This is a genomic window from Nitrosomonas aestuarii (genome assembly GCF_003046585.1).
GTDB classification, from domain to species: domain Bacteria; phylum Pseudomonadota; class Gammaproteobacteria; order Burkholderiales; family Nitrosomonadaceae; genus Nitrosomonas; species Nitrosomonas aestuarii.
The window spans coordinates 115343-173013 of the sequence record NZ_QAAE01000003.1 but is presented as its reverse complement, the minus strand read 5'-3'; the positions used below and the strand labels follow the sequence as shown (position 1 = coordinate 173013).

Genomic DNA, 57671 nt, shown 5'->3' with positions numbered 1-57671 from the left:
AGGCGTCAATGGCCATTTTTAACAATCTTTTCACAGCAGGATTTCTCTCATCAAATAAATGAGAAACCAACGCGGAATCCCGATCAATACCCAACGTTAATTGGGTCATATCATTAGAGCCAATGGAAAAACCGTCAAAATACTGTAAAAATTCTTCCGCGAGTATTGCATTGGATGGGATTTCACACATCATGATCAACCGCAAACCGTTGTTGCCACGCACAAATCCCTGCGAAGCGAGCAATGCTGTTACCTGGTCAGCTTCATTCAGCGTCCGGCAAAATGGAATCATAATTTCGACATTAGTTAAACCCATTTCATCACGCACTTTACGCAACGCCCTGCACTCCAATTCAAAACAATCCTTAAAATCATCCGAAAGATAACGTGATGCGCCGCGAAAACCGATCATCGGATTTTCTTCATGAGGTTCGTAGCGATCACCTGCAATCAAATTTGCGTATTCATTTGATTTAAAATCGGAAGTACGTACGATGACAGCATTGGGGTAAAACGCCGCAGCCAGCATTGCAATACCTTCAGCGAGCTTTTCCACATAAAAATCAACCGGACTCGCATAACCTGCAGTACGGCTGCCAATTTCATTTTTCAGATCAACGGGCAATTGGTCAAACTCCAGTAATGCTTTGGGATGAATACCAATCATATTGCTGATAATGAATTCCAGCCTTGCTAGTCCGACACCCTGATTCGGGATGCGTGAAAATGAAAAAGCATAAGACGGGTTACCAACATTCATCATAATTTTGACAGGCAATTCCGGCAACTTACCCGCATCTACCGTGCTATGCTCAAATTTCAATAGTCCTTCATATACATAACCGGTATCACCCTCAGCGCACGATACGGTAACCTGCGCGCCGTCTTTGATGCAAGCCGTTGCATCGCCGCAACCCACTACCGCGGGAATCCCCATTTCCCTCGCGATAATTGCCGCATGACAAGTGCGGCCTCCACGATTGGTTACAATAGCGGCCGCCCGCTTCATAATAGGCTCCCAGTCCGGATCCGTCATATCAGTTACCAACACATCACCCGCCTGAATTTTGTTCATTTGGTCAATGCCCGTGATCAAACGCGCCGCTCCCTGACCTATTTTCTGTCCGATCGCCCGGCCTTCAGCCAGCGCCGCACCTTTCTCTTTCAATTTGAAACGTTCCAGCCCTGTACTGCTGCGACTTTCAACAGTCTCGGGACGGGCCTGCACAATATACAACTGTCCATCCGAACCGTCCAAAGCCCACTCAATATCCATTGGGCGTCCATAATGCTGTTCAATAATCACAGCCTGACGTGCCAGTGTCTCAACCTGACTGTCGGACAAGGCAAAACGCGTGCGCCGGTCAAATTCCACGTCACGAATGATTGTGGCGTCACTCTGATTGTTTTTCCGATCACTGTAAATCATTTCGACGGTTTTAGTGCCTAAGCGCCGCGAAAGAATTGCTGGATTACCTTCAGCCAGTACACGCTTGTAGACATAAAATTCATCAGGGTTAACGATGCCTTGCACGATGGTTTCTCCCAGTCCATACGCGGCGGTGATGAAAACGGCATCACGGAAACCCGATTCGGTATCCAACGTAAACATTACGCCACTTGCACCAAGATCACTGCGTACCATTTTCTGAATACCTGCTGACAAATACACTTTATCATGCGGGAATTGTTGATGAACACGATATGCAATGGCTCGATCGTTATACAGCGAAGCAAACACTATTTTGATGGCCTCAAAAAGATGATCCAGACCGCTTACATTCAATAAAGTCTCCTGCTGACCCGCAAACGAAGCATTGGCCAAATCCTCAGCGGTGGCCGAAGAACGCACAGCAAATGAAACTGCATCCTGGTCAGCATTGCTTGCCAGCAGTTTTTCGTATGCCTGCGAGACTGCCTGTATAATCGGATTCGGCAGTGTGGCGTCAAGCATCCAGCCGCGAATCGTTTTGCCTGCTGTAGTGAGTGCATCAATATCGTCAACATTCAGCCCGTTCAATAAATGATTAATACGATCAACAAGATCGTTAGCAATCAGAAATTCCCGATAAGCCTCAGTTGTAGTCGCAAAACCACCCGGTACATTAACGCCTGTTTGAGATAGATGACTGATCATTTCACCCAGGGACGCATTTTTACCGCCAACGATGCCGACATCGCTCATAGTCAACTGATCAAACCATACAATATATCCAGTCATTATAAAAACCACTCCCATCAACTAAAATTGGTCATAATTGCTGAAAAAAATATCCACGCACCGTTTTATAAACCTGTTAATACATCATCAATACAGTAATTACACATATATATTAGCCTATAGTTCGAGGGCTTGTCTGTTTATAAAACAATTCGAACATTAGTATTGGGACATGGAACGACTATCTGAGAAATGACAAATCACCCTGTTCAATAGCCGGTTTATAGTAGTAAACAGATACAATCTCCATCGCACTTTCGAGTGGACCATAAGCACGACCCAGGACTAAATGATGTTTATGAGGATTGCACATAACAGGTGTCGATATTTTGATCAGTACGGGATTAATTGTTATTCGGGTTAATGGCTTACAATTACATCAGGTAGGTTCCTTCGTTTTTCGATATTGAGGCGCAACATAGCGTTATTTTATGAAGTCGTAGATGTACCGGGATCTGACTCGATTATTCTGCTTATCTGTTACCTCCCAAAAAACTCTGCACATTGACAGACGGGAAACAGGCATGAGCAACAGACTTGTTCACATGGATGCAGGAATGTAACAATACGTTAAATCGGTCTCTTATGATAAAAATTAGAATCACAGAATCAGCCTAAAATTATATCCCTGGCGACAGCAACCGAGTGTGAGGACTTGTTTGCATTATTATCAAATCAAGACGTGTAATTTTGTTTGCTTCACAGGAATATGAATATGTGTTCACATTATTTAAGAAAGAAGCTCAAAAAATCTTCATTTTTTACTTGTGTATTTTCATAAATAACCTCAGATTATCAAGATAGTGTTTTTATTCTGTATTAAACTAAAGCGCTTAAGGAAACAGGAAAAAGTTTTGCCTTGATCTACAAACAATGAGGGCTACAACATGAAAAATTTTACAGCTAATTTAGTTATCTGTTTTTTCACACTTTTCCTCAACAGTCAAATCAATGCATCCGGCTTTTTTGGCAGCAGTGATTCTGAAGGGAAATCAGGCCTAATGGCTGAAGCAATCAAATATGCAGAACTGGCCAAAACTCATAAAGCACATCCGGAAGAAATTCACGAATACGCCAAGATGAGTCTTGAATATGTCAAAAAGGCTGAAATACAAGCAATTGAGCATGACAATACTCAAGCAAGAACTCATATAACAGAATCGCTCAGACGCCTGGTCGAAGCGATAAAACACGCCAGAATGGGGCATGCACGCATCGCTACCGAATACATTGATGATGCTTTGGTTGAAATGTATCAATTGACCGATAATTGATTGAAAGTTTTTTCGGAAGACTGTGGCATTAAAAACTCTAGAGTCCACGTCTTATAGACGCGGATTGTTAAATCGTGACATGCCGTATTGTTAATATCAAACAGCACCACAGATAACGGATTTTCGTTTATTTGTCGTTTCTAATTTGAGACAAAAAATATACCTAAAAATCAAAGTACTGTAATTTTTATCTTTATTTATTACGAATTTAACGACACCCGAATCACTTCTGCTAGTTTAACCCACTGTTTTTTTTATGTCAAACCATTATGGCATGAAAATTGCTTATGTTTTTCTGCACGAAGTGCTTTTTCAAATGCACTCATCAACAGTATTTATTCATTAGTTGATAGGGTAACAACAAAGCACCTTCGTAATGACGTTCATATGGTTTATTGATGAATTATACTGCTTTTTCTTTATAAACAGTTAATTCTCATATTATTCAAAACATTAAACAGGAGTATGTTCAATTTATGTCACAGGCAACTATTTATGAACAGTTTATGCTGGAACTTATTAATGCAGAGCGCAGCAAAACGGGGACTCAGCCACTTGCTTTTAACAGTGATCTCAACGAGTCATCCGAGGCACACAGTTCCTGGATGATTGCAACGGATACTTTTTCACATACAGGTCTCGGCGGGTCCAATCCGGGTGATCGAATGACCGCTGCAGGATACAGCTTTTCAGGTTCCTGGACCTGGGGTGAAAATATTGCCTGGATGAGTACACGCGGGCCTGCCGGCCTGGCTGACGAAGTGCAGCAGTTACATACCATGCTTATGAACTCTGCAGGTCATCGGGCAAATATACTCAATGGTTCCTTTAGGGAAATCGGCGTAGGATTCGAAGTGGGTGAATTTCAGCGATTCGAAGGTGCTTTTGTAACACAGAACTTTGCGCGCACAGCATCAAACTCATTCCTGACCGGAGTAGCTTTTGATGACCGGGATAGCGATCAACATTATGATATTCATGAAGGACTGGGTAATATCACTATTACTGCCAAAAACAATAGTACTGGTACAGTCAATACAACATCCACTAATCAAGCTGGCGGATATAGCCTGGAGTTAATCCCAGGAAATTATACAGTCAATTTTTCCGGTAACGAAATTGCGACAACCAGTCAGGTTATTAGCATCGACAGTCGCAATCTGAAACTTGATTTAATAGATCCAGCTTACGGTAACGACAACCCCGCACCTCAGCCGGCACCGGCACCTGTCCCCGACCCAATACCTCAGCCACTACCAGAACCAAAATTGAATACAATAACCGGCACATCAAGTTCTGACAGATTGACAGGTACTGTTAATAATGATGAACTTCTGGGACTTCGTGGTAATGATTTACTTCTGGGTCACGCCGGAAACGACCAAATTGATGGCGGCAGCGGTATGGACATGTTATTCGGCGGCGATGATGCCGACATTCTCACCGGCGGGCCCGGGCGCGATTATTTTGTATTCGACGCGCCTTTTATTGGTGCAGTAGATACGATTACTGATTTCAAACATGCTTACGACAAAATAATTCTTGATGATAGCGTGTTTGACAATCTGGATCTGGGCAGATTGCGCTCATCCGACTTTACTACAGGTACTGAAGCACGCGATGCAACAGACATGATTATTTACAACGCGCAAACAGGTGAGCTCTATTATGACTCTGACGCTACAGGCGCTGCAAATGCGGAGCAATTTGCACAACTAACACCAGGCCTGAACCTCACATACCTGGATTTTTATGTAATCTGACAAAGTACATCTAAACAGAATTGATAAAACATCCCGCACATATCATGTTATAGTGCACATGCAACACTTAAATAAGAGTAGTAAGGTAATACTTTTTTATAAATTTCTATTAACAAGGCTACAAACAATGAAACTTTCATCAATTTTTGTAATTATATTCGCGCTGACATTGGTTGCTTGTGGTGGACCTTCTGCACCAGAGAGTGCTCAATCTGAAGGTTATGGTACAACACATGAAGGCAAACCAGCTGAAGGTCGTAACGCACTTCCTGAAGACTGATAATAGCCTGGATGTTTTTTGTACAATTTATCGTTATTGCTTAACAGTCAGAACGATATGCTGCAAAAACATACATAAGAGCCAATGGGGTCAGATTTTTTGTGTGACCCCATTTTTACCTTAATCAAGTAAAAACTACAAATCCATAACAAAGTTTAATCTATATAAACTATAGATTCATCGACACTTCACTACTGCATCACCTCCCCTTAGGAAACGCAAAACCATAGATATAAAATCACGAGTCATATCATGTGTTTTATCTCCGGAGTCTGATGAATCCTGCTTTTATCTTTTGATCTTTTTTTATTCCGATAGTTATTCTCAATTCGTTATCTGTCACATTCACAAACACTTGCCTTACGCATTCTTAAATATAATGCGACAAGCTAGAATCAAATACCAAAAATGAGAAAAAATACTATATTTCAGAGGACTGGTTAGCTGCGTTGGAAGAGTATGAAGGGATATTGAACATGTAGTCAATTTTAAAAAATTCCTACAATTTAAACCAAGAACTGGAAGCAATCCGAGTGCAATGGGATGAAGCTTTGCAATATAGTCCTAATCTACCATCACTTATTCATGGCCTTGCTCAGACCCAAACCAGGAAATCAGTTTAGCCAAAGTCAAACAGCTGCCCCCCGCGAGGCGCCCTGCCCTGCTGGAACGCGCCACTGCCACCGTTACTCCAGTGCATTGAATAATTGAGTATCAACCAGCAAGCTATCGCCAGTAAGCGCACGCAAATCAGTTTCCCAGTTTTTGAGTTTATCGTGTGCATGCCGACGCTGAGTTGGCGTGGTGGTGTTGTGGATCCGCGCGATAAAATCACAAGTGTGTTCAGCCATTTCCTTCTGGTAAATACGGTAGTTCGGATCATCGGAATGATAGGTGTGTTTTACCAGCTGGCGAAGCTCAACAGCTGCCTGTTCTTGCGATACAGGTTCTTTGGTGAGTTGCTGCAGGATTGACAGCGTGATTTGTTGCCGGCGTTGGCGCTCAAACAGCCAAAATTCGGGATTGAAAGGCGAGGTTTCGATGCCGGCAATGATCAGATTGCGTTGTTTTTCATCAATAACACCATAAATATTTTCGATGCGTTTAACAGTACGTTTGATAGCGGCACTCAATCGATCTTTTGGATCCGGTTGCAGATATTTGCGGCGTAATTTATTATTACTTTTTGTATAACGTTTTTCCAGATAGCGCCGCTGTGTCTCACCCAAGCTCAATATTAGCGGTGTACTCAACTGCACTGCGTAATCGAAGGCCGGTGCGATGATGTCTTGCAGTTTCTCGGACCAGCCGCAAACCTGCTCAGATGTCAGCGGATCGCTGATCCGGCTGCGCACTACTGACAGCCAGTTCGCGTATTCAGGGAGTTGCTCGATGCGGTGCCAGTCAAACCATTGCCGAATAGCCTGTTTAGCATGCGGCTTTTGTGTACGGTCAAAATCGACATAACTATCAAGCCACCACCAAGTCAATTGTGGTCCGTGATCATATCCCAATCGTACTATGCTACAACCGCTAAATAATACTAGTACAGCGAGCGTTGCGATTTTTACAAACGTTTTTGGAATGACGCTCTTCATTCGGATCAGTATATATTAATTGACACTATGCCACTAAGTACTTGCAATAAAACTATCTGGATCATATCCAATTTACGCTACACGGAGATCATTATGTAAGGAGCGGACAGCCACTCGTTTTTTCGTTTACAACATCGTTAGTTCATAATCAAAAAACACCTGGCAGGTTGCTGGAAAACTACCTGCGTTGCCGCTGCTACGTTAAAAAACGGACCCAAATCACTCACTTATTTTACACAAACACCGATTTTTACTCGACATGTTATGCACCTCATTTTTTGGACCGACTTCCTGCCGTTCAAAATCTGCATGCAGTAATTTCACCTGTTTTCGCCTTCCCTACCTGCCTCGTAATTATTTTTGACGGCCAGTTAGACTGATGCACTGCTTTTATTATTCTTAGCAATCAAATTTAATTTCTCAAGAAGAATGGGGGCAGTGAAAGGCTTTGCCAGAAAACCGTTAGCACCTGCTTGAACTGCATCAACAATATGCTTTTTATTTATTTCAGCCACCACCATAAGAATAGGAATATTCCTCAATTCAGCTATAGCCCGTATATTCTGTAACATCGTGAGTCCATCCATGCTGGGCATTCGCCAACTCGAAATAACAAAGTCAAATTTACCCGTGCGTAATTTTTGTAGTGCAACCAGCCCATCTTCAGCTTCATCAACATTTAAACAGCCAATTTCTTTTAAGAGATTTTTAACATACTCACGCATGTTCGAAAAATCGTCTATAACCAAGAATTTCATGTTATCGCTGAGCATACTGAATTCCTTGAAAAAGTTTGATATTACCGAAGTGGAAAGTTACACCGATGTGAGAAAAACCACAGTTAAATAAACTTCTTGCATTCTGATCCATATTTATTTTCCTTCTGATCTGAATGCTGTTCAGATCTTCTTCGAAATCGGTCGGTGAATAAACGCATATTCTTGACGTCAGGTCATAACAATCGATAGTTAATGCATTGTTAACAAACATATTAAAGCAACATACATTTGGCAAAAACACGTTAAAATGTGAAGTTAATATCTGAGAAATACATATTTAGGTTATCCTTATCATTACAAAGGCAACTCAGACAATTATTCAACAGTCTGCTCGCTATAATAATGCTGATGCTTTTTCCCAACAGAAGCTATGCGCTTTATACAGAATCGGTTGCCTAATCGCAAGTATTTTATTTAACAAAACAAAATGACTGTCTTGGCAGCATTCGGATATCGGTGTATGGTGAATCATTCCTTTTCATTTTCAACAAATTCACCACGCAATCAAAATTCAAAACCCGATCAATCGTACCCTTTGTATCAGAAACGATTTGGCAGAACGCATTATGGAAAATTCTAAAAAACATCCGCTTATCGAGGATTATGGGTTAATTGGAAATTTAAACACGACAGCGTTGGTGTCGAAGCAAGGATCGATCGATTTTCTATCCTATACGCGTTTTGATTCTCCAACCATTTTTGGTGCGTTACTGGATCGGGAAAAAGGCGGTTTCTTTTCAATTGAAGTAGAATGCGAGCAGGTAAACCACAAACAGCTCTACTTACCCGATACTGCCATATTATTGACGCGCTACCTCACTAACGTAGGGATTGCGGAACTGACCGACTTTATGCCATTGGAAGAAGAAGAAAATCAATTTATCTTAGTAAGAAAACTTAAAGTCATTAAAGGCAACTTGAACATCCGCGTTGAACTAAGGCCACGTTTTGAATATGGAAAATACGAATTTAATTTAGAACAAGAAGACGATCATCTCGTCATGCGGAGTAAAGGACCGGAAGCAAACACATGCCATCTGTTATGTAATCTCGATTTTAAGATGGAAGGCGCCAGTTTAACGACTGAAATCTGTTTGAATGCAGGAGATGAAATCAATTTTGCACTTGTATCCGCCAACACGGAGCATTCAGAATCAAACAAATCTAAAAGCCTCGAGTATTATGCAAATCAAAGCTTTGAAAATACGATTCACTTCTGGCGTAATTGGACAAATAAATCAACCTATACCGGAAGATGGCGGGATATCGTCAACCGCTCGGCGATTACCCTTAAGTTGCTCACTTCATGCCGGTATGGATCACCAATAGCAGCCGCCACTTTAGGTCTGCCGGAACGTATCGGTGCCGAAAGAAACTGGGACTACCGATATACATGGATCAGAGATGCAGCTTTTACCATGTACAGTTTTTTACGGCTTGGTTATGCTGATGAAGCTCGAAAATTCATCGCATGGATACAGCAACGCAGCCTGGAAATTGATACAGCAGAAGCACTTAAACTGATGTACCGTATAGACGGCACAATCAATCTTGAAGAAGTTACCATTCCTCATCTCGAGGGATACCAGGGTTCTGATCCCGTGCGTGCGGGTAATGATGCATTCAACCAATTTCAGCTCGATATTTTTGGCGAGTTGATCGACACCATTTATCTATATAACAAAAACGCCGAACCTATCAGCTATGATTTCTGGTTGAGTCTGATCAAGTTTATCGATTATGTTTGTCAACACTGGAAAAGAAAAGGTCACGGCATGTGGGAAGTGCGCGACGAAAAGAGAGAATTTTTAATTTCAAAAGTGATGTCGTGGGTGGCACTTGACCGAGGTATACGGATTGCGGAAAATCGCGCATTTCCCGCGCCACTTGAACGATGGCGACAAACAAGAGACGATATTTTCAACGACGTGTTCAACAATTTCTGGAATCCTGAACTGGGGGCGTTTGTACAGTATCGCGGCGCTACCACGCTTGATGCATCCGCGCTGCTTATTCCATTGGTGCGTATGCTGAGTCCGAAAGAGCCGCGCTGGATATCGACACTGCGCGCCATAGAAAAAGAACTGGTAACTGATTCGCTGGTATACCGTTACAAACTGAGCAATGGCGCGAGCGATGGCCTCTCTGACGACGAAGGCACATTTTCCATGTGCTCGTTCTGGTACATTGAATGTCTAGCCAAATCGGGACAATTGGAAAAAGCCATTCTTTGTTTTGAAAAAATGCTGGGATATGCCAATCATCTTGGATTATATTCCGAGCAGATCAGTTTAAATGGCGAACAACTGGGTAATTTCCCGCAGGCATTTACACACCTCGGATTGATAAGCGCCGCATATCAGCTTCGGTTACTCCTCACGCAAGACAATATGTCATAAACAACGGCAGCTTCCATTCACAAGCGCAAATGAAATCACTTAAAAACAAAATTGTATTGATAACAGGTGCTGCATCTGGCATTGGAAAAGCAATCGCTTTGCGTTTCGGTTGCGAGGGTAGCCATGTCGTCGTTAACTACCTTAACAAAAAAGAAGCAGCAGAGAAAGTTATCCATGAAATTAAAGCAAAAGGCGGTCGCGCTACAAAAATTCAGGCGGATATCAGTCGGGAAGATGAAGTGGTAAACATGTTCTCTGAAATCACTGAGCAATTTGGCGGTCTTGACGTACTTGTCAATAATGCGGGCAGGCAAGAAGACCGTAATTTCGTGGATATGACGCTGGCTGACTGGAACGCGGTACTTGATGTTGATTTAACCGGTCATTTCTTGTGCGCGCGCGAAGCTGCCCGTATTTTCATGAACCGGTATTCGGACGACAGCAACCATTCACCAGGCGTGATGATATTTATTACCTCAGTGCACCAGAACATTCCATGGAGCAGACGGGCCAATTATTGTGCCGCTAAAGCCGGTTCTGCCATGTTAATGAAAACTGTCGCTCAGGAACTGGCTCCGTATAAAATTCGTGCCAACGCTGTCGCTCCCGGTGCGGTTAAAACCGCTATAAATATCGAAAACTTCCGGGATCCTGAGAAGAAAGAAAAAATCATGCGCAAAATTCCTTACGGCCGTCCCGGAAAAGTAGAAGACATTGCCGCAGCTGTTACCTGGCTCGCCTCTGATGAAGCTGATTACATCACCGGCGAAACAATTTTTGTAGACGGCGGAATGGAACTTTTCGCCGATTTTGCACATGGCGGTTAGTATGAAAACCAACTTGAAGACAGCTTTTCTGGATTCTACACCCACCCGTTAAATTATACCGATACTGATGAGATTGATACGCCCGCCGTTTTTTATCTGTGCAGAAGCAGACTTCTGACTGGACAAAAAACCAAGGTTACTCCCATTCCCAACAACCAAATCAAACGCATTATTCTGATTCAGGTTTACAATGACAAAGAATCCAGAATAATTACTTGTTAAAATGCATAATAATTTTGTATTCGCAGTGATCAATCAATGAAGGATGACTTCTGAATGAAAAAAACAGTTTCAGACACTAAGCTTTTTGCAGTTTTATTATGCCGTCTGCTGCTGGTACCACTGCGAAATTTTGTAGTCATACCCATTGTTTCCGCAGTGATAGGCATTATTCTTGTGAGCCGAATTACCGATTGGTGGACTGGCGCAGACAGTTATTATATTTATCTTGTAGGTGATCATAAAAATGATCAAGTGATTGCCGATGTGTTTGAGGGCTTTCGCGAGCAACCTTGTAATAACGGAGACATTCAGATTGCAGATAAAACCATTAACAATGTACCTGTTAAAGCAAAGTGCGTAGATGACGAGGGCGAACCTGCCAAAGCACGGCAAATTTCAGATGATCTTGCAAAGCGTGATGATACGCTGATGGTAATAGGACATGTTAAGAGCACGCAGACAAAGGCAGCGTTACCTAACTATCTGATACAGGCCCGTCCGCCCATCCCTGCCATTCTCACCCTGGAAACCAATCCGCATTTAATTCCAGGCAACCAAATGGATAATGAATCATCCGAAGATTATCAACCGGTATTTCGTTTGTGGCCTACGGATGACAAGCAGGCAGCTGAAGCCGGGCAATTTGCCCTCAAGCATAACCATTCAGTTTTGTGGGTCGTAGAGGATAAACATAATCCAGTTTATTCCCAGTATCTGGCATCCAGGTTTGTTCAGTGGGCGCAGGCGAATCACGGCAAAGTTGTTATGTGGTCGACTAATATGGCAGTGCCGCCTGCCGAAACACTCAGAGAACTCAAGATTGACTTTGTTTTCTTTGCTGGTGACTGGTCAAATGCATTAATTCTGATTAACCAGATTAAGCGCATTTTTCCTCCCAAACACAGACCGACACTGTTTCTGAGCGATGCTTCCGTAAATCCGCAACTCATTACTTACGGCGGAAGCGACTTGGATGGAATTAATATATACCTGACTTTTCCACTCACCTCGGCTCAGTATTTTAACGATGGTTTCAAAACGATCGGTAAAGATGCCCGGTCGATTGTTGATTGGTTAATAGACGACACAAGTCAACATTTCGAAACAGATCGCCGTGAAAACGCTTCATTTAAATACTGGTTGTTGTTTCTGCTGAACAGGCATGAAGTTGAAGATGCGCGTACTGTTTTAAATTCAAGGATGGAAAAGGCTGTTCGGGATGATAAAGTTTTTGAAAGCACATTAGACCAATATCAGTTTGTTCGTGACAATGGCAAAAACAGTCTGGCACAGTGGCATATCTGGAAAGTCGAAAAAGTAGAGCAAGACGACGCAACAGGCTATCAATTTGTCGATGGCCAATGAATATCTTTTTCATCAAGAAACAAACAATCATTCTAAATTGAATAAAGTGTTTATCCATCTGTAATTGCTGTAGGTCGGCTGTTCGAACCTTGACCTGCGTTGTTGCGACATTCTTGCCAAAATCTGTTTGCATTGTGTCAAGTCAACGTCACTCAATACCGCCTTGCCCGCGAACGGCGTTTTATTGGTGCACAGATTCGCCTTCAGTTCGGCACGCCTAGATGTAAGCGAAAGAGAAGCGAAATCGAAATCGCTGAACCAATCGTTCGCGAATATATTCACTTTTCGTCACATAGCGATGATCACGCACCAAATGACTAAAATCAGGCTTATTACCAGAAAATGGGTGCGTGACGCTGACAAGCTTTTAAAAAAGCATGATCTGATTCAAAATAAATCGATTGTCTGATATTTGTAATAAATGTTTTCTTCCGCCACAAAAAGGATAATAATTTTTCATCCTCCTCCCGGGTATCCAGGCTATTGCTTCACCAAAAAGAACAGGATTGCCGGCAGTAAAATAAGGTTCATGTATACTGTAGCAACTTGGAATATTATTTTTAACAAAAATGTGTAAGGTAACTGCTACCTGAACGCCCACTCGGCAACACAAAAATTGATTTCATGCGGTTACATTTAACTTAACAGGTCGTTGAAAAACGTTTTCAAGGCAAGCGATGCAAGGAAATAAACGCTGCGCAGTATCGCAGATAGTTTTTCAACACACGGTAACCGCTCAACCGAGGCCATCAGCAAGTTGTAATCCGGCGCCTTTAAGAAATAGTCAGCATACGATCCAAAGCAAGTTTTGCCAATTCAGCTTCAGATTGAGGTACTCGAATTTGGTTTACAACTACACCATTGGCTAGATTCTCTAAAGCCCAGGTTAAATGCTGCGGGTCGATACGTGCCATGGTTGAACACATACAAACCAATGGCGACATAAATTGAACAATTTTGTTCTGCGGTTTGAATTCTTCGGCAATTCTGCTCACCAAATTTAATTCAGTGCCTACCAGCCAACGCGTACCCTCCTTGGCTTCGGCAATCGTTCGGATAATATATTCTGTTGAGCCGACATAGTCGGATGCATTACAAACTTCGAAACTGCATTCAGGATGTGATATGACAATACCGTCAGGATGTTGGTTACGAAACTTGAGAATATGTTGGGGCTGGAACATTTGATGAACTGAGCAATGACCTTTCCATAACAAAATTTTGGCTTGCTTTATTTGTTCCGGTGTCAATCCCCCCATTGGCTGATCAAAATCCCACACCTGCATTTCATCAAGTGAGATACCGAGTTGATGTCCGCTCCAACGACCAAGATGTTGATCTGGAAAAAACAATACCTTTTCGCGTTGCTGAAAAGACCATTCGAGAATCTTGACAGCATTACTGGAAGTACAAACAATGCCGCCATGCTCGCCACAAAAAGCTTTTAAGTCGGCAGCCGAATTGATATAAGTCACTGGCGTCACCATTTCTTCGGGTGACAAAATTTCTGCCAATTCGCGCCACGCACGTTCGACTTTTGTCAGGTTCGCCATATCTGCCATCGAACATCCTGCAGCCAAATCAGGCAGAATCACGGTTTGCTCATTACTGGACAGAATATCAGCGACTTCTGCCATGAAGTGAACACCGCAAAAAACCAGATAATCCGCATCCGTTTTTGCAGCCTGATAAGCAAGCTTTAAGGAATCGCCCGTCAGATCGGCATGGCGGTATACATCCGCACGCTGATAATGATGCGCTAAAATAACCGTGCTTTTCCCTAAACTGCGCTTTGCTTCTTCAATACGCTGCACACATGCTTCATCCTGTATGTCGTCAAAACTTTCAAAATTAATCGCTTCTGCTTGCATTATCAATTTTAATTTTATCCAATATATTAACAATCAAAATTCGCACATTACCATAGTAGAAAACGGATTCAAACGTGAGACCCAAATTTATTATACAAAATAAGTCGGTTCAGCGTACTGCCTGCAGGAGTTTCGCGCCAATCGACGAATTCAAACTACAAACTTCTTAGTATTAGCAATCCAAAACAAGGATACCTATCTATCCTTAAGGACATGCAATTGTAGAAGTAAGTTCTGATATAATTCTCATTTCATTTATCTTGTATCTTTAATAAGTCGTGAGTGCTTTTCTGCCTGCTCAAGCCTGTAAACTCCAAATCCGGACCCGGCTGCATTGCTAAGTCACATAATTTTCATAAAATTTATGACAATACAATAGCCTTCTGAACTTATATTCCCATGTTTCGGCGTTCATACTTCAACTTCTATCTCATTCTATTTATCGGTTTAGGTGCATTGACTTTTTGGCTGGACAAGGTAACCAAGCCGCTGTCGACAGAAACGGGTACCGATTTTTTCCAACTGCCCGATTATATAATTGAAGACCTTTCCGGTCTGCGTATTGATCATGACAATGCGGTCCACCGTGTTTTCCATGCAAAAAAAATGTTTCATTACTTGGGTCAGGACCTCACACGATTGGACCAAGTTCATTTTATTAATACCAAACCGGGAAAGCCCCTTTTTCGTGTATTTGCCGATCAAGCCGAAATACACGGTAATGGTGAAAATATCTTTCTAAATGGTAATGTTACCGTTATAAGAGGAGATGAAGATAATAAAGGAAAAATAACAATGAAAACAGATATGCTCCATCTCATTCCAGATGAAGATATGGTTAAAACAGATAAAAATGTAACACTCTCGAGAATGAACACGACTGTCCATGCAATAGGCCTGCAATTGGATAATGAGACGGGTATGATCGAACTTTTGTCCCGTGTTCGCGCTATTGATCAATAATTCTATAATTTATGAAAATCTTTTTCATTATTTGTTTTTTTTCAATTTTTTCATTTAATGTGCTGGCTGAACGCGCCGATCGAGACAAGCCAATTCATCTTGAAGCCGATCGTGCTACCGTTGAAGATATTAATCGTAAGGATTCCACGCGTGTCAGCGTTTTTACCGGCAATGTCATACTGACACAAGGTACATTGCGCATCAACGCCGATAAAGTCATCATGAAAGAAGACATCAACGGATTCCGCTTTGCTACCGCCACGGGTAACCTGGTCAGTTTTCGTCAAAAACGTGATGGTATTGATGAATATATTGAAGGTTGGAGCAGACGTGTCGAATATGACAGCAAAACAGATAAAATTGAATTGTTTAGACAGGCCCGTCTAAAACGAGGTCTGGACGAAGTAAATGGAGATTATATTTCTTACAACATGAATAGCGAGTTTTTTCAAGTTATTGGCAGTAACGAACGTGGCGTAGAAACAGGCGCTGACAATCGGGTACGTATTATTATTCAACCAAAAACCCTATCTGAGGAAGTCGAATCAGATACGCCGCCTCCCGAATAAACGTCTGAACATATACGATTATTCATGAGTATACTAAAAGCTGAATATTTAAAAAAACGTTACAAATCACGCACAGTGGTTCATGATGTCTCCTTTTCACTGAGCAGTGGTGAAGTGATCGGTTTGCTGGGACCCAATGGTGCCGGTAAAACAACCTGTTTTTACATGGTGGTCGGCTTGGTGCCGTTGGATAACGGGAATATTTTTCTGGATGATCGCAGTTTAAGTCAACTTCCGATACATAAAAGAGCGCATCTGGGTCTCAGTTATCTGCCACAGGAAGCCTCTATATTCAAACGGCTTTCTGTCGAAGAAAATATTCTCGCTATTCTGGAATTACATCGTTTGAGTGATGATCAGTTACAACGGGAACTGGATGATTTGTTACATGATTTGCATATCAGCCATATCCGTAGCAGCCCTGCTGTCAGTCTATCGGGTGGAGAGCGTCGACGTGTAGAAATTGCGCGCGCACTTGCTTCTCGCCCTCGGTTTATTTTGCTCGACGAACCCTTTGCAGGTGTTGATCCTATTGCAGTCATGGATATCCAGAAAGTTATCAGTTTCCTGAAAGAACGGGATATCGGTGTTTTAATTACCGACCATAATGTTCGCGAAACGTTAGGCATCTGTGATCGTGCTTATATCATCAGTGAAGGGAAAGTATTAGCACAAGGCAAGCCAGATGAAATCATTTATAATGAGCACGTAAGAAAGGTTTATTTGGGAGAGCATTTTCAGTTGTGATAAGTAATACTTTATCTTTTACTTTAGTCAACAAACCGGCTGTTTCTTGAGACTATGAAACCAACGCTCCAATTAAAATTATCACAACAGCTAAATCTTACGCCACAATTGCAACAATCGATACGATTGTTGCAATTGTCAACGCTTGAACTAAACCAGGAGATAGAGCGCATCATTCAGGAAAATCCACTATTGGAATTGAATGAGGGTTGGAACGCGAAATTATTTGATTCAGATGAAACTAAAAATGAATCACAACCGGACACCGCATTAGATGGAAAAGAAGCAGCCCAAACAGATCAGGATTACAGCCTTGATTGGTCTGAGGGAAGCACTTATTCCAACAATACACACAATGACGAATATGAAATACCACAAATAGCCGCTGAGCCGGTCAGCCTCAGAGAATATCTGAATCAGCAGATATCGCTCAGTCATGCATCGGAAAGAGAGAAAAAGATTACCACCCTGCTGATTGACAGCCTGGATGACGACGGTTATTTAATACAGGATCTGAATGAGCTATTAGAAATGCTGCCGGTCGAATTAGGCATCAACATTGATGACCTTAATCAGTCGCTTACATATCTTCAGCATCTGGATCCTCCCGGCGTTGGCGCACGCAATCTGCAAGAATGTCTTTTATTACAGTTACAAAATTTACCTGAGGATACGCCACATTTAAATCAGGCAATTGAAATTGTGGCGCAATATTTAGATGTGCTGGCATCGCATGACTTTGCCCTGATTAAAAGACTATTAAAATGTGACGATCAGAGTTTACGTGTGATACAAAAATTAATTACCAATTTGAATCCCAAACCCGGTTCAGATTTCAGTAACACCGATACACGATACATAATTCCTGACATTATTGTCAGCAAGGTTAATGGCGCCTGGGTTGCCAATCTGAACATGGACGCGGTACCGCGGCTAAACATTAACCATTTTTATGCAAACATTCTTAAACAAAAACACGAAGAATCATCACAAGGTCTGTCTACTCAATTAACAGAAGCCAAGTGGCTCATAAAGAATCTTCAGCAACGCTCAAGTACCATTTTAAAAGTATCGAATGCAATCGTCGAACGGCAACAACAGTTTTTTGAACATGGTGAAATTGCCATGAGGCCGCTCATATTGCGTGAAATTGCAGAATCCCTGGAGTTACATGAGTCGACGGTATCACGCGTAACCACCCAGAAATTCATGCGTACCCCGCGCGGCATTCTCGAACTCAAATATTTTTTCGGCAGCCATGTTGCTACGGATACAGGTGGCGCCTGCTCGGCAACTGCGATTCGTGCGTTAATCAAACAACTCATTCAGAAAGAAAATACTAAGAAACCTCTTAGCGACAACAAGATTGCGAACATCCTGGAAGAACAAGGCATCGTGGTAGCACGCAGAACCATTGCCAAATACCGGGAATCTATGCATATACCGCCAGCGAATCTTCGTAAAACATTTTAACAATCTAAAGGAAACAACATGAATCTAAAACTAACTGGAAACCATGTAGAAGTAACGCCAGCGATGCGCGACTATGTCAATTCTAAACTCAGCAAAATTACGCGCCATTTTGATCATGTTATTGAAGTTAGTGTTATTTTATCCGTTGAAAAACATAAGCAAAAAGCAGAAGCTAATTTACATATTCCAGGTAAAGATATATTTGTCGAAGCTGATGGTACAGATATGTACGCATCAATCGACAGTTTGATTGACAAACTCGACCGTCAGGTTCTAAAACATAAAGAAAAAAACCTTGAAAAAAGAAATCATGGCACCTTGAAAGATCAAGAGTTTGAATAATCAAATTCAAAACACATGGAAACCAAAAATTTCATTATTTTAGATAAAATTCATGAATCTTATTTCACAACTCTTGCCACAGTCTAACGTCATCGTTGATCTGGATGTGGCAAGCAAAAAACGCGTATTTGAACAAGCAGGCCTATTGTTTGAAAACACAATTCAAATTGCGCGCAGTCAAGTATTTGACAGCTTATTCGCACGTGAGAAACTGGGTTCTACAGGTTTGGGCCAGGGTGTTGCCATACCGCACGGACGCATTAAAGGACTCCGTGAAGCAGTCGCTGCGCTGGTCAGAATGAAAGAAGCTATTCCATTTGATGCACCCGATGGGCAACCGGTCAACATTGCCTGTATTTTACTGGTTCCAGAGAAAGCAACTGATCAGCATTTGCAAATTCTAAGCGAACTTGCGCAGATGTTTAGTGACAAACAATTTCGTGAAAGTATTTTGAACAGTAGAAATGCTGCTGAAATCCATAAACTGATTGAAGAATGGTCACCTAATGTCTCAAATTAGCATTTCCGAACTTTATGAAAATAAGAAGGAAAAACTGAAGTTAACCTGGATAGCCGGTAATGACGAAGGAGACAAAATACTCAGTGATGACCGGATAGCACAATCCAATCAGGGGACAATCGGCCATCTTAACTTCATACACCCGAACTGGATACAGGTACTCAGCCGCAATGAAGTTGATTATGTCAATAACCTGGGTTCCGACAATCTGCAGAAAAAATTTGATCTTCTGAAACAAAGTAATCTTGCCTGCATCGTCATAGCAGACGGTGCACCCGCACCTGAGCCTCTTCGCACTATGGCCGATGTCACCAAAACACCGCTTTGGGGTTCACCTTTCCCCAGCGTAGAGGTCATTTGGCTGCTGCGTTCTCATTTGGGAACTGTATTGGCACCTTCGTGTTCCTTACATGGTGTTCTTCTGGATGTCTTGGGCATGGGTGTAATGATTACCGGTGAAAGTGGTGTCGGCAAGAGTGAACTTGCACTGGAACTAATCAGCAGAGGACATGGCCTCGTCGCTGACGATGTCGTTGAGCTGCGCCGCATAGCTCCGGAAACACTTGAAGGGCGCTGTCCGCCAATTCTGCGCGATTATCTGGAAGTTCGCGGTCTCGGTATGTTAAATATCCGGACTATTTTTGGTGAAACGGCTGTTCGCCGGCACAAAAACATGAAGCTGATTGTGCACCTGCAAAATACAGCCAGCGCCGAAGCCTATCAACTGGAAAGATTGCCGATCAGCAACCTGAATGAAACAATTATGAATGTGGATATACCCAAGGTCATTATTCCCGTTGCAGCAGGCCGCAACCTGGCGGTATTGGTTGAAGCTGCCGTACGTAACTACGTTTTGCAGTTACGCGGAATAGACAGTACCAAAGATTTTATCGAACGTCATGAACAGGAAATGGCTAATCTACCGGCAGATGTGAATAAAGCGGGAAAACCTTAGAAATTTGACAACATCATCATTAAACTCATTGCGATAATCCTTCATTACACTGTGTTATTAACAAACAGCAATCCATTCTAGACACCATCCGACTACAATTTTTAAGTTAAAATGAGTCTCGAATTACGATAAAGTACATCCTGGCTGAAATTCTATCCAATGAACAAACCTCGCACCATTACGCTCGCATTCACCGGTGCATCTGGAATGCCTTATGGTATGCGTTTACTGGAGACACTGCTGCAGCACGGGCAGCATGTTTATTTACTTTATTCCAAAGTTGCGCAAATCGTCGCACAACAGGAAATGGGCATAACGCTCCCTTCACAACCCAAAGAAGCTGAAGCCTTTTTAAATCAATTTTTTAACACATCGACTGGACAGTTACAAGTATTCGGTCGCGAAGCGTGGTTCTCACCGGTCGCTTCGGGTACGAATCCTGCTGATGCGATGGTTGTTTGCCCTTGTACCATGGGTACACTTGCCGCCATAGCTGCTGGAATGAGTGAAAATCTGATAGAGAGAGCGGCGGATGTCATGCTCAAAGAAAAGCGACAGCTTATTTTAGTGCCACGCGAAAGCCCTTTTTCTACGATTCACTTAGAAAACATGCTCAAACTGTCACGCTGTGGGGCCATAATCTTACCGGCAAATCCGGGTTTTTATCATCACCCGAATACAATACAGGATCTGGTTGATTTTATCGTCGCGCGTATTCTTGACCACTTGAAACTTGAACAACAACTGATGCCGCGATGGGGAGAATGAGTTGCCATTCGCTTCCCTGGGCAAACCAGCACTGACTACAAGTTACTAGTTATTCTCAAGGTATCAGGTGTTTAATTTCCCATACTGCTAACCCATTGCAATCCTTTATGCTGCCATCTATAGAACAACGCCTTGCCAGCGAAATCGCTGTAAAGTCAACTCAAATCACTGCTACCGTCAAAATGCTCGACGATGGCGCAACCGTGCCTTTTATCGCACGTTACCGCAAGGAGACAACCGGTGGACTGAGTGATGTGCAGTTACGGTTACTGGAGACGCGTCTGCAAGCGCTGCGCGAGCTTGAGAAAAGACGTGCTGCAATTATTTTGGCAATAGAAAAACAAAATAAAATGACGCCGGAGTTATATGAAGCCATTACACTGACCGAGGACAAAACGAAACTGGAAGATTTATATCTGCCATATCGTAAAAAACGTCGCACCAAAGCACAGCTGGCACATGAGGCTGGCTTGCAGCCATTGGCAGATTTATTGTTGAAGAATCCAATGATACATCCGGAAGTCGAGGCAGAAAAGTTCTTGAAAAGACCTTTTATCACCGAAGAAGGCGACAATCCTGGCGTCGCCGATATTAATCAGGCTCTGGAAGGCGCGCAACATATTCTAATTGAGCGCTTTGCCGAACATGCACCGCTGCTGCATTCATTGCGTGGTTACCTGGGAGCCCACGCTGTATTGACCGCAAAGGTTGCCAAGGACAAAAAAGATATTGATACTCGATTTGTCGATTACCATGACTATCATGAAGCAATCAGCAAAATTCCGTCGCACCGTGCACTAGCATTGTTACGTGGCGAACGGGAAGCTGTCTTGAAACTAAAACTGTATCTGGATTCAGAAATCGCAGAACAAAAACGCGCCACATTGTTAAATCCCTGCGAGGCATTGATTGCACAACGATTCAATATTGATAATCAAAAACGACCAGCAGATGCATGGCTGACCGATACGGTACGTACAAGCTGGCGCAGCAAAATCCTGGTACACCTTCAGACCGAGTGCATGAATCAATTACAGGAACGCGCAGAAACCGATGCTATTCAGGTCTTTGCGCAAAACCTGAAAGCGCTGCTGCTGGCTTCACCCGCAGGCCCCCGTATTACCATTGGCCTTGATCCAGGAATAAGAACAGGCGTGAAAGTCGCCGTCATTAATGCAACGGGGAAAGTACTCACAACCGCGACAATATATCCGCATCCGCCGAAAAATGACTGGCATGGCGCTGTCGAAACCTTAAAGCAGCTCGCAGAACAATATCATGCATCGCTGATTGCTATCGGTAACGGCACAGCGTCAAGAGAAACCGACAACCTGGTCAGAGATCTGGTTAAAAAGCACCCACTGCTTAAACTTACATCATTGATAATCTCAGAAGCCGGCGCTTCAGTCTACTCGGCCTCTCAACTCGCCTCGGAAGAACTACCCGATCTGGATGTATCACTGCGTGGCGCGGTATCCATCGCGCGCCGCTTACAAGATCCATTGGCGGAACTGGTTAAAATTGACCCCAAATCTATCGGTGTCGGCCAGTATCAGCACGATGTCAATCAGAAACAACTGGCACAGAAACTCGACGCTGTAGTCGAAGACAGCGTCAATGCTGTCGGAGTCGATGTGAATACTGCTTCAATGGCTTTGCTGCGTTACGTTGCCGGACTTAACAGTAAAATTGCGCACAGTATCGTCACGTATCGTAATCAGAAAGGCATATTTACCCGCCGCACAGACCTGCTGAAAGTTTCCGGCCTGGGCGAAAAAACCTTTGAGCAGGCAGCTGGTTTTTTACGCATCTTGGATGGCGCCAACCCGCTTGATGCTTCTGCCGTTCATCCGGAATCTTATCCGCTTGTCGAGCAAATTCTAACGGATGTTAAGCTGGATGTTGCAGCATTGATCGGCAATCAGACAGTTTTAAAATTAATTCACCCGGAAAAATACACCAACGCGCAATTTGGATTGCCAACCGTCAAGGACATTTTGCACGAACTCGAAAAACCAGGACGCGATCCTCGCTCCACCTTTACCACAGCAGTATTCAAAGAAGGCGTTGAAACCATCCAGGATTTACACCCGGGTATGGTGCTCGAAGGGGTTGTTACCAACGTAGCTGCCTTTGGTGCATTTATCGATATCGGCGTGCATCAGGATGGACTCGTCCATATTTCCGCCCTGGCAAACAAGTTTGTAAACGATCCCCATGCCATTGTCAAAGCCGGGCAAGTTGTAAAAGTTAAAGTGCTGACAGTAGATGAAAAACGTAAACGTATCGCACTAACAATGAGACTGGACAAAATGTAATAATAACCCAAGCCATCGGCGTATACATCGCATTCATAATAGTTTTTCCTTTAAAAACTTTTATGGTATTTTTAAACTGTTTTTTACCTGTAACAGTTGCCGGATTTGTAACGATGAAAAATACTAAAAGAAGCAAGTTTTATAAATATTTATGGCTTACCGGGCTAGTTCATTTTTTCGTTCTTGGCTTGTTATCAGCACCACTTGCCGTTGCCAAAGAACATCTGGATATTCGTCCCTATGAAGCCGCTGACCCGTGTAACCCGGAAATTGCTCAAGTCAGAGTAACCGTCAACGGTGTTGGTTCCGGCGGCATTCTGAGTGTTGAACTTTATCATGATCCGAATAACTTCCTGAATAAAAAAGGCCGCACCAAACGCATCCGCATTCCTGCCACCGAGGGGCAGCACACAGTATGTTTTAATCTTAAAAAACAGGGCATCTACGCAGTCGCCAGTTACCACGATATCGATGGCAATCGCAAATTAAACAAAAAATGGAACATGATGCCTGAAGAACCTTTCGGGTTGTCGAATAATCCTGAACAGCATTTCGGTTTCCCAAAATTTAACGATTCGGCATTCACAACGGACGAACTGGGTGCCGACATTATTATTAATCTTCAAGGCCCATAAAAATGTGTTGTTGGTATCTTATGAGACCGTAGCATAATGGACGAAAAAAGCTGGAATCGGCTACTAAGGCGGATAGAAGATGGTCTTGTAGTTCCTGTGATTGGACAACAAGTGCTCACTTGCGGAAAAGATAATGATTCACTTCAGTCTCAGATAGCACAACACCTTCTAAAACAATATGATATTGAACCGGTTCATATATCGCTTACACCTTTCAATCAACTAAATGATGTCGTTATTCAAATTAAAAAGGAACAGGAATACGACCTGCAGGATTTATACGCGGACATCCATGACGCTATCAAATATCTGACAACGGGACCCGATGCACATATCCCGGAACCGGTGCGGCAAATTGCGGCAATCACTTCTTTCCAACTGTTCATAACACTTACGCCGGATGACCAGCTCGCCCGCACCCTGCGTGAACGCTGCGCGGTCAATGAAATTATTTATTCCCCTTATTTGCCTACCAGCGAAGGGTCAGATCTACCCTCAGACTGGCAGGCACGTCATGGAGAAGTACAACTTCTCTACCTGTTTGGCAAAGCCCGCGCCGGTCCCATGTTTGCAGTGCATGATGAAGATTTGCTGGAGTATGTTCATAACATCATAGCCCGCGGCAGTCATGTTCCAGTCAAGTTTCTGGATGAATTGCAGCAGCGCAGCCTCTTATTGATTGGATGTAATTTTCCCGAATGGTTGAGCCGCTTCTTTCTGCGCCTGACCAAACAAGGACGGCTTTTGGATACACAAAGAAAAAGGGAATGGTTAATTGAAAACAATTGTCTCGATAAAAATCTTGTTTACTTTCTGGAAAGTTACAGCACCGGCACAAAACTCATCTCTGATATCTCACCGACAGCGTTTATCTCCGAGCTTCATCAACGTTGGCTGGCTAGAAACAAAGCGGTTGAACATACATCTTCTTCCAAAACTGGAACCGTACCAAGAGGCGCCCTGTTTTTCGTCAGCTATTGCCGCGGAACTGATAGCCTGTCTGCCACAACACTGATGGAATCACTTCAATCCCAAGGTGTATCATCTAACGAAATCTGGTTTGATAAAAACTCGATTGAACCTGGAAATGATTTACGTAACCGTATTCTGGAAGGTATTCAAACATGCCGCTATTTTATTCCGCTCATTTCCAAAAATGCAGATTCCCTGGACGAAAAATATTTCCGCCGGGAATGGCATGAAGCAATTGAGAGAAGCAAAGCCATTCAAGGACGGACTTTTATTTTTCCCATCATAGTCGACCAGGATTTCAAACTTGAGACATACCGATGTATTCCGCATGAGTTCAAACAATTACTCATTGGCCACGCACCGGTCGGCCAGCCTGATGAACAAACAAATGCCGCATTGAAAAAACTCGTGCGCAGCGAGCGCCTGACCCAGAATCACGCCTGAGGATTTAAAAAGTGAAATTCGAACATGACTGTTGACCCGCTTCCTACCGCTTCCGCGCGTTTTGCTGAACAGAGTGCTCAGCAGGAAACTGTTCGTTTAAATGCACAGCATCCATGGCCTGGACTTGCGCCCTATGACGAAGCATCGAGTGCGTACTTTTTTGGCCGTTCAGAAGAAGCCAGAGAATTATTACGTATGGTGCGGCTAGCACCACTGACTGTTCTTTACAGCAAATCGGGCCTGGGAAAAACATCGCTATTACAGGCAGGTTTTTTCCCGCTGCTACGCGCCAAGCATTATTTTCCGGTTCATTTGCGGCTTGATTACAGCCCGGCAGCCACATTGCCGCCTTTGGAACAGGCAGCCAGAATATTACGGACCGCATTAGAAACCGCACATGCTGATTTTACACCGTGGAATAAAGATGAAAGCCTGTGGCAATATCTGCATAAACGTGATCTGGAGATATGGAGCCATGATAATTACCCGCTGATACCGGTACTTGTTTTTGATCAATTTGAAGAAATATTTTCCCGGGGAGAAGGAAACACAAGCCGAATCCAGTCAAATCTTAACAATCTGGCCGATTTAATAGAAAATCGTATCCCGAGTGAACTGGCAGTCTATTTTACAAACAGGCATAAAATATTGTCACTTGACCTGACCTCTCAGCGTTATCGCGTCTTGCTGGCATTTCGTGAAGACTTTCTTCCTGAAATGGAAACCTGGAAAGAGCAGGCTCCTTCGCTTTTCCGCAACCGGTTAAGGTTGTTGCCCATGAATCGGGAACGCGCAATCGAATCAGTTAGTCACGCAGGTGCTGCCGTACTGGCGCCAGGCGTTGCCGAACCGCTGGTAAACTTTGTCGGCAATCTGGATCCAAATGCAACGGGCACCACTTCGGTAATTGAACCTGTGTTGTTGAGTTTATGCTGCTATCAGCTTAATCAACGCCGCCTTCCCACAGGTAAAATTGATGTGTCACTGCTGCATCAAGCAGGTCAGGATATTTTACAGGATTTTTACGACGAAGCCCTCAGCGGCATGCCCGACCAGGTCTCTGAATTCATTGAAACGTATCTTATACAAGGCGATCAGTACCGCGGCAGTTATCCGGTTGATCAGGCGATCCAGGATGGTTTCATTACGCGCGTTCAGCTATCTATTCTTGCCGACAAGTATCGATTACTGCGAATTGACCAGCAGTTCGGAACCAATCGAGTAGAACTCATTCATGATCGACTGGTCAACGTCGTCAGTAAAGCGCGTGATGAACGTCTTCGGCAGATTGAAAATAAAAAACTCAGAGCACAAGAACAGGCACGCCAGCGCCAACTGGCATTTGAAAATCTAAACCGGCTGGCACGCAAGCTTCGTGCCGCATTATTACTCGCGGTATGTCTGGCAGGAATTGCTGTCTATGGCTGGTATACCGCAAATGTGGCCAAAGAAAAAACCTTTCTGGCACAAAGCAGTCTGCGCGTGGTATCCGAAAGCCTGGATATGGCGAATGGTACAAGGGTTGGCGGTGACGAACGCGCAATTTTGCAACTGCTCGCAATCAATCAGATAACCCCGAGCGAAGCTGTTGACTCGGCGATTCTAACCGTTTTATCGAACAAAAATGCCACGCAAAAAATCTGGAGCACTGGTGACAGAATCACTTCAGTTGCTGTCAATCAACAGGCCACATTGATTGCTACAGCCGGGATGGGGAATACGCTGCGATTATGGAATTTTCAAGGTCAGTTGATTAACCAGCAGGTGCAGGCGCATCAATGCGCCCATGAAGGCGAACCTAACCGCCGGTGCGGCATTTTGAACGTTTCATTCAGCCCTGACGGCACCCATATTGTAACGAGCGGCCAGGATGCTACTCTGAGGCTGTGGCATGCCAGCACACTGAAATTTATAGGGAAACTACAAGGACATAGCGATCAGGTGACCAGCGCCACGTTCAGTCCGAATGGCGAACACATCGTCTCAGGCAGTCTGGATAAAACCCTGCGCCTCTGGAGCACCAATACCCTGAAATCCGTCGCTACACTAGAAGGTCATATGGAAGGTGTGACCAGTGTTGTTTTTAGCCCGGATGGTACGCGTATTGTCTCAGGCAGCCATGACAACACTTTACGATTGTGGGATGCAAAAACACTGGCGTCCATCCATGAACCGTTACAGGGACATAAAGACAGTATCACTCGCATTGACTATAGTTCCGATGGATTAATGATTGCTTCCAGCAGCCAGGATAAAACCCTGCGGTTATGGAACGCACAAACCCTGGAAGCACTGGGGGAACCGCTACAGGGTCATGATGATATCGTCTGGAATGTAGCGTTCAGTCCGGATAACACCAGAATTGTAACGGCAGCCCATGATAGAACGCTGCGTCTGTGGAAAACCGAAAACGGTCAGCCCATTGGCAAGCCGATACAAGGCCATGAAGAATCCGTAATGGCGGTAGCCTTTAGCCCCGATGGTAAATATTTCGTTTCCGGTGGCCGTGACACTACCTTGCGTATATGGGATGCTAACGATCATCAACCCATTCATTCACAATTGAAAGGCGGGCATAAAAATTTTGTTGCGAGTGTTGCCTATAGTCCCGATGGAAAACTTATTGTATCCGGCAGTGATGATGCCACCGTGCAGCTTTGGGATGCCGAAAGCGGAAATACGGCCGGCAAACCGATGAAGAATCATACCGGTTCATTAAACGGCGTCGCTTTCAGTCCAGACGGCAAATGGATTGTTTCCGGTGCCAGTGATCAATTGTTATGTTTGTGGGACACGGCAAGCCAGACACTGATGGACGTCATGACAGGACATGAAGACGGTATTGAAAGTGTCGCTTTCAGTCCGAGCGGCAAATTTATCGCTTCGGGCAGTAAAGACAATACGGTACGGCTGTGGAATAGAAAAAGCGGCCGGCTTATTCACCACCCCATGACAGCACATGACAAAATGGTGAGAGGTGTTGCTTTCAGTCGGGACGGTGATTTAATCGCATCGGCAAGCTACGATGGAACCGTACGTTTATGGCATGTCCGTTCCGGCCGGTCCATCGCCGAATTAACCGGCCATGAAGCCGCCGTAACCAGCGTCGCTTTTAGCCCGGATAACAACCACCTGGTTTCTGGAAGTAAGGATCATACCCTGATACTTTGGGACTTAAATACGCATCAATCTGTCGGAGAGCCCATGGCCGGGCACACGGATCGCGTAAACAGCGTTGCTTTCAGCCCGGATGGCAAGCAGATTATTTCAGGCAGCAGTGATCATACATTACGTCTGTGGGACAGAAAAACCGGCCAGGCTATCGGCGGCCCTATGCGGGGTCATGAAAAACGTGTCAACAGCGTCGCCTATCATCCAGACGGCACCCGTATCGTATCCGGTAGTGATGATATGACGCTGCGAATTTGGCCCGCGCACAATAACTGGGTTGAACAGCTATGTAATAAACTGACACGCAACATGACTGAGAAAGAATGGCACGAGTGGATTTCTTCAGAAATTGAATATCAAAAACAATGCCCTGATTTACCCGTTGCATCCTGACAGGCCAGTGAAATCGATCATCAGTTATGCGCATTATCAGCCTGATGCACCACCACTTGATTAAACGGAATGTTCCATTGCTGCTGGTTGCAGACATCCACCGCAAAACGCTGCAGATCGCGCACTATATCATTGTAGTTCCCCGCAGCGCTTCCATCGAGTACGGCAACGATTTTATAATCCAGAGATGAGCTATTGGCCTGGTTGAAATAGACCAGAAGGTCCTTGATCGCATGGCCATAGTTTTCCTGCAGCAACCCCTTGCGTATCCCCTCCCTGAAAATTCCGGGGATATCGGTTGTACATCGCGGCTGATATTTGTAGTCGATCCCAATCACGCTGACAACAATAAACCCCTCTGAGAGATTCTTTGGACAGGCTTCGATAAAATCCTGTACAGGATAGATTTGCGGCATTGTGCCATTCCCCAGTGTAAGCTGCACATGCTCCGGTGTTATGCACTTGACCTTAAGACACCATCCATTCGAAAGCAGCACAAAATCACCTTCCTTGCAGGGAAACCAGGGTTCCTCGTCTGTATAAGGGCGGGATACATAAGTATTCAGTTCTGACAACGGCAGTCGCACTCTTAATTCAGGCATAGCGGGATTCGTCAGTCTTGTATAAAAATTGAGCCGGTCTATTTTCATAGGTACGCCATTGTACAAAATACGTTCACCCTCCCTGACCGGGCCTGCATTGAGTATAGTCTGCAATTCATTGATGTAGCGTGGAACAGAATTTTTTAACGCCCAGATAGCAACAATCAGCACTAATACCGCTATCCCCACCAACACTTGATCATTACGTTGATCCAACACATAGAAAATGGTCGCTATGGAAAAAAGTACCATCATCGTACGATAGACAAGATGGGCTAAACGTTGAAAATAGGACAGTTCGCCATTTCGATTTCGCGTGCTTACCCACATGATTGCATTCCAAACAAGCGACATGGAAAAAAATACCAGCACCGCTGCCAGCACCGCCATTAGAATGGTAGCACCGCGCCCCAGTACAAATTGCTGAATATGGTCGCCGATTGATACTTCCTTTTCAATTTCAGCTGCGATCATGCCATCCAGCTGCATTTCCACAACACCCAGTTGATGCTTACTATCCTCCAACAGGTTATCCCACTTTTTCTTGACTTTCCTAAACCTGTCGAGCGCTGCTTCCTCAAGGCCTTCTTTATTAATACGTGCCATTTTCTCAAGCGCCTTGTTACTGTCCTCAATTTGCGATTGATAAAATGCTATTTTGTTTTGAAGCTGAATGACCTTGCGTTTGTCCTCGGTATACTGATGCAATTCATTCATGATCGGCTGCAGAATTTCAAGTAAATTTTTCTGCCAGTCAAAAATTTTATCCTGTGAATCATCAACTTTTGCCAAATCCAACCCACCGGTCTGTATTACCTCAAACGCATTTTCCTGTTCTTTAATTAGTTGGTTAATTTCATCTATCTCATTGAGGATAGTTGTTTTTTCCTTCTCTGTTTTTGCCTTGTTCAACAAAATTGTTTTATCTTCAAGTTCATTCTTCAACACATTGATATTATTGATAATCGTGTTTAACCTATCAAAAATGACCTCTTCTCGAGAAGATTGTTCTGCAAGTTGATCGAGCGAAGGTTTGCGTGCCGGAGAAGGTGGCCAGGATGTTGCTGTTTGAATGGCGTGATTTTTCTCAGATTGGGGTACAGCTATATTTTCAGTCTTACTACCAGCCATGATTACGAACGAGATTGAAAAAAATATGGCCAGGAAAGTGAGAGCCACTCTGCTTTTGGTACTGAATTCAAATTTCTTTCTCATAGTGTTCATTGTTTTCCTTACTAACTGATAAATTCTAAAGGCTGATATCGAGCGTATCCATCAATGCAAACTGCACAATCATCACAATACTGTCGGTTGATTTTCATCCATAAAAAACTGCTCAACGTCTTTCAACTGACGGGTGCGCTTCATCGGCGGCAGGCTTTGCCAGATTTTACGGCCATACGATTTGGTCGTCAGTCGCGGATCACAAATCATCAGCACGCCCCTGTCCGTTTCGTCACGAATCAAGCGGCCAGCACCCTGTTTCAGACTGATCACAGCGTGTGGCAATTGATATTCCATAAAAGCATTACCGCCTTCACGGTTTATTTTTTCGATACGTGCGGATAAAACCGGATCATCCGGTGGCGCAAACGGCAGTTTATCGATGATCACCAATGACAGTGCCTCGCCGCGAACATCAATGCCCTCCCAAAACGAATGACTGCCGATTAAAACTGCATTTTCCAGCTCTCGGAAACGTTTCAGCATGCTCGAGCGTGATCCGTCTCCCTGCAGTAGCAATGGAAACTCAATTCGTTCCGCCTTAAAATCAACCATTAACTGATCATAAACCTGCTGCATGGCACGCAGACTGGTGCACAGAAAAAAGGCACGCCCACGACTAGCCTTCAACACCGGCAAGGCAGACTTAACGACATGTTCCGTGTAACCCTTGTGATATGGCTCTGGCAGGCCGTCGGGCACATACAGCAATGCCTGTTCGGGATAATTAAACGGGCTGTCCCAACTAGCTGACTGCGCTGCCGCCAAACCCATTTCACCCAGATAATGATCAAAATTCTGCTTGACCGATAAGGTTGCCGAAGTAAATATCCAGGCACGCGGCGAGGCATTCAGCTGGCGGTTAAAAATTTCGGCAATCGACAAAGGCGTGGCGTTCAACTGCAAAGCCCGACTGTAAACCTCCACCCAGCGCACAAATCCCGCCGCACCTGTATCTGTATTTGCATCTGTATCATTCCGCCAGCGTTTGATCGCATCGACATGATCGCTTGCGCGCCGCCAGCAATTTTCCAGACTTTCTGACCGCTCCGCCTGACCCTCCAGTATATCCGTCAATTCTGACAGTTTTTCCAGCAAATTATCCAGTGCCTGAATAAATGCCTTATTCTTCGCAACGGCAAGTAATGAAAAGCGTACGTTCTCTTCCTGAATTGTCAGCCGCAAATCCTTGGCAGCCTTGTCTACTGCAGCTATCGCATCCGGTAACACCACACAGTCCTGCGCCGTTTGCACGGCCTCCACCTTGCAGTCCTGCGCCAGATCAAGCAACTGACCGGTACTGATCGATTCACCAAAGAACAAACTGGCTGTTTCCGGTAACTGATGCGCCTCGTCGAAAATAACCGTATTACAGGCGGGCAGTAATTCGGTCAGCCCTTCGTCACGCAGCATGACATCCGCAAAAAACAAATGATGATTCACCACCACGACATCCGCCGCCAGTGCTTTCTTGCGCGCTTCCATCAAAAAACACTGCTTGTAATTCGGACACTCCGAACCCAGGCAGTTTTCCCGCGTGGCCGTCACATGGTGCCAGATCGCTGCGTTTTCAGGCACCGTATTCAAACCGCCTTTGTCGCCGTCCCTGCTATGCATCGCATAGCGTTCAATTTTCTGCAAATATTTGATTTCTTCGCGATTAACAAAAGTCAGATAATTATCCTGCAGCGCCCTCTCCAGATGATAATGGCAGATATAATTGGCGCGGCCTTTCAACAAAGCCACACTGACCGGCACATTCAGCGCTGCGCGCACACTCGGAATATCCCGATTGAACAATTGATCCTGCAACGTTTTAGTGCCTGTGGAAATAATCACCTTGCCGCCCGCCAGCAAAGCGGGCACCAGATAAGCAAACGTTTTACCGGTCCCTGTTCCCGCTTCCGCAACCAGTAAACCGTTTTTTTCAATCGTTTCCGCAATCGCCTGTGCCATATCCAACTGCTGGGCGCGCGCACGGAATCCCGGAATCTGTCTGGATAACAGGCCGTCTGATGCGAAAACCGATTTGAGATCGAGCATGAAAAAAGAAAGAAATATTGACTCTCCCCTATTATACGCATCGAGTAAACAGCAGGTAAGGCTGATTAACACCCCCTGATGATTGATTGCTAAAATTTTACAGGAAGCTTTGTCACAGTTAAAATAAAACCCTGTCTACAACAAAATTGATCGATAACTTTGACAAAAGTGTTATCTAATTGATAGCGCTTAGAAGGCTGTTCAAGCACATCATCGCAACAAATTCAGGATGATCAACAAGCTGGCAAAAAAGATCGTGTAATACGAATATTGTCTGACATTTCTGGAATGATCGGCTTTAGAAGGAAAGTTCATATCATTATCACCACCATCCCCATATTTTTTTCGAATATAGGCATAGACCTGATCATGGTAAGCGTACATGTAACGATGATAAATCATCGACAAAAAAGAAAATATCAGACCAAACCATCCTAAAAGCTCAATCATCGTGCACTCCCTATGGATTCATAGACTGACTCTGCAAAAACATCCAATCAAATTTCAATTCATTAAAATCATATCGGCTCATCGCTGATATTATCTCAATCATTCATAGCGTTATGCGCTCTATTATAGTAGACACTTGTGCAACAAACCCAGTTCTCGCGCCGAGAATGATTGATTCGGGGTTGAACTGCCCACATGACATTCGTTCATCAGATAAGTCAAAAATCTTTCGCTTGGGCCGCATCCATATCTCACCATTAATACATTTGAAGAATTAATTTTTACGTCACCAGAATTACATTCAAGACGCGACACCTCTTCCTTACAAAATGATTTAGCCCCAAGGAAAAGTCAGCTCATGACAATTGGCGTTGAATATAAGAATAACCGTGTTAAAACCACCGAAAAATATGCTGTTACATCACGCAGTGACTAGAGCGTGTCTGCCCAACATCAGGCAACCATTGCCAAACATGATCTGCAACTATCACTAGGCCGTGATGACAATGAACAATTTGGCAGCCGCGTAACAGGCAGAATCGGCCTGGGGTTATACACGTAGCATCAAGGGAATTCCACTCGTCAGAAAATCTTACACCTGGCCGTGACGGCGCTTTATGATGAGTTCAGGAAAACAGTTAAAATACCACACAATCAGTAATCTATAGGAGTTTTTAATAACCTGGCATATTAATTGCTTTACATTTTTATCAAGAGCTTTTTATATGCATCCTTATAACTTTCAAAGGAGAAAGCTTGCACAATAATTAAGAACTAAATAAAGGAAATTATTATGTCTATCAGCACAATATTAACTAATTTTAATGTCAATAGAGTGCAGCGTTCACGCAGCACCACTTTTGCTGCTGTTTTGCTGACACTATTACTATCGATTGGCTCAACACACGCCGCACCAATAAAAACTGACTTCGTCTTTATGATCGACGCAACAGGTTCAATGTCAAGTGAGATTGCGGGCGTTCGAGCCGGTTTTTCCTCTTTTGTCGGAAGCTTGAATGCGGCAACGGTTGATGCCCGATATGCTGTCGTGGTATATGGCGGCGCCCCGGAATTGACGCTTGATTTTACCGCCGACGGCACAGCCGCGCAGACTGCGCTTAATAACATAACCATCGGCGCGAATCCTGGTATCCAAAATAACCACAACTTCAATCCTGAAGCCGGACTCGAAGTCATTCGAATGGTCCTGGGTGCCGCACCTAATAGCGAGCTTGCTAATAACAATATTCCTCAAGACGGCTTCCTCAACTTCCGCGTAGATGCACGTAAGAATTTAATCTTGGTAACCGATGAAGATTCAGATAATCCATTTCACGCAGTCAATGATGGATTTAACCTGCAGGAAGAAATAGATGCAACCGCATTGGCAGTGATCGGTAATAGCGCATTCTTGAATATGCTCGTCGGCCATGACGGAAATTCTGAACAACAATATGGTGACTATATTCATGATGTCTCCGATGCAAACCTACTGAACTTTGATGCTGCTGCAACGTTGGCAAATTTAACTGGCAATACTGTAACCGATAATAGCTTACAGGCGCAGGTTCTTGGAGCAGGGCTTTTAGCGAGGACTTTCAATGTCGCCGGCGCAAATAATTCGGACTTTGTAGACAACTTCTTTGCAGCAAAACTTGAAGAAGTGATTACAGACCCGGGCCTGCCTCCTTCTACAGTTCCTGAACCTGGCATCCTTGCTCTTCTGAGTCTTGGTCTGGCAGGATTCGGATTCTCACGGAGAAAGAATAAAATATAAGGGTGAAAGGATTCAATAAAAAAGCCTCGACTGGATCGAGGCTTTTTTATGCTTGAATCAAAAGGAACAGACTCACTGCTGCCGCACTTGGCACTTGGCACTTTGCAGTTAAAAAGCGGCTTATTAATCTCAACAAATTGTTACAATGGCAGCGCGAACAAACACTGTGAAACAATAGGGTGTAACCTTTTTTTCACCATACCACAGCAGAATTCTCGATTGGCAAATCCGCCGCGGCCCTTGTCAAAAGAAGCGTCATGATGGCCGCAATAAAACAATCGAGTCTGACCCCATTGATTTTTGGGGCGGGCTAATTTTGTGACCCCATTGATTTCCTTAGTTGCGATCCATATGCCTTTTAACGAACTGGCTAAGCTTATCTTCAACAAAATGGTTAGGACGCCACCCTGAAAATAATTTATCAATAATAAAGTCATTTGCGAAACCCGAAGCTGATCCTGCAATTGGATTTACACATCCAGCTCCAGTAGCAAATAAATAGCGAACAATTTTTGCAGGAAGCTTCTGAATCCAACCTCTAGAACTACAATCTTTGATATACGCTTGAATTAAACCTTCATCAGGATTAACACTTCCAACCCAATTATTAAATTTTCTTGTGCTAGATTTATCGAGCAAATTTAGAAATTCACCGAAAGAGCGTTTTCCCGAATCAATAACTTCGGCTACTGTTGGCGTATCAGGCAAAAAAATTTCTATGAATTGATGGCTGGAATCCAAATTAATCTCTGTCCTTCTCAGTAATTCGGCATATTTAATTTGAATTATTGAGGAAGTGGTTTTGGAAGTTATAAAATCCCCACCATAAAAAGACGCTAAGGTTAAGTCGACACGCGCATCCAAAATCTTGCCAAGCAAATGGGCTAACTTTATAGGTTCAACTGGTGGTGTAAATTGGTTCCGTTTTTGGTTAATTAACTTAAAATCGATTCTAGTAAAAACAAATATGCCAAGTTCAGTTTTGGTTAATTTTAATTCTAAATCTTCTCCTGGATCATAACCTCCTGGAGTAGCAGTAACCGCAGCACGTATAGCCTGCTTTGCATACTCTTGATCAAGTAAATCACTTCTTGCAGCATCCGCAATATCATTTTTACCAAAATGCTTTCCCGATAATTTACGCACTGCAACCAAATCAAAAAATGCTTTTGAGAAACTGACTGCTTTTGCTTTTCCGATTGTATTATGACGTTTCAATCTATATTGCAATCGTTCACGTGGACTTTTAAATACTCCATCATCTTGATGGCCAACAAATTTAATGAAACCAAAATCGTAACCTGGAGTGACGCCAATATGCGTTGTATGAGTAGCAGCTAATTCTTCACAATATACAGCCGACACTTCTGGCCGTTCTAGCAATCTTAGGATACTTGTCGATCCAATTTGTTGAATAAGATTTATTAATGTTTCATAGTCTATAAAAAGATGTACTCGCTGATAAAAAAGCAACAACTCAGCTATCTGTCCGGCTGAAATGGGGCCGTCATGCTCTGATCGACGAAGAACGATACTCTCAAACATTATGTAGAAATAGAAAGTAAAAAAATAATTTTATTGTCACATAGAATACATTTTACTGGTAAGTATTGACGACAAGTGTTGTGAAGCAAATTAAGGCGATTGAACAAGCACTCCCTTTTACCTTGCGCGATTTTGATTGCGACAATGGTAGTGAGTTTCTCAATTACTACTTGCTGCGGTATTTCACACACTCATACACTCATACACTCATAGGGTCACACTCATAGCACTCATAGCACTCATAGCACTCATAGCACTCATAGAGCACTCATAGGGTACACTCATAGAGTCAGGTCTATATAAGATGCCTCATGAAACACTCATAACAACACAAAGGGGCCACCTATTATCATATTCTTTACCTGATGCATTAATACTGCTCAATGTAAGTTTTCGTTAATCTGTCGATCAAATATAGCAATTGAACCTGACATACTGCCATAGTGGCTTAACCCAAAAAACATTACAATCAGTTATAAATATCCCAATAACTGATTGATTCATAATACTTGGATAGTCTATTTCACAGACTTCCGGCATTTTTCAATTGTGTTACCGCTTTATCAAAACTGTAAAAAGCTGACAAAGAATCCCCGATATCCTCTGCGACAAAGTGCGATTTATTGGCAATGAGTGAATCGGCAAAATCGAGTTCTTTGCCACGTACTGACCTGGCTTCCTCGTAATCGCATAGTGCAGACCAGATCACCCGGGAGTTCTCAAAAATAAAAGTCCCGTCACCTATCATGCCGCGCACAACAACACATACAGCGGCTTTGTCCAGGCTGTCTCGGCTAAATCAATACCTGTAATCAATACAGGATATTTATTTTTAATCAGGCTTTTTGCCTTTGCATGTTGAACTGCATCGTCCGCCAATAGATACTGAAGTAACATATTGGTATCTATTGCAATCATTCAAAATGGCCCTGTCTTGACTGCACATCACTGACAGTCTTGCTTGCTTTGGTTCCTTTCAATAAACCTGCTGCCGAACCGATTTCTTTTTGTATGATATTGAATTGATTTCCATGGAAAAATTTCTACTTCATTACCTGGTTAGATACCCAGTTCGTTACAATCGGCAACGGGTAATGTAATTTGTCTTTTTGCACTTATTCTTGGCATCGCTAACCTCCATTGTCTTTGCTAATATTGTAGGTAACATCGGTAAAACTTAATTCCTGGGGCTAAACTTGCTAAAACTGATCTTAAGATACTGTGCACGGCACCCGGATGTTCATCCCCTAACCCCATTCACATAAGCGGCAGTCAATTCATGACTCGGTGATTCAAAAATATGCTGGCAGCGGCCGAATTCGACCAGTTGACCAGCACGTTCCTTGATCCAGAAGAGTGCGGCGTAATTGGCGATGCGTCTGGCCTGCGCCAGATTATGGGTAACGATAACGATGGTGTAACGTCCTTGCAGGCGGCAGATCAAATCCTCTACCACGCCGGAAGCGATAGGATCAAGCGCACTGCAGGGCTCGTCCATGAGCAGAATCTGCGGATTCAATGCCAGCGCGCGCGCAAAACAAAGGCGTTGCTGCTGTCCACCGGACAGGCTTAATGCCGATGTATCAAGGCGATCATACACTTCAGCCCACAAACCGACATCGCGTAGCACCTGCTCGGTAATTGCAGCGACTTCTGCTTGTTTGCGAATACCATGTTCATTGAGCGGTAGCGCAATATTACGGCGAATGGAAAGCGGAAAAGGTGTCGGTTTCTGAAAAACCATGCCGATCTGTCTGCGCAACTCCTGTACGTTACTGTCAGAGCGATGGATATCCTGATCGTATACAAAAATGTTGCCGTTGACGCAGCAGCCTGGAATCAAATCGGTCAGACGATTGATGGCCGACAAAAAACTGCTCTTGCCGCAACCGGACGGCCCGATCAACGCAGTGATGCAGCCTTTGTATATATCCAGTGTCACTTTGTCGAGCGCGATTTTGTCGCCATAATGCAGCGACAGGTCTTTCACCTGAATAACCGGCTGCGGATCGCAGCAGACCGGGCCTGCTTCAAGCGGCCCGAGGGTAAATGCATCATCCTGGTTTGCGTTCATGTCATGATTCTCCAGCGCTGCAGACCATAGGCAAGCTTCATGGCCAGAATATTAATGCATAATAACAGCGTTACCAATACCAGTGCTGATGCGTAGGCAGGCATGTCGCCCCCAGGCACGTTCATGGATAAGTCAAAAATATGCAGTGCGAGCGCTCGGCCTGAATCAAGCAGCGAGCCCGGCATGCGCTCGACATAACCGCTGGTAAACAGCAGTGCGGCCGTCTCGGCCAGCGCGCGACCGATACCGAGCAGCAGGCCGGCAGCCAAAGCCGGTGCCGCAGCGGGGAGGATTAAATGTATGAGTGTTGCGGTACGAGTCATGCCCAGCGCAGATGCGGACAATCGATAAGTATCCGGTACGGCGCGCAAACCGGCTTCTGCCGTACTGGTCAGAATCGGCAACAACATACACGCCAGTGTCAAACCTCCCGATAAAATCGAAAAACCCAGACCCAGATAAATACTGAAAAAGGCATTGCCAAACAGGCCAAAAACAATAGACGGCACACCCGCCAGCACATGCAGGCTGAATCGTACCGTTTTGCCAAATGAACTGGCTGCGGGCATGCATTCAACCAGCAGTATCGCCGTGCTCCACGCCAGCGGCACGGCCGCAATCAACGCCACACATAAAATCAACAACGTGGAAATCAGAATGGAAGCAATCCCCCCTGCCCGTCCGGCATCGCGTGGCGATTCGGTTATAAATTCCCAGGAGAGATGCATTATGCCGCCACGTGCCAGATCAGCCAGTATCCATATGAAAACCGCACCGACCAGAAACACGGCACTATAAATCAGGCATTGCGCCAGACGATCCCGGATCCGATGTACTGTATGCAGCTGCTGATTGTCACGCATGGCGCTGCTTTTCCAGAAATCCGGCAATACTGGAGAGCACCATTACTAACAGCAACAGCAGCAAGCCGGAAACAAACAGGACTGCGCGATGATCGCCCATGGCATAGGCCATTTCCAGCGCAATATTGGCGGCCAATGTGCGTATGGGATCGAATACGGTTTCAGGATATTGCACCACATTACCGGCCACCATCAATACCGCCATAGTTTCGCCCAGCGCGCGCGCCGCCGCCAGAATGATGCCGGCGGTAATCCCTGAACCTGCCGCAGGCAACGCAACGCCACTGATCATACCCCAACGCGACAGCCCCAGTGCCGCTGCATTATGAATAAGTTCATCCGGCACCGCCGCCAGCGCCGTGTAAGCGGTTAATGTAATCAAAGGCAGCACCATTAATGTCAGTACCAGAATTGCCGCCAGCAGGCTGGCGCCGGGTGGATGCCATTGATTAATCAGCGGCACCAGTGTCGTCAGTCCCCAGAACCCAAAAACCACCGAAGGAATACCTGCCAGCAACTCAATCAAACGTTTGTATAACGTAGCCAGATGCGATGGCGCATAAAACACGATAAATAGTGCTGAAGACATGCCCAGTGGCACTGCCAGCAGCAGTGCGCCCATACTTGCCAGCAGGGTTCCCGCCAACATCGGCATTAAATTATAAGCGCCTTCCAGTGGATGCCAGGATGTGTCGGTGACAAAGCGTGTCAGTGACAGTTGCATTAGAACAGGCCAGGACTCAAGCAGCAGAAAAGCAAGAATCAACAGCAGCACCAACACCGTATTTACCGCGAAAATGCGTAAAATCGCAATTAATAATCGATCAGTCGGTATCAATCGGAACAAAATAGTGCGCCTCGATAAGGGGGTATAGCTGTGGTGACCGGGCAAATTCGATAAATGCTCGAATTATTCCCTGTGGCACACGCGATGTAATCAGATTCAGTGGCCGCGATAACGGAAAAATACCGCTATGCACATTTTCTACAGACGCGGTCACGCCATTCAATGCCAGCAGGCGGATCGGCGTGCCTCGCTGCGCTTCATACGCCGCCGCGCCGATTGAGACGTATCCGATCGCGTGCGGATTACCGGTCACTGTTTTGATGCCCTGCGCGTTATCACCAATAATAATATGTGGTTTGACTGCACTGTTTTTAAGCTGCAGATAATCCAGAAAAAGTTCTAATGTGGAGCGTCCTTCTGCCTTGTTGACAACAGTGATACGTGCATTCGGGCCACCGACGGATTTCCAGTGTGTGATTTTTCCGGTATAAATATCCGCAATTTGCTTTGGATTAAGTGATCTCACCGGATTACTGGCATGCACGATGATACCAATGCCATCCATTGCAATTGAAAACGCATGCAGATCATCTTCATTCGGTTTCAACGCGCGCGACACCATACCGATATCGGCAATGCCTCTGCGCACATCATTGATACCGCGCGACGAACCGCCGGTTTGTACATCAATGCGCACCTCAGGATGCTGCAATTCAAAACGCCTGGCGATTTCACTCATGAGTGGCGCGACGGTACTGGAACCGGTCACTATCAAACGTTGCGATGCGGCACTTACACTCGTTAACCAGCTTGCCCAGATAATCAGGCAAAACAGGTTAATCAGCAGGTATTTTGCACAGTTTTTCATGCCTATTTCCTGTCATTCAACGACCAGTCATAATCTAGATAGCGCATCCTGACACCCCCGGCCTTGACCACTTGCCTGGCTTGTTCACTATCGGTCAGACTGTGTGCGTACTGCGAAAAAAACGCAGCCAAAGAATGCCAGCCTCCCCAGCCACTTTCAAAATCCTGGGTATACCAGTCAAAAATTTTTGAAACTTCAAGCCTGCCTGTTGATGCGTTATAACGGTTACGCGTACGGTCTTCGAGAAAAGCTTTGGTCACAGTCTCCAGTTGATCTTCCAGTTTTCCGCCGGCAAACGCTTCATTCAATAACGCCGGGCAGCCGATTGAAGCGCAATTGACGGCGAAATGAATGCGCGGCTCATTGTAATCACCAGGCTTACGAATCATGCCATGCTCAATATCATCGAGTGAACGCATTTTTCCGAGCAGCGGCACAAATTCTTTTTTCCACGGACTCTGAAATAATGATCCCAGTTCTTTGATTGAATCGACATTCGGGTAGCGCGTCAAAATCAGTTCCACGGTATAGGCGTTATAGGCGTTAATCAAAAAAGCCAGTCGCTCAGCCTGTGGCCACCTGGCGAATTCGCTGTACGAAACTGCGGATAATCGGGACAAATAACTGCGCAATTCATTACGTTGTTTCAAGAACGCGTGATAGTCGACTTCGCTGGCCTGTCCTTGCCGAACCATATGCACATGTTTGTGCAAAAGACCGTCCCAAATACTATGGTCAAAATTGCTCGCTGCGGCAATACTATTGATACTCATGAGAATTATCAGTAGTACAAATGCGTGAAATTTGATTTGCTTCATGATCTGGTGTTCCTTATCTTTGCTGCGCTGACCGATTTCAGCCTATTCGATAATATTTTGTTCATGTTGTGTTAGTCGATAAGACGCCCAACGCCTTACAGCAAATATCATATCGAACTCCCTCAATTTTATCGACTGTGTTCATCGTAACAGGTTTCATGCTCTTCTCGTTTTCTGCCTGTTAATTCCACGCTCACAAAGGAAGGTAAATGGGTCTAAAAGCCAATCCTTTACTGTCAGTCTGCCCTTTGGTCCTGGCGGCGCGAATATCGTAGTGACTGAAGCGCAGCAAAAAGATGCCTGGGCATAATATGTTGAATTAACTACGCGGGTTGCCGGTGTGAAGCTGGAACCAGGGGTTGGATCGGCGCGCGAAGCACTGAACTCGACACACTCATTTTTTGAAACGACCCGCTCAGTATTGAGAGAAGTCGGCCCCGGCGCCGCGTATGGATTAAAATCGGTCGGGCCGATTGCCATTGATATTTTGAATCAGGGTTTATACCTTGTTCTGGTTAAATGGCATAGCAGGCTGAACAGTTTTGAAGATCAGCAAGCCGAAGGCCGAAGAACAAGTAAACAATTCGCCGGTAAGGATATTGTAATTTTGGATGAATCACGCTGGCCTGAACGCAACACATTTTACTAGAAACTGTAAGAAAACCGTCAGCGCATGTTGATATATACGCGAGTTATGGCACGCATAGCCGGTATCGATAGCGGCAACAGCAACTGATTGAATTAGAATGTTGTGATGGTTTATGTATTGTAAAAATTAACGACCCATCGTGCAAACAGCTGATCGTCAAGTGCCGCTGTTAATGATGCTTTGCCTTCCCGGACACGATCTGCAGGTATGATGTTGCGTCGAATATCAATCAGCGTTGATGAATAATCCTTGTTAAATTCAGGATGGCCCTGAACACTTAAAAAGTGATTACCATAGGCCAGCATGTAATAAGGACAAAATGTACTGCCTGCCAGCACATCTACTTTAACATGCTGCGGCAAAGTAACAACCTGGTCCTGATGACTGTCGATCAGGTTGAGCGTTGGTTGCGCAGGTTCCATCCAGGGCTTTTGGTGCGTTACCTGATTGATGGAAACGCCAATTCCCCAGCCTTTATCGGATTTCCTTACTTCCCCGCCCAATGCCTTGATCATTATCTGATGGCCGAAGCAGATGCCGACATATGGTTTTTTTACCTGATCCAGTCTGATGACGAATGCCTCCAGATGTTCAATCCATGCGGCGCCATCGTAAACGCTATGACGGCTGCCGGTGGTCATATAGGCATCACATTCATCCAGGTTTGTAGGGTATTCAAACCGTTGAACGTGAAATACTTTAAATTGATAATCCGGCGCGACTTTGGAAAACAATGCAGCAATCATATGAGGATAATCGCCAAATTGCGGCTGCAGTTCATCGCGGACATGGTCACACTGTAAAATTCCTATTTTCATCTACTGCTTGTAATATTATCGGGTTAAAGGATTGTTAAAGCGCACCATTGACGGCATCGGTAAAAATTGCTGCATAACGTTGCGCGTTGAAGGCAATCGGATTGCCACCAGCGGCTGAATCGACGGCCGCCATCGCACCGACGCGCTCTGCCTGGGCGGTATCAATACCGATTGCAGACAAGCTGTGTTGAATACCCAGCTGACTGCGTATTTCCAAGATCCAGTTCAGGAATCCGTCAAATGATGTATCACTCAGCATTAAATAACGGCTCAGATGTTCAATCCGGATTTCTATAGCTGTCCGATTTGCTTTAAGAATATACGGCATGAGAATGGCATTGAGCAAACCGTGATGTGCATTATAAAGCGCGCCTAACGAATGCGCGATGGCGTGCATGCCACCCAGCCCTTTTTGAAAAGCAGTCGCGCCCATCAGCGAGGCGGCCAGCATCTGCGTGCGCGCTTCGAGGTCTTGTCCCTGTGCATAGGCTCTGGGCAGATAATCTTTGACCAGCCGGATGCCTTCCATCGCAATACCGTCCGCCATCGGATGGTAGAAAGGCGCACAAAATGCTTCCAGATTATGCGACAGCGCATCCATGCCGGTAGCAGCGGTGATCTGTGCAGGTAACGACACCGTTAATTCCGGGTCAAGAATGACGCGTTCCGGCAACATTCTAGGATGGAAAATAATTCTTTTAATCTGATGCTCGGTATCGGTAATGACGGCGGCGCGACCGGCTTCCGAACCGGTTCCAGCGGTAGTGGGAATAGCAATCACAGCAGCCATACCCGCTTCGCTGACACGCATCCAGTTATCGTTGCTGTCTTCAAAGTCCCACAGTGGACGGTTCTGACCCGCCATCAACGCCACTGCTTTGGCAGCATCCAGTGCGGAGCCACCACCCATTGCAATCACGCCGTCATGGTTGCCGGCGCGATAGGCATTGACGCCATCGCTGACATTCCGCCCGGTGGGATTACTCTGGATTTCACTGAATAATCCGCATCGCAAATCAGCTGCAGCGCAACGATCAATGGTTTCCTGAATCACCGGTAATGCCGCCAGACCCGGATCGGTAATCAGTAACGGCGACTGCATACCCAACTGTTTGCACGTTGCAGGTAATGTTTGAATACGCCCTTTGCCTACGCTGATTGCATTGGGATAATTCCAGCTGGCTGTCAGATCGGACATTAAACGTCCCCCTTACGAAACAATTTTGATATGGTAAGACTTGGGTCGTGTAAACGCATTAAAACCCAGTTTAGACAAAGTGCATCCCCGTCCCGTATTTTTCACGCCGGTCCAGGCCAGTTCGGGATCCAGATAATCACAGCGATTGACAAAAAACGTGCCGGTTTCAATCTGCTGTCCCAGAGTAGCTGCAATTTCGATATCCTGAGAAAAAACGGATGCAGTCAGGCCGAACATGCTGTCGTTCATCAGCATTACCGCTTGCGCATCGGACGTCACTTTCATAATCCCCACGACCGGCCCGAAGCTCTCTTCTGTCATCACCCGCATGCTGTGGTCGACTTGCGTCAGTACCTGAGGCGCCATATAAGGCGTTCCTTCCTGATCCATGGAAAAATCAGCCGGATCGATATGCGCCACGGCACCTTGCGCAACAGCCTCGTTGATCTGGCCCCGGACAAACGCTGCCGCTGCCGCATTCACCAAAGGTCCCAGCATCGTCTCAGGATCATCAGACCGCCCCAACCGGTATTGCCTGACCAGCGCCACAAATTTCTCGACAAAGCGGTCATAAATCGATTCATGCACATAAATGCGCTCAATGCCGCAACACGATTGCCCCGAATTAAAGAACGCACCATCCACTGTATTATCCACCGCATAATCCAGATCTGCATCGGCACGAATATAGCTCGGATCTTTACCGCCCAGCTCTAAACCAACACCGACAAAACGTCCGGCGGCCAGTCTTTCAATGCTTGCACCCACCGACACCGAACCGGTAAACGCCACAAAATTAATCGTCCCCGACTGGATTATCGCTTCGGTGACTTCATGCGTCATATGCAGATATTGGAAAACGCCTTCAGGTATTCCGGCCTGCTGAAACGCCGCAAAGATGCGCTCGGCACACAATGGTGTTTGTGCTGAATGTTTAAGCAATACCGCATTACCTGCGAGCAACGCGGGAACAATCGCATTAATGGGTGTATGCAGCGGAAAATTCCATGGCGCAATGACCAGCACCACACCTACCGGTTCCCGGTCGATATAGCGTATAAAACCTGTTTTCTCGCTGACCTGCACCGGCGCAAGGGCCTCATCGGCCACTGCAATCATATAGCGCGACCGCTCGGCAAAACTGTTGATTTCGTTCGCTGCATACTGAATGGGCCTGCCCATTTGCCAGCACAACTCTCTGGCAATGACATCGCTGTCAGCAACAAACGCATCAACAGCGCGGCTGCATATCGCTTTGCGTTCACTGAGCGGTGTATTGCGCCACGCAGCCTGCGCCTGTTCAGCTTTTGTTAACGCTGTACGCACCTGCTCACTGTTCGCATAAGGACGTTCAACAAAAAGAGAGCCGTCAATTGGACTGAATGTTTTGAGTGTAGATGCCATTAGATGATCTCGAAGTAGCGTTCCATTTCCCACTCGGAAACATGCTTGCGGAACTGGCGTTCCTCCCATTCACGGGTAGCAGTATAGTGGTCGACAAACGCATCGCCGAAAAGCGTGCGTGCGGCTTCAGAATGTTTTAACCGCTGCGCCGCATCCCACAATGTTACCGGCAGCATCAAATGCGCAGGCAACGGATAATCATAGGCATTGCCGGTTATCAATGGTTCGGGCTCCCATTGATTGGTAATACCGTAAAGACCGGACGCCAACGCTGCGGCAAGGGTAATGTAGGGATTACCGTCAGATGCGCCCACACGGTATTCAATACGCTGTGACTGTTCGCTGCCGGGAATAACACGCAACGCCGTGGTTCGGTTTTCCACGCCACAGGTCGCGCCCGTCGGTGCCCAGGCGCCGGGAATCAACCGGGTATAACTGTTAATGGTTGGCGCAACCAGACATAAAAATTCCGGCATCAGGCGTTGCTGGCCAGCCAGAAAATGACGCTGGATGGCGCTCATACAATGTGCCTGATCAGGATCATAAAACGAAGAACGTCCATCGCTGCGGTTGCGCAGTGATAAATGGATATGGCCGCTTTGTCCGGGATAATCCATCGACCATTTGGCCATAAAAGTGGCCATCAAATCATTTCGCTGTGCCAGCACTTTCATAAAAGTTTTGAATAGCGCGCCCTTGTCAGCCGCATATTCGGCATGATCAAACACAAGTGCGGCTTCGAGCACACCCGGCCCGGTTTCGTCGTGCAACCCTTCGATGGGAAAATCCATGATCTCAGACATCTGCAGGATCTGATCCATTAAATCAGCGTACACTGAATTACGCAGCAACGAATAACCAAACCAGCCCTGTGACAGCGGTTGCAAGTTTTTGAAATGTTTCTCACGCACGCTTTCAGGCGTTTCCCTGAACATAAAAAACTCATATTCAAGTGCGGCAAAGGGATCAAATCCCATTTCCTGCGCATTATCGATCACCCGCTTCAACACATTGCGCGGACAGATTGCCGCCGCGTCACCGGCAAATTCGCAAATGAACATCAGCATGTTATCTTCAAAAGGGATCTCCCTGCAGCTTTCCGGAATGATACGTACCGTTGCATCGGGGTATCCGGTATGCCAGCCCGTATAAGCGGTATTATCATAAAGCTGATCTTTCGAGTCCCATCCCAGAATCACATCACAAAAGGCAAGTCCCTTTTCAAGCGCCGCCAGAAACTTGTCCTTGTTGATATATTTACCGCGCAGAATACCATCGATATCAAACACACCGATCTTCACATGTGTCGCGTTACGTTCAGTGACAATCAACCTGGCATCTTCAATCGTTTTAACAGCTCTGGGATTTAGCATGGCGACCTCAAATCGTTATTAACAACTGGTTACATGAACCGGTCTGTTTATAGATTACCGCAAGACTATTAACGCAGTGTGACCTTGTTACAAGTCATCTCAGTTTATCCGGTTATCTACAGGCTTATCAATACAAATTCAATTGCATAATGCCTTCAGCGTAATAGTGCCGCAAACCTCACTCTGTTTAAAACAGCCACATCATTATCGATAACCTTTATCCATAACGATGCGACAACGCACCCAGCACTTCTATCGGGTAGCGCCGTAACCGAAATGCTTGCGGGTCGATAGCGCAGATATGCAGATAACGCCAGGCTTGCGGACTGTTAATCCGCAGGTCCCAGGTTCGAGCCCTGGTCAGGGAGCCAATTATTTTCATGGAATTAAAGTGACACACACTGATCATCGGACTTTTGGATTTTGAATCGGTGTGATTGCAAAAGGCTAATTTTTTAATATTGCGACTATCAATACAAGATCATTGGTAGATAATATTATTATGAAAAATCCAGCCATTCTCATGAATTTTTTCAGGATCACGATGCGTCCAGTGGATGACTCCACCTTTATCATTCCATTCGTATTCACCAAAGAATTCAATTGGATCATTTACTGCTAACGTATCAATTCTTGGCGCCAAATCTATATTGTGAGCTATCAGTAGTGTTTGCTTTGACTTTAATTCAATGATGAATCTCTGATGACGGCTGCCACTAAGATCATCTGACAAAATAGAAATCACGACACCTGTCCCGGAAACCTGAACATTACTTTGCACATTAGCAAAAAATTGAGCTAATAATTCATCTCCATCGGCTTCTAACTCAATGTAGTCGGTAATTACTCCCGCCCTCAACAACCCATTAAAATCATCACCATAGACATAAACTTCCTTGCTTCGAGTACCGATATAGGTATCAGTATTGGGATAGTAACGAACCAGATATTCATCCAGAGTAGTAGTTGCTACTCCAGCGGGACTAAATAACTCAGGATAAGATTCCTCAGCAAAATTAAATAACTTATTGCTATTGATTAGAAAATTCTCTGCAGCGGCTATTGATGGAATTAATGCCAGGAACAGCAAGGTAGTTAATTTCATAAGTTATAAATTATACGGGGAAAATATAAAAATACTCAGAAGACCATAACGGCAGACAGCTTGCGATAATAAATTTAATTTAGTAAAAAATATGATAATCGAAGGGTAACCCCCCCATTATTAACCGAAGTTAGAAGTAGAGGTTAATGATCAAATAGAGCAAGCTGTTGTTTCGGTGTTATTCCGCCAATGGCCGTGTTAGGTCGTTCATGAGAGGGTGTTTAGAATTCTGTGTCAACCTGCACTACAGGATATCCTGGTACTTAACATTACTCGCGCCGTGCAATTGAGCGTGGACATCGGCAGTCACGTCATCAGTGATACCGAACAATCTGCGCCACAGACGATGGGCAATGTATTTGTTGTGCTTGAAGAAATCGGCGCTATTTCTTCGCAAACATGTGACCCGATGAAAAAAGCCGTCGGTTTCAGAAATATTGCGGTGCATCAGTATGAAGCAAACGACTGTAATGTCATTTATGCTGTTTGCGAACAATCGGTAACCGGCTTTCGTCAGTTTGCACGTTAAATCAGTCAGTATGCGGGTGGGTGATTGACGCCCTGTAACTGCCCACCCTGATAAATCACGCAGTCGTTTTATCAAAACTACAACACTCTTTTAATCGTCCCGACAACCGTGCGACTGCGACAATAACAACAGCATGCAATTTTTTGATTTCATCGCTGGGTTATTACAACGCTTTAGCTTATAATTTAGCGCTTGATATTATAGGCATAGCGTACTTTTAGCCCCCGGTCTGGTTCTTATCACCCATAAAACATTATTTAAATAAATACATTTCTTCACAATGAATGTCCGGAATAGCAATAGCACCGTAACAATGGCTGATGACTTGTTGGATTAACAAACGGCAACAAACACAATCAGGCGCTGAATATTAAGCATGAAAAAACAAAAAAATTGCTCTTTGCGTTCGCTTAACTATCTGATCATATGTTTTTGCATTTCTTCGAATTTAATTGCTGAAGACGTTGTCATTAAACCCCGCCAGAAACCTGTCACCATCAAAGCAGATCGTGTTGAAGGCATTTATGAGCAGGAAATGGAAGCAATCGGAAATGCGCAACTATGTTATGGCGATAATACGTTGACAGCCGATCGAATGAAATATTTTCCATCGACCAATGAAACCGAAGTAACAGGAAACATTCGTCTGGACAGAAAAAACGATTTCATTCAAGGCAATTATCTCAAACTGAATCTGGATACAGAGATCGGTTTTCTCTCCGATCCCCGTTACACCATGAAAGAAGGCGATGGCCGCGGCGCCGGCGAAAAACTGTTATTCGAAGGAAAAAACCAGTATCGCTTGAAAGAAGGCAGTTATACGACCTGTCCTGTCGGTGATGAGGACTGGTTTATTCTGGCGGATGATCTGAAAATCGACAGTGAAAAAGAAGTCGGTGTGGCGCGTAATGTCAGTGTACGTTTCAAAGGCGTACCCATTTTGTATACTCCGTGGCTGGATTTTTCTTACAGTGGCCGCCGTAAAACCGGTTTTTTAGCGCCTATTGTTGGCCATACTGCCCGCAGTGGCGCCGATCTGGCCATACCGTTTTATCTCAATATCGCACCGAATATTGACGCAACCATCGCGCCGCGTGTCATGTCGAGACGTGGTTTCATGGTCAATAACGAGCTGCGCTATATCGGCGAAAACGTCCACGGCCAGTTCCTTGCGGATGTATTGCCCAGAGACATTGATTCGCATGAAACACGTTATGGTGTTTCATTCCAGCATGCGCAGTATTTAGGGCACGGCTGGCGCGGTCAACTTGATTATAACCGTGTATCAGATGATCGTTTTTTACGCGACCTGTCCAACAATCTGTCGCAAACCAGCCGGACAAACCTGCTGCAGCAAGCCGGCATGTTTTATCATGGCGCATTAGGCCATGATGGCACGTTAAGTGTTTCTGCAATTGCGCAGCGTTTTCAGACTTTGCAGGACCCCTTTGTTGATCAGAATTTTGATTTACTGACAATTTCACCTTACAAACGTTTGCCGCAAGTAACCATGAATGCGATCAAACGCAATGTAGGGGGTCTGGATTTTGCGATGAACGCAAGCTGGAGCAATTTCGCACATCCGACCCGTATTGATGGCAAACGGCTGACCATGTTTCCAACGGTCAGTCTTCCATTTCGCAATTCCTATGGATTCTTGACGCCCAAATTCGGCATGCACTATACCAATTATGCGTTGTCTACTGCTGCGGGTAATGCGGGCAGCAATCCGGACCGCCTGATACCGATCGTCAGCCTGGATAGTGGCGTTATTTTTGATCGCAATATGAGTATCAGGGGCAATAACTATATTCAGACGCTTGAACCACGCGCTTATTATGTTTATGTACCGTTTGAAGACCAAAGCTTTCTGCCTAACTTCGATTCGGCTGAATCGGATTTCAGTTTTGCACAAATGCTGACGGAAAACCGTTTCAGCGGCAGTGACCGTATTAACGATGCAAACCAGATTACCTTAGCGCTGACTTCACGCTTAATCGAGCCTGCGACCGGTATTGAACGATTGCGCGTCGCTGTTGGTCAGCAGTTTCGTTTCAGGGATCGCCGCGTGATTCTGGATTCATCACAGGTTACCAGTCGCAAGGCAGATTTTATCGCCGCGCTTTCCGGTCGTCTGACACAGGAAATCAGTACCGACCTTAATATACAACTGGATCAAAGTGAACTGCGTACGGAAAAGTTTCGCGGCGGCATCAGTTATCGGCCGGAATTAGGCAAAGTCATTAATCTGGGTTATCGTTACACACGTGATGTCCGTGAACAGATTGACATCCCCGTGAACCAGCTTAATACAGCCATCAAACAGGTTGATACTTCTATACAATGGCCGTTTTTTTCAAACTGGCATACGGTGGCACGCGTCAATTATTCGTTACGGGACGACCGGTTACTGGCGGGGTTAGCGGGTTTTGAATACATTTCCTGTTGTTATAAGTTCCGCGTCGTCGTACAAAAACTCACGACAGCAACAACGAAAACGACAACGGCCGTTTTCGTGCAACTCGAATTGAACGGTCTGATGGATATTGGCTCTAATCCACTACGCATTCTGGAGCAAAGTATTCCTGGCTATGCAAGTATTTATTGAAATTTAAACCCAATTATTATTGAAAAGATCGTTGCTTTCTTTGTTACATTTATGAAAAAAAGAAACATCACTATTTACCCACTAATCGCATTTCTTTTTTTGCTTTCGGTAAGTCTTGCGGCAGAAACAATGACAGATGTAGAAATGGAAACAGAGGCATCCATTTCTGACAATATCAATGATGCACCTGATACCGACACTGAAATCCCCGATCAAATGCCGGCGGCACAAGACAAAATCGTTCTTGACCGGATCGCAGCTATCGTGAATGAAGAAGTCATTACCCAGAAAGAACTGGATAATGCCGTCACTACAGCCACTCGAAATCTGATGCAGCAGGGCATAGAACCACCCGAGCCGGATTCAATGCAAACACAGGTGCTGGAAACACTTGTCATCAAATCCATACAATTACAACATGCCAAGGAAATCGGCATGTCTGTCAGCGACAGCGAACTGGATGAAACTATCCAGCGTATTGCTGACGAGAACAAGCTGTCGATACAGGAATTTTATTCAGTGCTCGAGCAGGACGGCATCAGTTTTAACAAATTTCGTCACGAAATTCGTGACGAAATTATCATGGCCAGATTGAAGGAAAGACAAATTACCAGTCAGGTCAATGTAACAGAAGGCGAAATCGATAATTTTCTGCGAACCCAGGAAACTTCCGCTGTCGGCAATGATGAATATTTGCTCGCGCATATTCTGATTTCGGTGACTGAACATATGGACAACACACAAATCCATGAAAAAAGCCAACGTGCCGAACTGGCGTTGGAGAAACTGCAGGAAGGCGCTGACTTTGCGCATGTCGCCGCCGAATTTTCGGATGCACCGGATGCCATGAACGGCGGGGTACTGGATTGGCGTCCCATTACGCAAATGGGTCCCACATTTGCCCAGTTGCTCTCGCCACTGGAAATAGGAGAAATCACACCTGTCGTACAAAGCCCTAATGGATTTCATATCTTTAAATTGCTGGACCGACGCGAACAGGAAAACAAAAATGTCGTCATCGACCAGACGCAGGTGCGTCACATTCTCATCAAGGTTAACGAATTAACTTCAGAAAGTGACGCACTAGAGCAGATAACTGACCTGAAAGCACGCATCGATAACGGTGCCAATTTTGCAGAAATAGCCAGACTGCATTCTGAAGACGGCAGTGCTTCATCAGGCGGTGATCTCGGCTGGCTCTCACCCGGCAATACCGTTCCGCCATTTGAAAAAGCCATGAATGCATTATTGCCGGGACAAATCAGCGATCCGGTTAAATCGCAGTTCGGCTGGCATTTAATACAGGTGATTGAACGCAGAACACAGGATGTCAGTAACGAGCATCAACGCGAAACCGCCCGCAAGGCGATTCGTTCAAGAAAAGCGGAAGTTGTCGTTCAGGAAATGCTGCGTCAGCTCCGTGACCAGGCTTATATTGAATACCGGGCTGAAGACATTTGATGTCTGCTAAAAATTTACCGACCATCGCACTGACCGCGGGTGAACCCGCAGGCATCGGCCCCGACCTTTGTATTCAGATTGCACAGCAGTCATTGCCTTGCCAGCTTGTTATCATTGCTGATAGGCAATTACTGGAACAACGCGCACAACAGCTCCAAATCCCCATAAAACTGACTGATGCCGCCACGGCAACACCCAGCTGCCATCAGACCGGGCATTTACAAATTTTCCACCTGCCAACGGCGCAGACTGTGACTGCGGGTATTTTAAACACAGCCAATGCACCTTATGTTCTCGATACATTGCAACATGCCGTCAGCGGGTGTTGCCAGAACCGGTATGACGCACTGGTTACTGCACCTGTTCACAAAGGCATCATAAACGATGCAGGTATCACGTTTACCGGGCATACCGAATATCTGGCAAAACTCACAGACAGTCAAGTCGTAATGATGCTGGTTGGCGGCGGCATGCGGGTAACACTTGCCACCACCCACCTGCCGCTTAAGGATGTCCCTGCCGCAATTACGCGCGAATGCCTGGATAGCAAGCTGCGGATTATTCATCATGATTTAATTAACCGGTTTGGAATCTCCCGTCCACGTATTGCAGTTGCCGGCCTGAATCCACATGCCGGCGAATCGGGTCATCTGGGCCGGGAAGAAATCGACATCATCATTCCGGTACTGGATCAACTGCTTGAGGAAGGCTTCCTGCTCAGCGGTCCACTACCGGCTGACACCTTGTTCAATCCATCGCAACTTGCGCACTATGACTGTATTTTCGCCATGTACCATGACCAGGGATTGCCGGTACTCAAACATGCAAGTTTTGGCGCCGGCGTGAATGTAACCCTCGGATTGCCGATTATTCGCACTTCTGTCGATCACGGTACCGCACTGGACCTGGCCGGCACCGGCAATGCGGATGCCGGCAGTCTGCTTACCGCCATCGAAATGGCAATTACGTTAGCAGCCAACACAAAAAACAAAGAAAAACAAAACAAATCTGCAACGCATGGCACATAAAGCCCGTAAACGTTTTGGTCAGAATTTTCTGATCGATCAGCAGGTCATATCAAGCATTATTGATACCATTCACCCGCAGCCGGATGACCGCATGGTCGAAATCGGCCCAGGACTGGGTGCCTTGACAAAATCTCTGTTACAAACGCTTAATCACCTGATTGCCATAGAATTGGATCGGGATATTGTTGAAAAATTAAGAAAAGACTTTTCACAAGAAAAACTGACTGTGTATTCTATCGACGCGTTAAAGTTTGATTTTGCTATACTGGGCGGCAGTCTGCGCATTATCGGCAACCTGCCTTATAACATATCAACCCCTCTGCTCTTTTACCTAAGTCAATTCTCAGAATCCATTTTGGACATGCATTTCATGCTGCAAAAGGAAGTCGTCGAGCGCATGGTTGCCAAACCCTCCACTTCCGATTATGGCCGCCTGTCTGTCATGCTGCAATACCGATTTCAAATGGAACAGATATTTAATGTCTCGGCAGAATCTTTTCATCCTGCGCCTAAAGTCGAATCAGCTATCGTGTATATGCAACCCATTCAAAAAAAATCGTTAACAGCAATTGATGAAACGCTTCTGTCCAAACTCGTCGCTGCCGCATTTTCACAACGACGCAAAACGTTACGAAACACGCTGGCAACTTTTCTCACAAAAAAAGATTTCACGTATCTCGAAATCGACCCAGGTTTACGCGCAGAAAATATATCCGTTGAACAATATATTTCCATCGCAAATTATCTGGCTGAAAGCGCACAAAGTAATTGATATCAATTAGAAACCGGATGGATACATTGTCGAATATTCAAGGAGCCTCTAGAGGCATTTCGAAAGATAGCTGACGTCCTGAAACCTTTCATTATCGCCACACACCGGTAAAAAAACCAGATTTTCTGTCGCTTGTAGTATCTGGCAAAGCTGCTATGAAAACTGGCTCGGTGTATAACCCCACAGACGCCACATTTGACGGAACAATTCAAATTGCCAGGGGACTGGAGCCGGATTTTCAAAAAAGTTAAAACACTGCGGCTGCACACAAGTTGGACTGCTACCCAACGATGAATTGTCTGATAAGGCAACAATGCTGGAACAACATCTGCCACATTTGCTCGAGAAATTTCAGAGACGCGTGCGCTCATAGTCAGATTTGACAAACCAGCTAAACAATATGTTTATGGTGGCGCACTCTCTTCTGCGAATACAACAGCAATTTCAACCCTGCGGTTCTGTGCTCGACCTTCTGGATTATCTCCGCCTTCCTGTGTTTCATCTGAGACGAGTGGATGCTTGTTACTAAAGCCTCTGATTGTAATCCTGTCAATGTTTACACCACTTGATATAAGGGCTTCCGCCACCGTCCTGGCTCGTAATAATGAAAGTTTCTCGTTATACTTGTCACTGCCACGAGAATCAGTGTGCCCTTCCACATTGATACTGCTGGATACCATTTCTGGATTGTAAAGTACTTCGCTAATAATAAACAGTCTATCGTATGCGCGCTCATTAAGTACATAACTGTCAAAAGCAAAAGATATTTCAGGCAAATAAATTAATATACTGCTATCTGTTTCTTTAACACTAAAGCCTTTGCTGTTTAAAATACCATAGAGTTCGCTTTTTGAATTTTTGATTATGTTGTTAGCACATCCTGTAACAAGCATAATCAAAGTAAAACTGACAAAACTATATCTTGATAACTTTATCATGATCTCAAATAAATATTTATGACTTACTAATGAAACTGCTGCTCGCTGTATCAAACGTCCTAAATATTTATAAGCTTTAGCGCTATTTAAACGCCTCGATAGTGGATCAACTTCGTTTTCCCCCCAGACGAACGTTAGTATGATGCCATGTAGAAGCAAAATTCATGCATGAGGAAATCGTGTCCATCACATGGCAAGTCTTGGAAAAATTGATTATTAGAATCCTGTCACTTCACTTTGACAAATCTCCATTTCGTTCAGCGTTTGATGCAGATCATCTAGTGCAGAACCCATGATCAGACCGGAACAGCTATGAAAAAGCCATAATTTAGTGGCGATAGGTCGATGTAAATCACTACGCGCATGTACTTCAAAATCGCACCATGCCAGTACCGGTTGATCCTCAGCAAAACTGTCAACACATAACCAATTATCAGCGTTAAGAATCACCTCCAGACCACGATGTTTTTGCAATGACACGCGTAAAGCACCCTTTGTCCGCAATTGGGCAAGGCGTGCCCGGTTATAACAGGCCGCTTCAATTTTTTTAGGAAATATACGTAACGGTTTAGGTAACGACTTCATATCATTTAAGACAACATGTTTTATCCCTGTTCTTTTGCTTCCGTAATGGCGGTTGATCCACTATCCGGCTTGCCCTCAAGAAAAACACGGCTTGCAAGAATATCTTCCGGTTCGAGTGTCATCAGATCAGTTTTAGTCAATGCCTTCTTCGTACCAATGAATAACCGGTTAGCCTGGCGAAGTCGTGCACGATCAAGTGCATTACGAACTGAACGTGCGTTTGCAAAATGCTCCATTGTCATGCGCAAGCGGATGTATTTACCAAATGCTTCTTCTCCAGCCGGACTCAATCGGTAATTCTGATCTGCTAACATCAACTTGGCAATTGCAACTAATTCATCTGCGTCATAATCCGGAAAATCAATATGGTGCGCTATGCGCGAACGCATACCAGGGTTACTGTGGAAAAATTTATCCATCCGGTCTTTATAACCAGCCAGGATTACGACTAAATCCTCGCGGTTGTTTTCCATCGTTTGCAACAGTATTTCAATGGATTCCGCACCATAATCACGTTCGTTCTCTGGTTTATATAGATAATAAGCTTCATCAATAAATAAAACACCTCCCATTGCTTTTTTGAGAACTTCTTTGGTTTTGGGGGCGGTGTGACCGATATACTGACCGACTAGATCGTCGCGTGTGACAGAAACAAGATGGCCTTCACGTACATAACCTAATCGGTGAAGGATTTCGGACATGCGTAGCGCTACAGTTGTTTTTCCGGTTCCAGGATTTCCGGTAAAACACATATGCAAGCTGGGGGCGCCCGCAGACAAACCCATCTGTTTGCGAACGCGATCAACAAGCAACAGTGCCGCGGTTTCACGTATGCGCGTTTTCACGGGCTTTAAGCCAATCAACTCCCGATCCAGTTTGTCCAACACTTCTTTGATGTTGGATTTGCGAAATTCCGCATCTAAATCAATTTGTGAATCGTCGGATGAAGTTTGTTTTTCAGATTGCTTGGACATGTGCTTGATCCCTTGTTTGAGACTTCATAGAATAGACACAGGAAGCACGCATCAATTCAAATTGATTTGGTTTATTGTGTCAGTCAAGTTTTTTATCGAAAATACAACAAATTATTCATTAATCTAAAACGATCGCGCAATTTACGAATTCTCTCTCTTCCGCTTCGAAGAGAGAGAACACCTGATTTTAGTAACGCTCGCCTTCAGGCTTATCAGTTGCATAAGAATGTATACTGTAACTTACACTCCTGCCTGCGCCTTCTTGTCGCACCAGACCAAAGCCTGGTTCTTTTTTCGGTCGATTAACAA

General features: G+C 44.8%; 52 protein-coding genes (2 of these 52 running past the window's edge). 26 read left to right on the top strand and 26 right to left on the bottom strand.

The annotated features are described in order from the left end of the window. Window positions 1–2221: the 5' portion of a phosphoenolpyruvate synthase gene (gene ppsA / locus C8R11_RS03935; RefSeq protein ID WP_107794690.1), read on the bottom strand. The gene continues 167 nt to the left of window position 1, outside the view; only the first 2221 of its 2388 coding nucleotides appear in the window; the start codon lies at window positions 2219–2221; its stop codon lies beyond the left edge, outside the window. Window positions 2222–2402: 181 nt separating this feature from the next. Next, window positions 2403–2534: a hypothetical protein gene (locus tag C8R11_RS16895; RefSeq protein ID WP_280523863.1), complete on the bottom strand. Its 132-nt coding sequence runs from the start codon at window positions 2532–2534 to the stop codon at window positions 2403–2405. A 574-nt stretch (window positions 2535–3108) separates the two neighbouring features. Between C8R11_RS16895 and smbP the strand changes: the two genes are divergently transcribed. The 3 genes from smbP to C8R11_RS16035 all read left to right on the top strand — a co-directional run bounded on the left by smbP (window position 3109) and on the right by C8R11_RS16035 (window position 5538). Continuing rightward, a complete protein-coding gene (gene smbP / locus C8R11_RS03930) occupies window positions 3109–3495 on the top strand; it encodes a small metal-binding protein SmbP (RefSeq protein WP_107794565.1) in 387 nt (128 codons plus the stop codon). Window positions 3496–3971: 476 nt separating this feature from the next. Then, window positions 3972–5258: a CAP domain-containing protein gene (locus tag C8R11_RS03925; RefSeq protein WP_107794564.1), complete on the top strand. Its 1287-nt coding sequence runs from the start codon at window positions 3972–3974 to the stop codon at window positions 5256–5258. 127 nt (window positions 5259–5385) lie between these two features. Further along, complete coding sequence (locus C8R11_RS16035) at window positions 5386–5538, top strand: hypothetical protein (protein WP_170841571.1); 153 nt, start codon at window positions 5386–5388, stop codon at window positions 5536–5538. 686 nt (window positions 5539–6224) lie between these two features. Here C8R11_RS16035 and C8R11_RS03920 read toward each other — a convergent pair. Beyond that, window positions 6225–7052 carry a DUF6279 family lipoprotein gene (locus tag C8R11_RS03920; protein WP_244907537.1) on the bottom strand — a complete coding sequence of 276 codons (828 nt, stop codon included), beginning with the start codon at window positions 7050–7052 and terminating at the stop codon, window positions 6225–6227. A 455-nt stretch (window positions 7053–7507) separates the two neighbouring features. Next, entirely contained in the window at window positions 7508–7909 is a 402-nt protein-coding gene (locus C8R11_RS03915; RefSeq protein WP_107794562.1) for a response regulator, read from the bottom strand. 572 nt (window positions 7910–8481) lie between these two features. Between C8R11_RS03915 and C8R11_RS03910 the strand changes: the two genes are divergently transcribed. From C8R11_RS03910 to C8R11_RS03895, 3 genes are all read left to right on the top strand, one after another. Further along, window positions 8482–10314 carry a glycoside hydrolase family 15 protein gene (locus C8R11_RS03910; RefSeq protein ID WP_107794689.1) on the top strand — a complete coding sequence of 611 codons (1833 nt, stop codon included), beginning with the start codon at window positions 8482–8484 and terminating at the stop codon, window positions 10312–10314. Window positions 10315–10343: 29 nt separating this feature from the next. Next, complete coding sequence (locus C8R11_RS03905) at window positions 10344–11141, top strand: glucose 1-dehydrogenase (protein WP_090697403.1); 798 nt, start codon at window positions 10344–10346, stop codon at window positions 11139–11141. Window positions 11142–11417: 276 nt separating this feature from the next. Next, window positions 11418–12728, top strand: a complete 1311-nt coding sequence (locus C8R11_RS03895; RefSeq protein WP_107794560.1) for an ABC transporter substrate-binding protein — start codon at window positions 11418–11420, stop codon at window positions 12726–12728. 773 nt (window positions 12729–13501) lie between these two features. Here C8R11_RS03895 and nadA read toward each other — a convergent pair. Next, the gene (nadA, locus tag C8R11_RS03885; RefSeq protein ID WP_090697470.1) at window positions 13502–14599 is read right to left on the bottom strand and encodes a quinolinate synthase NadA; all 1098 of its coding nucleotides are present in this window, start codon (window positions 14597–14599) and stop codon (window positions 13502–13504) included. Window positions 14600–14998: 399 nt separating this feature from the next. Between nadA and lptC the strand changes: the two genes are divergently transcribed. The 12 genes from lptC (at window position 14999) to C8R11_RS03825 (ending at window position 28869) form a co-directional block, all read left to right on the top strand. Beyond that, window positions 14999–15562: an LPS export ABC transporter periplasmic protein LptC gene (lptC, locus tag C8R11_RS03880; protein ID WP_107794558.1), complete on the top strand. Its 564-nt coding sequence runs from the start codon at window positions 14999–15001 to the stop codon at window positions 15560–15562. Window positions 15563–15573: 11 nt separating this feature from the next. Continuing rightward, window positions 15574–16131: a lipopolysaccharide transport periplasmic protein LptA gene (gene lptA, locus C8R11_RS03875; RefSeq protein WP_090697410.1), complete on the top strand. Its 558-nt coding sequence runs from the start codon at window positions 15574–15576 to the stop codon at window positions 16129–16131. 24 nt (window positions 16132–16155) lie between these two features. Further along, window positions 16156–16878: an LPS export ABC transporter ATP-binding protein gene (lptB, locus tag C8R11_RS03870; RefSeq protein WP_090697413.1), complete on the top strand. Its 723-nt coding sequence runs from the start codon at window positions 16156–16158 to the stop codon at window positions 16876–16878. A 54-nt stretch (window positions 16879–16932) separates the two neighbouring features. Then, window positions 16933–18351, top strand: coding sequence for an RNA polymerase factor sigma-54 (locus C8R11_RS03865; protein ID WP_107794557.1), 1419 nt, complete (start codon window positions 16933–16935; stop codon window positions 18349–18351). Between the two features lie 18 nt (window positions 18352–18369). Next, window positions 18370–18693, top strand: a complete 324-nt coding sequence (gene hpf, locus C8R11_RS03860) for a ribosome hibernation-promoting factor, HPF/YfiA family (protein ID WP_090697417.1) — start codon at window positions 18370–18372, stop codon at window positions 18691–18693. Window positions 18694–18745: 52 nt separating this feature from the next. Next, a complete protein-coding gene (locus tag C8R11_RS03855; protein WP_107794556.1) occupies window positions 18746–19213 on the top strand; it encodes a PTS sugar transporter subunit IIA in 468 nt (155 codons plus the stop codon). Then, complete coding sequence (gene hprK / locus C8R11_RS03850) at window positions 19200–20168, top strand: HPr(Ser) kinase/phosphatase (protein WP_107794555.1); 969 nt, start codon at window positions 19200–19202, stop codon at window positions 20166–20168. The genes C8R11_RS03855 and hprK overlap by 14 nt, the downstream gene beginning before the upstream one ends. 159 nt (window positions 20169–20327) lie before the next feature. Continuing rightward, window positions 20328–20936: a flavin prenyltransferase UbiX gene (locus C8R11_RS03845; RefSeq protein WP_107794554.1), complete on the top strand. Its 609-nt coding sequence runs from the start codon at window positions 20328–20330 to the stop codon at window positions 20934–20936. A 107-nt stretch (window positions 20937–21043) separates the two neighbouring features. Next, window positions 21044–23254: a Tex family protein gene (locus tag C8R11_RS03840; RefSeq protein WP_107794553.1), complete on the top strand. Its 2211-nt coding sequence runs from the start codon at window positions 21044–21046 to the stop codon at window positions 23252–23254. Window positions 23255–23367: 113 nt separating this feature from the next. Next, the gene (locus C8R11_RS03835; RefSeq protein ID WP_107794688.1) at window positions 23368–23889 is read left to right on the top strand and encodes a DUF2141 domain-containing protein; all 522 of its coding nucleotides are present in this window, start codon (window positions 23368–23370) and stop codon (window positions 23887–23889) included. Window positions 23890–23925: 36 nt separating this feature from the next. Then, window positions 23926–25305 (top strand): toll/interleukin-1 receptor domain-containing protein, encoded by a 1380-nt coding sequence (locus tag C8R11_RS03830; protein WP_107794552.1) that lies wholly within the window; start codon window positions 23926–23928, stop codon window positions 25303–25305. A 24-nt stretch (window positions 25306–25329) separates the two neighbouring features. Continuing rightward, complete coding sequence (locus C8R11_RS03825; protein ID WP_107794551.1) at window positions 25330–28869, top strand: WD40 repeat domain-containing protein; 3540 nt, start codon at window positions 25330–25332, stop codon at window positions 28867–28869. Between the two features lie 20 nt (window positions 28870–28889). Here the strand turns inward: C8R11_RS03825 and C8R11_RS03820 are convergent, their stop codons facing one another. From C8R11_RS03820 to C8R11_RS03810, 3 genes are all read right to left on the bottom strand, one after another. Beyond that, window positions 28890–30686 carry an AAA family ATPase gene (locus C8R11_RS03820; RefSeq protein WP_107794550.1) on the bottom strand — a complete coding sequence of 599 codons (1797 nt, stop codon included), beginning with the start codon at window positions 30684–30686 and terminating at the stop codon, window positions 28890–28892. Window positions 30687–30767: 81 nt separating this feature from the next. Next, a complete protein-coding gene (gene yoaA / locus C8R11_RS03815; RefSeq protein ID WP_107794549.1) occupies window positions 30768–32738 on the bottom strand; it encodes a DNA repair helicase YoaA in 1971 nt (656 codons plus the stop codon). 210 nt (window positions 32739–32948) lie between these two features. Further along, window positions 32949–33188, bottom strand: a complete 240-nt coding sequence (locus C8R11_RS03810; RefSeq protein WP_107794548.1) for a hypothetical protein — start codon at window positions 33186–33188, stop codon at window positions 32949–32951. Window positions 33189–33627: 439 nt separating this feature from the next. On the opposite strand from C8R11_RS03810, the gene C8R11_RS16890 reads away from it, so the two are divergent. Together C8R11_RS16890 and C8R11_RS16030 are read left to right on the top strand one after the other, a co-directional pair. Continuing rightward, window positions 33628–33750, top strand: a complete 123-nt coding sequence (locus C8R11_RS16890; RefSeq protein WP_280523861.1) for a hypothetical protein — start codon at window positions 33628–33630, stop codon at window positions 33748–33750. Between the two features lie 231 nt (window positions 33751–33981). After that, window positions 33982–34965 carry a vWA domain-containing protein gene (locus tag C8R11_RS16030; protein ID WP_181258149.1) on the top strand — a complete coding sequence of 328 codons (984 nt, stop codon included), beginning with the start codon at window positions 33982–33984 and terminating at the stop codon, window positions 34963–34965. Window positions 34966–35301: 336 nt separating this feature from the next. Here C8R11_RS16030 and C8R11_RS03795 read toward each other — a convergent pair whose 3' ends face one another. The 8 genes from C8R11_RS03795 to C8R11_RS03765 all read right to left on the bottom strand — a co-directional run bounded on the left by C8R11_RS03795 (window position 35302) and on the right by C8R11_RS03765 (window position 41920). Further along, window positions 35302–36510, bottom strand: coding sequence for a hypothetical protein (locus C8R11_RS03795; RefSeq protein WP_107794546.1), 1209 nt, complete (start codon window positions 36508–36510; stop codon window positions 35302–35304). Window positions 36511–37033: 523 nt separating this feature from the next. Beyond that, window positions 37034–37258 carry a PIN domain-containing protein gene (locus C8R11_RS03790; RefSeq protein ID WP_107794545.1) on the bottom strand — a complete coding sequence of 75 codons (225 nt, stop codon included), beginning with the start codon at window positions 37256–37258 and terminating at the stop codon, window positions 37034–37036. Then, window positions 37255–37428, bottom strand: coding sequence for a PIN domain-containing protein (locus C8R11_RS15860; protein WP_146159066.1), 174 nt, complete (start codon window positions 37426–37428; stop codon window positions 37255–37257). Before C8R11_RS15860 ends, C8R11_RS03790 begins: the two co-directional genes overlap by 4 nt. Before the next feature lie 322 nt (window positions 37429–37750). After that, the gene (locus C8R11_RS03785) at window positions 37751–38584 is read right to left on the bottom strand and encodes a phosphate ABC transporter ATP-binding protein (RefSeq protein ID WP_107794544.1); all 834 of its coding nucleotides are present in this window, start codon (window positions 38582–38584) and stop codon (window positions 37751–37753) included. Further along, window positions 38581–39447: a phosphate ABC transporter permease PstA gene (gene pstA / locus C8R11_RS03780; protein ID WP_107794543.1), complete on the bottom strand. Its 867-nt coding sequence runs from the start codon at window positions 39445–39447 to the stop codon at window positions 38581–38583. Before pstA ends, C8R11_RS03785 begins: the two co-directional genes overlap by 4 nt. Then, the gene (gene pstC, locus C8R11_RS03775) at window positions 39440–40294 is read right to left on the bottom strand and encodes a phosphate ABC transporter permease subunit PstC (protein ID WP_181258148.1); all 855 of its coding nucleotides are present in this window, start codon (window positions 40292–40294) and stop codon (window positions 39440–39442) included. The genes pstA and pstC overlap by 8 nt, the downstream gene beginning before the upstream one ends. Continuing rightward, window positions 40272–41102 carry a phosphate ABC transporter substrate-binding protein gene (locus tag C8R11_RS03770; protein WP_107794542.1) on the bottom strand — a complete coding sequence of 277 codons (831 nt, stop codon included), beginning with the start codon at window positions 41100–41102 and terminating at the stop codon, window positions 40272–40274. The genes pstC and C8R11_RS03770 overlap by 23 nt, the downstream gene beginning before the upstream one ends. 2 nt (window positions 41103–41104) lie before the next feature. Next, window positions 41105–41920, bottom strand: coding sequence for a DUF547 domain-containing protein (locus C8R11_RS03765; RefSeq protein WP_107794541.1), 816 nt, complete (start codon window positions 41918–41920; stop codon window positions 41105–41107). A 340-nt stretch (window positions 41921–42260) separates the two neighbouring features. Between C8R11_RS03765 and C8R11_RS03760 the strand changes: the two genes are divergently transcribed. Further along, entirely contained in the window at window positions 42261–42569 is a 309-nt protein-coding gene (locus tag C8R11_RS03760; protein ID WP_107794540.1) for a hypothetical protein, read from the top strand. Window positions 42570–42679: 110 nt separating this feature from the next. On the opposite strand, the gene C8R11_RS03755 is transcribed toward C8R11_RS03760, so the two are convergent. The 6 genes from C8R11_RS03755 to C8R11_RS03730 form a co-directional block, all read right to left on the bottom strand. Then, window positions 42680–43387, bottom strand: a complete 708-nt coding sequence (locus C8R11_RS03755; protein ID WP_107794539.1) for a glutamine amidotransferase-related protein — start codon at window positions 43385–43387, stop codon at window positions 42680–42682. A 34-nt stretch (window positions 43388–43421) separates the two neighbouring features. Next, window positions 43422–44585, bottom strand: coding sequence for an iron-containing alcohol dehydrogenase (locus C8R11_RS03750; protein WP_107794538.1), 1164 nt, complete (start codon window positions 44583–44585; stop codon window positions 43422–43424). 12 nt (window positions 44586–44597) lie between these two features. After that, window positions 44598–45989 carry an aldehyde dehydrogenase family protein gene (locus C8R11_RS03745; RefSeq protein WP_107794537.1) on the bottom strand — a complete coding sequence of 464 codons (1392 nt, stop codon included), beginning with the start codon at window positions 45987–45989 and terminating at the stop codon, window positions 44598–44600. Beyond that, window positions 45989–47362: a glutamine synthetase family protein gene (locus tag C8R11_RS03740; RefSeq protein ID WP_107794536.1), complete on the bottom strand. Its 1374-nt coding sequence runs from the start codon at window positions 47360–47362 to the stop codon at window positions 45989–45991. Before C8R11_RS03740 ends, C8R11_RS03745 begins: the two co-directional genes overlap by 1 nt. 217 nt (window positions 47363–47579) lie before the next feature. Continuing rightward, complete coding sequence (locus tag C8R11_RS16025; RefSeq protein ID WP_219908536.1) at window positions 47580–47744, bottom strand: hypothetical protein; 165 nt, start codon at window positions 47742–47744, stop codon at window positions 47580–47582. 99 nt (window positions 47745–47843) lie between these two features. Next, the gene (locus C8R11_RS03730; protein ID WP_107794535.1) at window positions 47844–48467 is read right to left on the bottom strand and encodes a DUF3465 domain-containing protein; all 624 of its coding nucleotides are present in this window, start codon (window positions 48465–48467) and stop codon (window positions 47844–47846) included. Window positions 48468–48684: 217 nt separating this feature from the next. Here C8R11_RS03730 and hepT point away from each other — a divergent pair, with 217 nt between their 5' ends. The 5 genes from hepT (at window position 48685) to rsmA (ending at window position 54865) form a co-directional block, all read left to right on the top strand. After that, a complete protein-coding gene (gene hepT, locus C8R11_RS03725) occupies window positions 48685–48996 on the top strand; it encodes a type VII toxin-antitoxin system HepT family RNase toxin (protein ID WP_107794534.1) in 312 nt (103 codons plus the stop codon). A gap of 376 nt (window positions 48997–49372) precedes the next feature. Beyond that, on the top strand, window positions 49373–51604 hold the full coding sequence (locus C8R11_RS03720; protein ID WP_107794533.1) for an LPS-assembly protein LptD: 2232 nt from the start codon (window positions 49373–49375) through the stop codon (window positions 51602–51604). 51 nt (window positions 51605–51655) lie between these two features. Then, window positions 51656–53065, top strand: coding sequence for a peptidylprolyl isomerase (locus tag C8R11_RS03715; protein ID WP_244907536.1), 1410 nt, complete (start codon window positions 51656–51658; stop codon window positions 53063–53065). Next, window positions 53065–54093 (top strand): 4-hydroxythreonine-4-phosphate dehydrogenase PdxA, encoded by a 1029-nt coding sequence (pdxA, locus tag C8R11_RS03710; protein WP_107794532.1) that lies wholly within the window; start codon window positions 53065–53067, stop codon window positions 54091–54093. The genes C8R11_RS03715 and pdxA overlap by 1 nt, the downstream gene beginning before the upstream one ends. Beyond that, window positions 54083–54865: a 16S rRNA (adenine(1518)-N(6)/adenine(1519)-N(6))-dimethyltransferase RsmA gene (gene rsmA / locus C8R11_RS03705; RefSeq protein WP_107794531.1), complete on the top strand. Its 783-nt coding sequence runs from the start codon at window positions 54083–54085 to the stop codon at window positions 54863–54865. Before pdxA ends, rsmA begins: the two co-directional genes overlap by 11 nt. Window positions 54866–55269: 404 nt before the next feature. On the opposite strand, the gene C8R11_RS03700 is transcribed toward rsmA, so the two are convergent. The 4 genes from C8R11_RS03700 to C8R11_RS03685 all read right to left on the bottom strand — a co-directional run. Then, window positions 55270–55803: an OmpA family protein gene (locus C8R11_RS03700; RefSeq protein ID WP_107794530.1), complete on the bottom strand. Its 534-nt coding sequence runs from the start codon at window positions 55801–55803 to the stop codon at window positions 55270–55272. A gap of 216 nt (window positions 55804–56019) precedes the next feature. Further along, a complete protein-coding gene (locus C8R11_RS03695) occupies window positions 56020–56388 on the bottom strand; it encodes a hypothetical protein (RefSeq protein ID WP_107794529.1) in 369 nt (122 codons plus the stop codon). 20 nt (window positions 56389–56408) lie between these two features. Then, window positions 56409–57362, bottom strand: coding sequence for a CbbX protein (cbbX, locus tag C8R11_RS03690; protein ID WP_090701603.1), 954 nt, complete (start codon window positions 57360–57362; stop codon window positions 56409–56411). A gap of 187 nt (window positions 57363–57549) precedes the next feature. Next, on the bottom strand, window positions 57550–57671 hold the 3' portion of the coding sequence (locus tag C8R11_RS03685) for a ribulose bisphosphate carboxylase small subunit (protein ID WP_090701601.1). Its footprint extends 313 nt past the window's final position; only the last 122 of its 435 coding nucleotides appear in the window; its start codon lies beyond the right edge, outside the window — the gene reads right to left on this strand; the stop codon is at window positions 57550–57552.

Bases quoted from the DNA above. Each gene is read 5' to 3' on its own strand.
- C8R11_RS03750 (WP_107794538.1), bottom strand. From the start codon at position 44,585: ATGTCCGATCTGACAGCCAGCTGGAATTATCCCAATGCAATCAGCGTA.
- pdxA (WP_107794532.1), top strand. From the start codon at position 53,065: ATGTCTGCTAAAAATTTACCGACCATCGCACTGACCGCGGGTGAACCC.
- C8R11_RS03915 (WP_107794562.1), bottom strand. From the start codon at position 7,909: ATGCTCAGCGATAACATGAAATTCTTGGTTATAGACGATTTTTCGAAC.
- C8R11_RS03910 (WP_107794689.1), top strand. From the start codon at position 8,482: ATGGAAAATTCTAAAAAACATCCGCTTATCGAGGATTATGGGTTAATT.
- pstA (WP_107794543.1), bottom strand. From the start codon at position 39,447: ATGCGTGACAATCAGCAGCTGCATACAGTACATCGGATCCGGGATCGT.
- C8R11_RS03820 (WP_107794550.1), bottom strand. From the start codon at position 30,686: ATGAGAAAGAAATTTGAATTCAGTACCAAAAGCAGAGTGGCTCTCACT.
- C8R11_RS03695 (WP_107794529.1), bottom strand. From the start codon at position 56,388: ATGAAGTCGTTACCTAAACCGTTACGTATATTTCCTAAAAAAATTGAA.
- C8R11_RS03730 (WP_107794535.1), bottom strand. From the start codon at position 48,467: ATGAAATTAACTACCTTGCTGTTCCTGGCATTAATTCCATCAATAGCC.
- smbP (WP_107794565.1), top strand. From the start codon at position 3,109: ATGAAAAATTTTACAGCTAATTTAGTTATCTGTTTTTTCACACTTTTC.
- C8R11_RS16025 (WP_219908536.1), bottom strand. From the start codon at position 47,744: ATGAAAATAATTGGCTCCCTGACCAGGGCTCGAACCTGGGACCTGCGG.
- C8R11_RS03795 (WP_107794546.1), bottom strand. From the start codon at position 36,510: ATGTTTGAGAGTATCGTTCTTCGTCGATCAGAGCATGACGGCCCCATT.
- C8R11_RS03855 (WP_107794556.1), top strand. From the start codon at position 18,746: ATGAATCTTATTTCACAACTCTTGCCACAGTCTAACGTCATCGTTGAT.
- C8R11_RS03895 (WP_107794560.1), top strand. From the start codon at position 11,418: ATGAAAAAAACAGTTTCAGACACTAAGCTTTTTGCAGTTTTATTATGC.
- lptC (WP_107794558.1), top strand. From the start codon at position 14,999: ATGTTTCGGCGTTCATACTTCAACTTCTATCTCATTCTATTTATCGGT.
- C8R11_RS03745 (WP_107794537.1), bottom strand. From the start codon at position 45,989: ATGGCATCTACACTCAAAACATTCAGTCCAATTGACGGCTCTCTTTTT.
- C8R11_RS03905 (WP_090697403.1), top strand. From the start codon at position 10,344: ATGAAATCACTTAAAAACAAAATTGTATTGATAACAGGTGCTGCATCT.
- C8R11_RS03755 (WP_107794539.1), bottom strand. From the start codon at position 43,387: ATGAAAATAGGAATTTTACAGTGTGACCATGTCCGCGATGAACTGCAG.
- C8R11_RS03840 (WP_107794553.1), top strand. From the start codon at position 21,044: ATGCTGCCATCTATAGAACAACGCCTTGCCAGCGAAATCGCTGTAAAG.
- C8R11_RS03835 (WP_107794688.1), top strand. From the start codon at position 23,368: ATGAAAAATACTAAAAGAAGCAAGTTTTATAAATATTTATGGCTTACC.
- C8R11_RS03865 (WP_107794557.1), top strand. From the start codon at position 16,933: ATGAAACCAACGCTCCAATTAAAATTATCACAACAGCTAAATCTTACG.
- hprK (WP_107794555.1), top strand. From the start codon at position 19,200: ATGTCTCAAATTAGCATTTCCGAACTTTATGAAAATAAGAAGGAAAAA.
- C8R11_RS03740 (WP_107794536.1), bottom strand. From the start codon at position 47,362: ATGCTAAATCCCAGAGCTGTTAAAACGATTGAAGATGCCAGGTTGATT.
- C8R11_RS16895 (WP_280523863.1), bottom strand. From the start codon at position 2,534: ATGTGCAATCCTCATAAACATCATTTAGTCCTGGGTCGTGCTTATGGT.
- C8R11_RS03845 (WP_107794554.1), top strand. From the start codon at position 20,328: ATGAACAAACCTCGCACCATTACGCTCGCATTCACCGGTGCATCTGGA.
- C8R11_RS03925 (WP_107794564.1), top strand. From the start codon at position 3,972: ATGTCACAGGCAACTATTTATGAACAGTTTATGCTGGAACTTATTAAT.
- C8R11_RS16030 (WP_181258149.1), top strand. From the start codon at position 33,982: ATGTCTATCAGCACAATATTAACTAATTTTAATGTCAATAGAGTGCAG.
- nadA (WP_090697470.1), bottom strand. From the start codon at position 14,599: ATGCAAGCAGAAGCGATTAATTTTGAAAGTTTTGACGACATACAGGAT.
- C8R11_RS03790 (WP_107794545.1), bottom strand. From the start codon at position 37,258: ATGATAGGTGACGGGACTTTTATTTTTGAGAACTCCCGGGTGATCTGG.
- C8R11_RS03785 (WP_107794544.1), bottom strand. From the start codon at position 38,584: ATGAACGCAAACCAGGATGATGCATTTACCCTCGGGCCGCTTGAAGCA.
- lptB (WP_090697413.1), top strand. From the start codon at position 16,156: ATGAGTATACTAAAAGCTGAATATTTAAAAAAACGTTACAAATCACGC.
- yoaA (WP_107794549.1), bottom strand. From the start codon at position 32,738: ATGCTCGATCTCAAATCGGTTTTCGCATCAGACGGCCTGTTATCCAGA.
- lptA (WP_090697410.1), top strand. From the start codon at position 15,574: ATGAAAATCTTTTTCATTATTTGTTTTTTTTCAATTTTTTCATTTAAT.
- hpf (WP_090697417.1), top strand. From the start codon at position 18,370: ATGAATCTAAAACTAACTGGAAACCATGTAGAAGTAACGCCAGCGATG.
- C8R11_RS03770 (WP_107794542.1), bottom strand. From the start codon at position 41,102: ATGAAAAACTGTGCAAAATACCTGCTGATTAACCTGTTTTGCCTGATT.
- C8R11_RS16035 (WP_170841571.1), top strand. From the start codon at position 5,386: ATGAAACTTTCATCAATTTTTGTAATTATATTCGCGCTGACATTGGTT.
- C8R11_RS03700 (WP_107794530.1), bottom strand. From the start codon at position 55,803: ATGATAAAGTTATCAAGATATAGTTTTGTCAGTTTTACTTTGATTATG.
- C8R11_RS03765 (WP_107794541.1), bottom strand. From the start codon at position 41,920: ATGAAGCAAATCAAATTTCACGCATTTGTACTACTGATAATTCTCATG.
- C8R11_RS03715 (WP_244907536.1), top strand. From the start codon at position 51,656: ATGAAAAAAAGAAACATCACTATTTACCCACTAATCGCATTTCTTTTT.
- C8R11_RS03810 (WP_107794548.1), bottom strand. From the start codon at position 33,188: ATGATTGAGCTTTTAGGATGGTTTGGTCTGATATTTTCTTTTTTGTCG.
- C8R11_RS15860 (WP_146159066.1), bottom strand. From the start codon at position 37,428: ATGATTGCAATAGATACCAATATGTTACTTCAGTATCTATTGGCGGAC.
- C8R11_RS03825 (WP_107794551.1), top strand. From the start codon at position 25,330: ATGACTGTTGACCCGCTTCCTACCGCTTCCGCGCGTTTTGCTGAACAG.
- C8R11_RS03720 (WP_107794533.1), top strand. From the start codon at position 49,373: ATGAAAAAACAAAAAAATTGCTCTTTGCGTTCGCTTAACTATCTGATC.
- cbbX (WP_090701603.1), bottom strand. From the start codon at position 57,362: ATGTCCAAGCAATCTGAAAAACAAACTTCATCCGACGATTCACAAATT.
- C8R11_RS03830 (WP_107794552.1), top strand. From the start codon at position 23,926: ATGGACGAAAAAAGCTGGAATCGGCTACTAAGGCGGATAGAAGATGGT.
- rsmA (WP_107794531.1), top strand. From the start codon at position 54,083: ATGGCACATAAAGCCCGTAAACGTTTTGGTCAGAATTTTCTGATCGAT.